A 56696-nucleotide genomic window follows, 5' to 3' on the forward strand; every position below is an offset into this window, starting at 1 on the left:
CCTGCTTCAGCCAGCGCGTGACGGTGCCCTCGGTGACGCTCTCGCCGAGCTCGGGGAGCACGATGTCGGTGACGTCAGAGGAAGCGGCGGGCGCGGGCTCTGCGGCAGGCGCGGGCTCTGCGGCAGGCGCGGGCTCTGCGGCAGGGGCGGCTTCTGCGGCAGGTGCGGCCTCAGCGGCAGGCGCGGCTTCAGCAGCGGGTGCTGCCTCGGCGGCAGGCGCGGCCTCAGCGGGAGCGGCTTCTGCCTCAGGTGCGGCAGCCTCCGGAGCATCCGCGGCGGGTGCCGCAGCGCTGCCATCGCCGATCCTGGCGAGCAGAGCGCCGACCTCGACGGTCTCGTCCTCGGCGACCAGGATCTCCTCGATCACGCCGGCGACGGGCGAGGGGATCTCGGTGTCGACCTTGTCGGTCGAGATCTCGAGCAGGCCTTCGTCCGCCTGAACGGTGTCTCCCACCTGCTTCAGCCAGCGGGTGACCGTACCCTCTGTGACGCTCTCACCGAGAGCGGGGAGGACCACGGATGTGCTCATGACGGAGTCTCCTTCAAGAATGTTTGTGACATGTTCAGCTTAGTGACCCTGACACCGGTTGGTGTTCAGAGGGCGTGCAGTGGTTTTCCGGCAAGGGCGAGGAATGCCTCGCCCAGCGCTTCGCTCTGCGTCGGATGCGCATGGATGAGCGGAGCGATGTCTTCGGGATGGGCTTCCCAGGCGACGGCGAGCTGACCCTCTGTGATGAGTTCGCCGACTCGATCGCCGAGCAGATGCACGCCGATCACCGGGCCGTCCTTCAGCCGCACGACTTTGACGAGCCCGGCGGTGCCGATGATCTCGCTCTTGCCGTTGCCCGCAAGGTTGTACTCGTATGAGACGACGGCATCCGCACCATGCGAGGTGATCGCGGCCTGCTCGGTCACGCCGACGGACGCGACCTCCGGGTTGCAGTACGTGATCTTCGGGATCTGGGATTCGGGGATGGGCGCGGGCGAGAGGCCGGCGATCCGCTCAGCGACGTCGATGCCCTGCATGAATCCGCGGTGGGCCAGCTGCAGGCCGGGAACGATGTCGCCCACAGCCCACAGTCCGGCGACGCCGGTGCGCAGTTCCTCATCGACTGTCACGAACCCGCGATCGAGCGTGACACCGGCCTCTTCGAAGCCGAGATCGGCCGTGACCGGCCCGCGCCCGACGGCGACCAGCAGATAGTCGCCGGTGAACGTCTTGCCGTCTTCCAGCGTGACGGTCACGCCCTGGTCATCCTGCGTCGCCGTCTGGAATCGGGTTCCGAGCGAGTACGCGATGCCGCGGCGTCGGAATGCACGCTCGAGACCCTTGCTGAGGGCGATGTCTTCATTGGGGACCAGGTGCTCGAGCGCTTCGATGATCGTCACCTCGGCACCGAATGAGCGCCACACGCTCGCGAACTCCACGCCGATGACGCCGCCGCCGAGCACGAGCACGCGCTCGGGGATGACATCGAGAGCAAGCGCCTGCTCGCTGGTGATGATGCGCCCGCCGATGTCGAGCCCCGGCAGTGAACGGCTGTACGACCCTGTGGCGAGCACCACGTCCGCACCGACATAGACGTCATCGCCGACGCTCACGCTGCGGTCGGCATTGAGCCGTCCGAAGCCGGCGACCGTCGTGATGCCCCTGGCCTTGATCAGGCCTTCGAGACCCTTGAATTTCTTGGCGACGATGTTCTCGCGGTAGGTGCGCACTCCTGCGGGATCGACGCCGTCGAATGTCGCGGAGACGCCGACGGATGCGGCGTCGCGCACGTGCTCTGCGACCTCGGCGGCGTGCAGCAGCGCCTTGGTGGGGATGCAGCCGCGGTGCAGGCAGGTGCCGCCGACCTTGTCCTTCTCGATCAGGGCGACGGTCTTGCCCAGTTCAGCAGCGCGAAGCGCCGCGGCATAGCCGCCGCTGCCGCCACCGAGTACGACGATGTCGAACGTGTGCGTGGTCATCATGCCTCCTGTGCGCGTGCCTCTGCGAACGCGACGAGCGAACGTACCGTCGCCCCCGTCGGGCCTTTGTCTGTGAATCCGTACGGTGAGCTGCCGTGCTCGGCGGAGCCGGCGACGTCCAGATGCACCCAGGGGATGCGCGGGGCGTCGTCCTCGTCGCTGGTGCGGCCGATGAAGCGCTGCAGGAAGAGTCCTGCGAACATGGTGCCCCCGGCCCGGTCGCCCATGTTGGCGTTGATCATGTCGGCGATGGGGGAGTCGAGCGATTCCTGCATGTAGTCCGGCAGCGGCAGCGGCCAGGCCAGCTCGCCTGTCTGCTCCGACACCGTCAGATACTCGGCCACGGCCTCATCGTCGCCCATGACCCCGGTGTGCCGGTGGCCGAGCGCCACGAGCACGGCGCCGGTGAGCGTCGCGACATCGAAGATCACATCAGGACGTTCACGGCTCGCGGCGACAAGACCGTCGGCCAGCACGAGGCGGCCTTCGGCGTCGGTGTTCAGCACTTCCACCGTCGTGCCGTCGAGCATCCTGAGCACGTCTCCTGGGCGCGTCGCCTTGCCGGAGGGCATGTTGTCGGTGATGCACATCCATGCTGTGACACGCACGGGCAGCTTCAGCGACGCGATCGCGCGCAGTGCGGCGAGCACCGTGGCCGATCCCGCCATGTCGAACTTCATCCCGACCATGGATGCTGCGGGCTTGAGCGAGAGCCCACCGGTGTCGAAGGTGATGCCCTTGCCGACGAGGGCGATGTGGCCGGTGGCGTCGGCAGGGGAGTAGTCGAGGCGCACGACGCGCGGCGGGCGATCCGATCCCTGCGCGACGCCGAGCACGCCGCCGAAGCCCTGCTCTGCGAGAGCAGCCTCGTCGAGCACATCGACCGCGACGTCGAGGTCGGCGACGGCATCGACCGCGCTCTGCGCGAGCTCCGCCGGGCTCTGCCACTCTGCAGGCACCGAGACGAGGTCCTTCACGAGGGCGAGCGCGTCGCCGAGGATCCGGGCTCGGGAGACGTCCTCATCGGAGAGCGACTCGCTGTGCACGGTGACTTCGCCGGCACGCGACTTGCCGGGCTTTGCGCGGTACCCCTCGAAGCGGTAGCCGCCGAAGACAGCGCCCTCGGCCGCCTCCGCGGCGAACTGATCGAGATCACCCGCAAGGTCGAGAGCGACGTGACCGAACCCGGTCAGCGTGCGAAGCGCGGCCCCGGCGGCATCGCGCACCGCCGCCCCGTCGGGGGTGCTTCCGGCGCCGACGACGGCCAACGGCAGCGACGTCAGCGACGGGAGATGAACACGGGCGAAGGCGGAAGCGGATCCGGTGAAGCCGATCGCGGTGAGCACCTCGGCCAGACCCGGATAGTCCTCCAGCGCTTCCGGGAACGCCGCGGTGTCCGGAACGACGAGCACTGCTGCGTCGGCAGCGCTCCCGGGGAATCGGTCTACGGTGTGCGAGAGCGCAGGAAGCGTCATGGTTCCATCCTAGGCTCGACGCGACCGGCGCCTCTCGGTTCTGTTCGCTGTGAGCATGACTCCGCCGCCCCGGGCAGCATCCGCTCCTCGTAGCATGGAAGCATGCCCGTCTCCGGAGAGCTGTACGAACGCGTCGCCAACGCCCCTGCCGTCCCTCAGGGGCTGCCACTCGTGATCCTGCTCACCGGATTCACTGATGCCGGAAGCGCCGTTTCCGGGCTCATCGATCACCTGCGCGACGTGTCGGATCCGCAGCCAGTGATCGTCTTCGACAACGATCTGCTGCTCGATTACCGGGCGCGTCGTCCGATCGTCGTGTTCGAGCAGGACCACCTCACGGAGTTCCGGCCGTCGAGGCTCGAGCTGTCGCTCGCGCACGACACCCTGGGACAGCAGTTCCTTCTCCTTGCCGGGTACGAGCCCGACTTCGCCTGGAACGCGTTCAGCGACCGGGTTCTCGCTCTGGCTGAGGAGTTCGGTGTCTCGGGTGTCAGCTGGGTGCACTCGATCGCGATGCCGGTGCCGCACACCAGGCCGATCAGTACGACCGTCAGCGGCAATCGCAAGGAGATCACCGCGAGCCTCTCGGTCTGGCGCCCTCGTACCCAGGTGCCTGCGACAGCCGGTCATCTGCTGGAGTACCGCTTCGCAGAGCGCGGCGACCGCATCGTCGGGTTCGTCCTGCTCGTGCCGCACTATCTCGCCGAGACGGAGTATCCGGATGCCGTGATCGCTGCGGCTGACCGCGTGATGGGCTCGACCGGTATCGTGCTGGCGCTCGATGATCTGCGCGAGAGTCGCGAGGAGTATCTCACCAAGGTCGACGAGCAGGTCGCCGGCAATGACGAGCTCCGTCAGATGGTGCAGACGCTCGAGCATCGCTACGACGCGTACATGGCCGGCCGTGATCCTGAGGACATGGATCGCTACGACGAGGGTGGTTTCGACGAACGCGATCTGCCCAGCGCGGACGAGCTCGCCGCAGAACTCGAACGCTATCTGGCGACTCGGCGTCCGGGTGATGAGGACAAGCGTCCGCGAACCTGAACGGCGTCGCCACACGCAGGGCACAGCCAGGGGCGCGAGTTGCATCCGCACCTCCAATGGTGTGCGATACTGGTAATCCGACCCGTTGTCAATCGTTCGCCGCAAGGCTGCCGACTTGACAAGGGTCTTACTAGTGTCCGAAATGTCCCGGGGCGGGCGCGCTGCCCCGTGAAAGGCGAAACGTGACTCCTGCCGCGACCAAGAACTCCCGGACGACGAAGACGAAGACCGCAGCCGAGGCTGCCTCGACCGACGCCGTCGAGCCGGAGACCACCGCTGCCGCAAAGAAGCCGGCAGCCAAGAAGGCTCCCGCTGCCAAGAAGGCCCCTGCTGCCAAGAAGGCGCCTGTACGGCGCAAGAAGGCCGATGACGTCGTCGAGGAGGACACTCCCGATGGAGAGGTCGTCGCCGACGATGCAGATGACGACGACAAGAAGGCGGCGTTCACCGAGCCGCTCCCGACCGGCGCCATCGTCCTGACGTCCAAGGACGAAGACGATGTCCCGGTCTACTCGACGCAGATCACCGGCGCCACCGCCGACCCGGTCAAGGACTATCTGAAGCAGATCGGCAAGGTCGCGCTCCTGAACGCGGCCGAAGAGGTCGAGCTCGCGATGCGCATCGAGGCCGGCCTGTTCGCCGAGGAGAAGCTGTCGAACATGACGGCTGCCGAGAAGACCGGCCAGCTCGGTCTCGACCTGCAGTGGGTCGCCCGTGACGGACACCGCGCCAAGAGTCACCTTCTCGGCGCCAACCTCCGCCTCGTGGTCTCGCTCGCCAAGCGCTACACCGGCCGTGGCATGCAGTTCCTGGATCTCATCCAGGAGGGCAACCTGGGCCTCATCCGTGCGGTCGAGAAGTTCGACTACACCAAGGGCTTCAAGTTCTCGACCTACGCCACCTGGTGGATCCGTCAGGCGATCACCCGTGCGATGGCCGACCAGGCACGCACGATCCGCATCCCGGTGCACATGGTCGAGGTCATCAACAAGCTCGCGCGCGTGCAGCGCCAGATGCTGCAGGACCTCGGTCGCGAACCCACTCCGGAAGAGCTCAGCCGCGAACTCGACATGACGCCTGAGAAGGTCGTCGAGGTGCAGAAGTACGGTCGCGAGCCGATCTCGCTGCACACTCCTCTCGGCGAGGACGGCGACAGCGAGTTCGGTGACCTCATCGAGGACACCGAGGCCGTCGTCCCGGCAGACGCCGTGGGCTTCACGATGCTGCAGCGTCAGCTCGAGCAGCTGCTCGACTCGCTCTCCGAGCGCGAGGCAGGCGTGATCCGCATGCGCTTCGGTCTCGGCGACGGTCAGCCCAAGACGCTCGACCAGATCGGCGACACGTTCGGCGTCACGCGCGAGCGCATCCGCCAGATCGAGTCGAAGACGATGGCCAAGCTGCGTCACCCGAGCCGCTCGCAGTCGCTGCGGGACTACCTCGAATGACCCAGGCGAACGAGGGCACGGCGAACGACGGCAAGGCGCTCGAGACGAGCGTCGACGGCAAGAAGTACGCCCGCATCCCGCTGCGCACGCGCGTGGTCATGCCCGAGGACGACATCGACCAGATCGTCACCGAGTACGCGAAGGATGCCGTGCAGCCCGGCGACCTGCTTTTCGTGACCGAGAAGATCGTCGCGATCACGCAGGGACGCTCCTACCGTCTCGACGAGATCCAGCCGCGAAAGCTCGCGCTGTTCCTGTCGAAGTACGTCACCCGCACGCCGTACGGCATCGGCCTCGGCATGCCCGAGACGATGGAGATGGCGCTTCGGGAGTGCGGCACGCCGCGCATCCTGCTCGCGGCCGCCGTCGCGGCGGTGACGAAGGCGTTCGGGCGCAAGGGCGACTTCTACCGCATCGCCGGTGACAAGGCTCGAGCGATCGACGGACCCACCTCGCACACGATCCCGCCGTACAACGAGGCTGTCGTGCTCGGCCCGAAGAATCCGCGCCAGGTGGCGACGCATCTCAAGGCACTCATCGGCGGCACGGCCGATGTCGCAGTCGTCGACATCAACGACCTCGGTGGGAACATCCTGGGTTCCACGCTCGACAAGGCCGGCGAACAGCGTCTCGTGCGTATCCTGAAGGACAACCCGCTCGGACAGGGACGAGAGTCCACCCCGATGGGTATCATCCGCACCGTCTGAGATCGCACCGTCTGACGTCGGATCGCCGACGACGGTCGCGGAGGGGAATCACCACACGCATGGGACTCGGTCGCGCCAGCGCCATGATCGCGGCGGGTACGCTCACATCGCGGATCACTGGGCTGCTGCGCACGGTCGTGCTCATCTCCGCGATCGGCGCGCTCAGCGAGGCGGGAGACGCCTTCGCCACGGCGAACATGCTGCCCAACAGCATCTACCAGGTGATCTCCGCCGGTGTGCTCACGGGGGTTATCGTGCCCCAAGTGGTGCGGGCCACGGCGCAGAAGGACAGCGGTCACGCGTTCCTGGCGAAGCTGCTCACCCTGGGATTCGTGCTCGTCGGGGGAGTCACGGTCGTGGCGTTCTTGTGCGCGCCACTGCTGGTGAGTCTGTTCTCCTCGGCCGGATACTCACCCGAGCAGCATGCACTGGCGACCCAGTTCGCGTACTGGTGCATTCCACAGCTGTTCTTCTACGGCATGTTCGCCCTGCTGGGCGAGATACTCAACGCCCGCAGGATCTTCGCCCCATACGCCTGGGCGCCGATCATGAACAACATCGTCTCGATCGCCGGGTTCCTCGTCTTCATGATGCTGTTCGGATCCGACCTCACGCAGGTTTCGCTCTGGAACCCGATGATGGTCATGGTGCTCGGCGGCACCGCGACACTCGGCATAGTCGCGCAGACCGTGGTGCTGATGTTCTTCTGGCGCAGAGCCGGCATCCCGCTGCGACTCGACTTCCGCTGGCGGGGCATGGGTCTCGGGCAGATGCGCACCCTGGCGACCTGGACGCTGCTGACCACCCTCATCGGTCAGCTCGTCGGCATCGTGCAGACTCAGACGCTTTCAGTGGCCTCCGGAGATTTCCCGTCCGTGTTCGCCTCGCAGAATGCGTGGCTGGTGTACATGGTTCCGTACTCGATGATCATCCTTGCGATCGGAACCCCGTACTTCACCCGGATCAGTGAGCACGCCGCCGCCAAGCGCGATGTGGAACTGCGCGGAGACATCGCGCAGTCGATCCGCATCCTCGGACTCTTCGTCATCGTCGCGACTGCAGCGGTCGCGGCGGCCGCTGTTCCCGCGTCACGTGTTTTCAGCAACGGTGCAGACGAGGCGGTGCTGATCGCGCCGGTGCTGCTGGCGTTCCTGGTGAGCCTTCTGCCGATGGCGGTGCTGTTCATCGTGCAGCGCACGTTCTACGCGTACGGCGATGCGCGCACGCCGTTCATCTTCACGGTGGTGCAGGCCTCTTTGGTGCTCATCTTCACGATCGTGGTCGCCTTCACCGTCCCACTTGAGTGGCGTGCCGCCGCGGTCGCACTCGTTCAGGCGTGTTCCGGCATCGTGCAGACCGTGCTGGCGACGATCCTGCTGCGCCGCAAGATCGGCCCGCTCGGACTCGCCAGCACGTGGAGGGCACTCGCGCGTTTCGTGCTCATGGCGATCCCCGCCGGCGCCGCCGGTTACGGGGCGTTCCTGCTGAGCGGGGGAGCAGACGGTTGGATGCTGCAGGACAAGATCTGGGGAGCGCTCGGCGCCGTGCTGATCGCTGCGGTCTGCGGAGCGGTCTACCTGCTGCTGCTCTTCGTCTTCCGGGTGCCGGAACTGCGGGTCGCGATAGACACCGTGCGGAACCGTCGCGCCTGAGACCGCCGCTGCGGTACCGGGCGACTCAGCGCTTGTTGTCGACCACGTCCGCGCCGATCGCGTCGCGGTAGCGGTACAGCAGCCCGGTGCGGATGCCTGAGGCGGAGGGCTTCATCTGGAAGACGCTCGAGTTGTGGTTCGCCTCGATGAGTGCGGGGCCCTCAGGCGTGATCGCGATGTCCCAGCCGACGTACGGCACGGTGGGCAGCCTCTTCGCAGCCTCGGCGATCATGTCGACCACCTCCGGGTAGAACGGCACCTGCAGACCCTTGATGGTCGTGCCGGTGGCCGGATGCTGGTGGTAGATGTTCGACTGCTTGTCGACGCCGGGGTACAGAGCCACGCCGTCGTCGTCGAGCATGGTGAACATGCCGCCGGAGGCGAAGTTGTCGATCACGGCGCCATTGCCGATGCGCAGTACGGATGCGATCACGTGCAGCTCGTCCGCCGGGTCGCGGTAGGTGATCATCCGCACGGTGTTCACACTGTCGGGATACAACTTGTTCAGGTCGTCGTGCTGGGTCAGCACCTCTTCGAGCAGCGTCTGGTCGCGCTCGACCAGCAGCGTGCGCCACGCAGCGACGTCTGACACGTCCGCGGTCTCGTAGATGCCGATGCCCGCGCCGCCCTCACCGGCGGCCGGCTTGGCGATCACACGAGGGTGCCGGTCGATGAAGGCACGCAGTTCGTCGTCGTCGGCCGCAGCCGCATCGATCCACTCGCGGCCGGTGAGATCAGCGAAGTCGGTGAGAAAGCGCATCTTGTCGCCGAGGATGATCTTGGAATCCGGCCCGTTGAGGGTGCGATTGAGTCGGAACGCCTTGGGGTGCGTCATCCACGTCGCCCGCTCGCGTGCGTTGAGGATGCGGATGTCCCACACGACGTAGTCGCGGAAGCCCATCTCGTAGCGTACGGAGCACCACAGCATGTCGCCGATGATGACGGGGAGAGGTGCCTTCGACACCTTCTTCACCTGATGCGCCAATTCGAACAGCTGGGTCGGATTGAGCCGCCGAGCCCGGTCGAAAAGGTACCGGATGCGCAACCGCTTCTGATCCACCGACCCAGGCTAACACGCAGCCCTCAGCGGATCCGGGCAGGCGGAGCGAGTAGCATGAGACGTTCTGACATGCCCCCGCCGAAAGGTCTTTGCCCTTGTCTCGAGACGTCGCACCCATTGCGCGCCTGAAGTACCTTCTGAGGCGCCTCACCTCGTTCGATCCGCGTCGGGTGTGGGGGTTCGCGTCCCAGATCGCCAAGGAACAGGGCAAGTGGGCGCCGAGGGTCTTCGTCGACATGCTCGTCTGGGCGGCGTTGCACGACACGGCATACATCGACTACTACGAGGCCGACTTCGCGCTGCTGAGCAAGAGCGAGCGCAAGACCTTCATGACCTCGTTGATCCAGCATCATCTGGCCCAGGCGGTCAACGACCGCACCGACGTGCTGCAGTTCGAGAACAAGATCACCTTCAACCGCCGCTTCGCCGAGTACCTCGGCCGCGACTGGCTCGACCTCGACGAGGTGGATGCCGAAGGCCTGCGCGCCTTCGCTGAGAAGAACCCGGTCTTCATCGCAAAGACACCTGTCGGCCGCGAGGGCAAGGGCGTCTTCCGGTACGAGGCGTCGGAGGTGACCGACTGGAACGCGTTCCGCGACGAACTGCGCGACAAGGGTCAGCGGCTCATCGAGCAGCGCATCGAGCAGCATCCGTATCTCTCCGAGTACTGCGAAGGCACCGTCAACACCACGCGCGTGGCGACGTTCTTCGACGGCACGAAAGTGCATGTGCTGATGGCCGCGCAGAAATTCGGCCGCGGCGCGGTGAGCGACCAGTTCACGTGGGGCGGCTTCTTCACGATGATCGACGAGAACGGCAAGTCCTTCGGACCGGGACACACCGGCAAGCACAAGTCGCGCTACGAGACGCACCCGGATTCGGGCAAGTCGATCGTCGACTTCGAGGTGCCGATGTGGGACCGCGTGGTCGATCTCGTCACACGCGCCGCACAGGAGGTGCCCACCGTGCCGTACATCGGGTGGGACGTCGCTGTCGGTCCAGAGGGTCCGATGCTGATCGAGGGAAACTGGACGCCAGGGCTCTACGAGACCCGCGTGAGCGCCACCGGCATCCGCACCGGCAGCCGAGCGCGGCACCGTCCGGTGATCGAGGCCAGCAGGCGGTGACCCCGACGGGGAGCCTGCCGCGCGCACTCGTCTCGGCGGGAGCGCTGCGCGAGGGCGCCCTCGAGGCCGTCGCCCTCGGCGGCGAAATGGCCGACCTCCGCGGCGACGCGCTCGGACACGGCGTACTCGAAGTCGCTGCGGTGGTGCGGGATGCCGGTGTGAAGACGGTCCTCGTCGACGATGCGCACATCGCCGAGCGCGTGCACGAACTGGACCTACGCGCTGTGACGACCGGAGAAGCGGACATCGACAGCAGCGTCCTGTACGGTCTTCCCGGCGCCCAGACCGTACCGGCGATGCGGCTCGCGGGCCGGGTCGTCTCGACCAAGCCGCTGCGGGCCGGTGAAGCGGTCTCCTACGGCTACCGCCATCGAGCCGCCGTCGACACGACCGTGGCACTGGTGACCGGCGGCTACGCGCAGGGAATCGTCCGCGCACTCGGCAGCTCCGCTCACGTGGAAGTCGACGGCGTGCTGCGACCGATCGTGGGACGCGTGGCGATGGACGTGTGCGTGGTCGACCTCGAGGACTCAGGGGCAGGCGAGGCCGTGGGTGCGGACGTCGTCTACTTCGGTGGCGCAGGGGTCGCTCGCGATGCCTTGGCGGAATGGGCCGACATCACGGGACTCGGCATCGCCGAGCTCATCACCATCGCCGGCTTGAAGGCGGTGCGCGAATGGACGTCTTGATGACTCCCACGCTCGAGATCTCACGCACGCGCTTCCTGCAGAACCTCGCTGCGGTGCACGAGCGGATCGGCCCCGCACAGCTCATGCTGGCGATGAAGGACGACGCGTACGGTCACGGCGTGGAGTGGGCGGCCTCCGTTGCGAAAGACGCGGCGCGACCTGTCGAAATGTTCGGCGGTTACGACGTGCACACTTCGTTGCGCATCCGCGCACAGGCAGAGCGGGCCACAGTGTTCGCCTGGGCGGATTCAAGCGATGACGAGATCGAACGAGCCCTCCACGCCCGCATCCAACTGGGAGTCGGATCCGCCGACTATCTGCGTCGCGTCATCGACGTCGCCGGTCGCCTCGGTCTCACCGCACGCGTGCACCTGAAGATCGACACAGGGCTGCACCGCAACGGCATCCGGCCGGAGGACTGGCCACGAGTGGTCGCCGATGCGATGACTGCACAGCAGTCGGGCCTGATCGAAGTGGTCGGCGTGTGGAGTCATCTCGCCGAAGCGAGTGACGCGGAAGACGATGAGTCCGCCCGCGCGTTCCATGACGCCGTCGACGTGGTGCGCGCGATGGGCGGCGCTCCGCAGGCGCTGCACCTGACCGCCTCGGCAGCATCCTGGTGGCGTCCGGAGCTGCGCGGCACGGTATGCCGGATCGGTGCGTTCTGCTACGGCATCCGCTCGGCCGATGGACCTGAGATCCCCGGTGTCACACCGATCGCAGCCCTGCGCGCACGCGTGATCGAGGAGCGCGCAGGCGAAGTCGTGATCGGGCTGGGCGCGTACCACGGGCTTCCCTCGATCCTTGCCGGCGCGAGCATCGGAACCCCGGGAGGCGTGCGCGAGATCGTGCGGATCGACGCGACCAGCACCTTGGTCCGCGACTGGAACGATGCCCGCGTCGGCGACACGGTGACCGTGTTCGGGCCGGGGGATCAGGGCGAATCGGACGTGACGGCACTCGCCGAGCGGATCGACACCGTGGGCGAAGAGATCATCACCCGCCTCACCTCAGGGGTGCGGCGGGTGATCGTGGACTGAAGAGTCAGTCAGGGGCGGGTTGCGTCAGACGGCGTCGACGAGACGGGCGGTCTCATCGTGCCAGGACGTCGCGACGTCGCGGAGCTTCTCTTCGTACTTGCGACCGTGGTGGGCGCAGAAGAGCAGTTCGGAGCCGTTGACCTCGGCTGCGATGTAGGCCTGCGCGCCACATGAGTCGCAGCGGTCCATCGCGGTCAGACGGTACTCGACGGTGGAGGTCTCACGTTCGGTTGTAGCGTTCATCTCGGTGCCTCCTCGGGTATCGGCATCTCCAGTGGGAATGTGCTCAATACAACCACGACTGGCTGATAGTCATGCCCGATGGACGGCGTGTTTCGCTCAGCGCGTACGCCGGAGCAGTCAGGGTGCGTCGCCAGGGGAGTGTCTGCAGAGCTTCGAACGTGGTCGCGAATAGAATCGAGGATTGTGACCGCTGAGTATTCCGCCCATCATCTTCAGGTTCTCGAAGGCCTTGAAGCGGTTCGCAAGCGCCCGGGCATGTACATCGGGTCGAACGGGTCGCCCGGACTCATGCACTGCCTGTGGGAGATCATCGACAACTCCGTCGATGAGGCCGTCGGAGGCAATGGCACGCGCATCGACGTGATCCTGCACGCGGACGGCAGCGTCGAGGTGCACGACCGCGGGCGAGGCATTCCCGTCGACATCGAACCGCGCACCGGTCTGACCGGCGTCGAGGTCGTCTACACCAAGCTCCACGCCGGCGGAAAGTTCGGCGGCGGATCCTACGCGGCATCCGGTGGTCTGCACGGAGTCGGCGCGTCCGTCGTGAACGCGCTCTCCGAACGGCTCGACGTCGAAGTCGACCGCGGCGGCAAGACCTACGCGATGTCATTCCACCGCGGGGAACCGGGCAACTTCAAGGATTCGGGCGAGAAGCGGCCGGATGCGCCGTTCGCGCCGTTCGAGAAGAGCAGCGAGCTCAGGATCGCGGGCAAGGCCCCGCGAGGCGTCACCGGAACGCGGGTGCGGTACTGGGCGGATCGTCAGATCTTCACGAAGGATGCCGCCTTCCAGCTCGCAGAGCTGGAGAACCGCGCACGTCAGACAGCATTCCTCGTCCCTGGGCTCGAGATCGTCGTCCGCGACGATCGAGGCGAAAAGAGCGCCGAGGTCTCGTACCGCTACGACGGCGGCATCGCGGAGTTCGTCGACTATCTCGCCGTCGACGCGCCGATCACCGACACCTGGCGCATTCAGGGCACCGGAACATTCAAGGAGACCGTTCCCGTCCTGCAGGCGAACGGCCACATGACCTCCCAGGAGGTCGAACGCGAGTGCCGGGTCGACATCGCGATGCGGTGGGGCACAGGCTACGAGACGGTCACACGATCATTCGTGAACATCATCGCGACGCCCAAGGGCGGCACGCACCAGCAGGGATTCGAGCAGGAACTGCTGAAGGTGCTGCGCTCCCAGGTCGAGCAGAACGCGCGCAGGCTCAAGGTCGGTAACGACAAGGTCGAGAAGGACGATGTGCTCGCGGGTCTCACCGCCGTGCTCACCGTCGAGGTGCCTGAGCCGCAGTTCGAAGGCCAGACCAAGGAGGTGCTCGGCACACCGGCCGTACGTCAGGTCGTGGCGCAGGTGCTTCGCAAGGAGCTCGGCGCACGGTTCACCTCGACGAAGCGCGATGACAAGAACCAGGCCAGCCAGCTGCTGGACAAGGTCGTCTCCGAGATGAAGGCGCGTATCTCCGCACGCGCACACAAGGAGACCCAGCGACGCAAGAACGCCCTGGAGTCGTCGTCACTCCCGATCAAGCTCGTGGACTGCCGATCCAACGACGTCTCACGCAGCGAGCTGTTCATCGTGGAGGGCGACTCGGCGCTGGGAACAGCGCGTCGAGCCCGCGACAGCGAGATCCAGGCACTGCTGCCGATCCGCGGCAAGATCCTGAATGTGCAGCGCGCGTCGATCGGCGACATGCTCTCGAACGCCGAATGCGCCGCGATCATCCAGACGATCGGCGCGGGCTCCGGCCGCACCTTCGACATCGACGCGGCGCGCTATGGCAAGATCATCCTGATGAGCGACGCCGACGTCGACGGTGCACACATCCGCACGCTGCTGCTCACACTCTTCTTCCGCTACATGCGTCCGCTGATCGAGGAGGGACGCGTGTTCGCCGCGGTGCCTCCGCTGCACCGGGTCATCGTGATGAACCCCGGGTCCAAGCCGAACGAGACCATCTACACGTACACCGAGCAGGAGCTGCACGCCCTCCTCGCAAAGCTCCGCAAGACGAACAAGCGCTGGCATGAGCCGATCCAGCGTTACAAGGGTCTCGGCGAGATGGATGCCGATCAGCTGGCGAACACGACGATGGACCGCGGAGGGCGACTACTGCGGCGCGTGCGCATGGAGGACGCCGAGGCCGCAGGCCGGGTGTTCGAGCTGCTGATGGGCAATGAGGTCGCTCCCCGTCGCGAGTTCATCATCGACTCATCCGATCAGCTCTCCAGGGAGTCGATCGACGCGTGACGTCGAATCGCCGCACCGGAGACGACGGCACGGGGGAGGGCGACCCCGTGATCGCACTGATCTCCGCGCCGTCGAATCTCGGGCTGAGGCCCCCGCAGCCCGGTGCGGTGCCTGGTACTGCGAAGGCGCCTGAGGCGCTGCGCGAGGCCGGCCTGCATGAGGTGCTGATCGGCCGGGGAGCTGTCGACTGGGGCGCAGTGCTGCCCGGTCGCTATGTCGACGACGAGGGCCGTCGCGCCGCCGGCACCGTGCGCAATCAAGGAGCGATCATCTATCACGCGCGGCTCCTCGCGCGTCGCATCGTCGAGGCTCGCGCTGCCGGGCTGGCGCCGCTTGTTCTCGGCGGTGACTGCAGCCTGCTCATGGCCGCAGGCATGGCAAGCAAGGTATCGGGCGGCGGGGGACTCGTGCACGTGGACGGCCACACCGATTTCCGTCATCCGGGCAACAGCGACGCCTATGGGAGCCTCGCCGGCGAAGACCTCGCAGCCGCGATCGGGCACCACGTTCCGGAGATCGCCGACATCGACGGTCTCGGCCCGTACTTCGAGGCTGACGCGACCGCGCACGTCGGCTGCCGGCGCGAGGACGAGTACGTCTCGGAGGTGTCGGCGCTGGTGGCTCTGACGATCCCGGCCGACCGGGTCATCCTGCACGGCGGTGTGCGCGCAGCAGCACAGATCGTCGCCACACCCGGTCTGGAGCGCGGATTCTGGCTTCAGGTCGATGTGGACGTGCTCGACCCCGAGCACATGCCCGCCGTCGACAGCCCGGACCCAGGCGGATTGGCGCCGGACGAGCTCATCGCTCTGCTCCGAGGGATCGCTCCTCGTGCCTGGGGCGCATCGGTCACGGTGTTCGATCCGGATCTGGATCCGGAGGGCGCATACGCCGAGACAGTCGCGCGGGTCATCGAGGAGGGGCTCGGCGAACTCGGCACGGAAGCCGTCGAGCGCGATTGAACGCGGCCGGTCGATGAGACGCCGGCCAGAGGTCAGATGACGGGGCGGCCGATCGAGCCGATCACGCCGTCGATCAGCTGACCCGATGCGTCGCGCTTGGCCGGAGTCTCCGGAAGCTTGCGCACGGCGCCGTCGGCACCCACCGCGTATGCGGGCGCTGCGCCTGCCCATGCCACGGTGAGTCGATCCTCGCCCCTCAGGAACGAGTGCGCGCGAACACCGCCCGTTCCTCGTCCCTTGGCGGGGAACTCGGCGAAGGCCGAGACCTTGGCGCGTCCGGCATCCGTTCCAGGAATCACGCCTTCGGCGCCGGACACCGTCGCGACGGCCACGTCGTCAGTCGCAGGAGCGGTGCCGAAGAAGAGCACAGCCGCTCCGGAGCCGAGCTTGATGCCGGCCATGCCGCCGGCCGCTGCGCCCTGCGGACGCACCGCTGACGCGGCGAAGTGCAGCAGTTGAGCGTCGGTCGTGATGAAGACCACTTCGGAGTCGTCTGAAGCAGCGGCCGCACCGACCACCGCATCTCCGGGCTTGAGGGAGATGACTTCGATCTCGGGGCGCACAGGAAGACCGGACGGCACGATGCGTTTGATCGTCCCCTGCGCCGTGCCGAGCGCCACCGGGACGTCGGAGGACAGATCCACCAGCGCGAGAACCTTCTCCGAGCGCGACGTGATGCCCAGGTAGTCACGCAGCGGCGTGCCGGCGGCGAGCTGCACCGACGTGCCGGGAACGGACGGCAGATCGACGGGGGAGAAGCGCAGCAGTCGCCCTGTCGTGGTGATGGCGCCGGCCTCTCCTCGTACCGTGGTGGTCACGGTGGAGAGGATCGCGTCGTGCTTGCTGCGGCGTGCCGGTCTGGACAGCTCCTGTCCCTCCGCGAGGTCGACGCGCACCGCGCGACCCGTCGTCGACAACGCGACGACGGTCGGCGCGTCGGCGATCTGCAGATCGGGCTCGCCCGCCTTCGCGCGGCGCGGGGCTGCGGGCTTGCCGTTCGTCAGCAGCGTGCGCCGTGGAGTGCCGTATGCCTCGGCCGCTGCATCCAGTTCCTTGGCGACCTGCGCACGCAGCAGCACCTCGCTTCCGAGCAATTCGCGAAGTTGAGCGATCTCCGCCTGTAGCGCGTCACGCTCGGTCTCCAACTCGACGCGGGAGAACTTCGTCAGACGGCGAAGACGGAGTTCGAGGATGTACTCGGCCTGCGCCTCGGAGAGGTCGAACACGGTCCGTAGACGTGCGCGTGCCTGCTCTGAATCGTCCGAGGAGCGGATGACCTGGATGACCTCGTCGATGTCGAGGATCGCGACGAGCAGTCCTTCGACCAGGTGCAGTCGTTCCTCGCGACGGGCGAGACGATAGCGGCTGCGGCGGGTGATGACCTCGAGCCGGTGGCCAACGTAGACGCTGAGCATCTCCTTGAGACCGAGCGTGCGCGGCTGCCCCTCGACGAGCGCGACGTTGTTGATGTTGAACGAGTCTTCCAGCGGCGTCAGCCGGTACAGCTGCTCGAGCACGGCATTGGGGTCGAAGCCGGTCTTGATGCCGATCGCGACGCGCAGGCCGTACTGGCGGTCCGTGAGGTCGTTCACGTCGCTGATGCCCTGCAGCTTCTTCGCCTGCACGGCATCGCGGATCTTCTCGATCAGTCGCTCCGGGCCGACCATGTACGGCAGCTCGGTGACGATGATGCCGGTACGGCGGGGGCCGATGGATTCGACGGAGACCTTGCCGCGCACCTTGAAGGCGCCGCGACCGTTGGAGTAGGCGTCCTTGATCCCGTCCAGGCCCATGATGATGCCGCCGGAGGGGAAGTCGGGCCCAGGAACGAACTCCATCAGCTCGTCGAGTGTGGCGTCAGGATTGTCCAACAGGTGGATCGCTGCGGCGACGACCTCGATGAGGTTGTGCGGCGCCATGTTCGTCGCCATGCCCACGGCGATCCCGCTGGCACCGTTGACGAGGAGGTTGGGGAACGCTGCCGGAAGCACGGCCGGCTGCTGGAACTGGCCGTCGTAGTTCGGTACGAAATCGACGACGTCTTCGTCGAGGTTCTCGGTGAGCGCAAGCGAGGCGGGTGCGAGGCGGGCTTCGGTGTACCTGGATGCGGCGGGGCCGTCGTCGAGGGAGCCGAAGTTTCCATGTCCGTCGACGAGCGGAACACGAAGCGCGAAATCCTGCGAGAGGCGCACGAGGGCGTCGTAGATCGCAGAATCGCCGTGCGGGTGCAGCTTTCCCATCACCTCGCCGACGACGCGGGCGCTCTTGACATGGCCGCGCTCCGGTCGCAGCCCCATCTCCGCCATCTGATACAGGATGCGGCGCTGCACGGGCTTGAGTCCGTCGCGGGCATCCGGAAGCGCGCGGGAGTAGATCACCGAGTATGCGTACTCGAGGAATGATCCCTGCATCTCGGAGGACAGATCGATGTCCTGGATGCGCTCCTCGACGGGCTCGGCGGATTCGGTGCGGGGCATGGACTTCCTGGGGACGTTGCTGGGCCTGTGAAAGACTGGCTCGGATGTCTCTGATTCTACCGTCCGCGCCGTCGCCAGCCCGGAGCCTGACCGGGGTGGCGGGCGACTTGCTGATGGCGCTGGAGGGCGCAGACGGGGCACTGAGACCCGCCCGATCGGTTGTCCTCGTCGTCGTCGATGGACTCGGTGCGATCCAGCTGCGCGGACACGCCGGCCATGCCCGTCACCTGACGGCAGGGCTCGGCAAGAAGGACGTCGCCCACTCGGTGTTCCCGACGACCACGGCGGCGGCGCTGACCAGCACTCTCACCGGCCTGGAGCCCGGCGAGCATGGTCTGGTGGGCTACCGCGTGCTCGATCGGAAGCACGACAGGCTGGTGAATCAGCTCTCCGGATGGGAGAACGACGGCATCGATCCGCTGGTCTGGCAACCGGCACCAACGGTGTTCGAGCGAGCCGTCGCGGCGGGGCATGGCGCCTTCGCAGTCGGCATCGCCGCCTACGCGCACAGCGGCTTCACACGGGCGACGATGCGAGGTGCCGCGTTCGTCGCGGCGAAGACGCCCGCCGAACGCGTGACCGTCGCCTACCAGCTCGCCGCTGACAATCCGGGCTCGCTCGTCTACTGCTACCTCCCCGAAGCCGACAAGGCAGGGCACAAGCACGGCGTCGCGTCCGCGGAATGGATCGCGGCGCTGGAAGAGATCGACGGAGCGCTCGCTGTGGTCCCGCCGAGCCAGATCGGCGTGCTCGTCACGGCGGATCACGGCATGATCGACGTTCCTCCGCATCGGCACGTCATCCTCGATGAGGGCGACTCCCGCTTGGACGGGGTGCGACACATCGGAGGAGAGCCCCGCATGCTGCACGTGTACCTGGAGTCGGATATCGATGCCGAGGCGGTCCTTCAGCGATGGCGACTCGCGAGCGAGGGCGACGCCGACGTGCTCAGCGGCACCGAGGCGATCGCGACCGGCATGTTCGGTGCGCGTGTGACGCCCGAAGCGGCCTCTCGCATCGGCGACCTGTTGGTGATCGCGCGCGGCAACAGGGCGTTCTACGACGGCACCGCCGAAGACCAGCGTGCGCGCGGGATGGTCGGCCAGCATGGTGCACTGACACCCGAGGAACGACAGGTCCCGTATATCCGGCGTGGGGCGTTCGCGGTCTGATCGAGCGCGGAACCGCGTCGGCTCACTCGTCGGTGCGTGAGAATCAGTCGTCGGTGCGTGCGCCGAAGACGATCTCGTCCCACGACGGCATCGCATTGCGGCGGCGACGTCGTCCGGAGGTGTCATTCGCCGAGTCCTGGGGCGCAGGATCCGGTGTGCGCTTCGGCTTCTGCTCCACGTACTCCGGCTCGAGAGACTCGAACAGCGCGATGGGCCCCGACTCTTCCGCCCGGTCGTGCTGCTCGGAGAACTCATCATCCAGCAGCGGCGCGCTCTCACGTTGTCCACGGCGTCTGCGAAGTGCTTCGAGCAGATCGGCCGTCTCAGCACTCGTCACCGACTCGTCGGGCGCGCGCTTGATCGCAGCGGCCTGCGCTGCCGCGTTGGAGCGCTCCGGCGGCAGGGGCTCTTCGACGTCGGCCTCCAGAGCGGGCAGCAGCCGCGGCCCGAACGCACCGGAATCGAAGCGACTGTCGTCCTTGTACGGAGACTCGGTGCGATCGCTGTCGACGGCTCGCAGGCGAGGGATGAGGCCCTCGGGCAGGGAACCCTGCCGCGAGAGTTGCGTGGCATCCGCGTTCAGGGGCGAGAGCGCGCTGCGGCGCGGGTCGAAGCTCCAGCGGGCATCGTGCGATACCTCGTTGGCGTCGAACTCGAGTTTGACGATCCAACCGGATTCGTCCTTCCAGCTCGCCCAGCGTTCTGCGGATGCCTGAAGATCGGCGAGCTTCGCGTGGATCGCGACGCCGAAGGTCGGCTGGGCGTCGGGTTCGACCTCGCTGCCGATGAGCACCGGTACCGCGAGTGCCTGTCCGATGATGTGCTCGCGCTCGGCCAGCACAGGTCCTTCGAAGCGGGCGACATCGTCGACGCCGATCCCGAGAAGCTCGGCGACCTCAACGGCCGAGAGCCCGGAGCGGATGTGCGCCTGGATCTCGCGAGGGCTAGCCATGACGCGCGGGGCGTCGTCTGAGTCTCGGCGACGCGCGCGTCGGATCTCGCGCTGCAGCACGTCGTCGATGGCCAGCGCGAATCGCTCGCCGGAACCGGTGGCGAGGATCAGCAGGTCGTCTTCGGTGCCGACGATAGTGACGTTTTCCATGCGAATGCCCCTCTGATGGGTGTTCGATCATGGTGTCACGCAGAGGCGCCCACAGCCGGGAATACGCTGGGCGTGCCGTGAGTTTGATCTGCTGCGCGTGGCGGCATTTGCTAAATGTCTCCGCGTCGTGCAAACTATGCCCGCCGCGTACCCGACGGCGCACCGCCCACTAGCACCATGAAAGTGGAGATCTACCGCATGGCAACCGACTACGACGCCCCCCGAAAGAGCGAAGACGACTCCGAGTCGATCGAAGCCCTCAAGGAGCGTGTGCCGGACAAACTGTCTGGCACGACCGGCGACGAGGACTCCGACAACCCGTCGAGTTTCGACCTCCCGGGTGCCGACCTCTCCGACCTCGAACTCGATGTCGTCGTGCTGCCCGCGCAGCAGGACGAGTTCACCTGCATGAGCTGCTTCCTCGTGAAGCACCGCTCGCAGCTCGATCACGAAGGCGCAGAAGGTCCGATCTGCAAGGAGTGCGCTGCCTGACCGCAGACGCACCGCGTTCACGCGCCCCAGACGAATGGCTTGGGGCGCGTTGTCGTACCAGGAGAGGTTCGAGGTCGACCGGCTTCGTTCTCAGCCCGCTTCGTTCAGCTGTGAGCGGATGCCGCGATCTGGGCATCGCGGATCGCCGCGAGCAGCCGATCCGGGGTGCGCGTGGAGATGGTCCAGCTGGTCACGGGGTCGTCAGGGTCGGTGTTCTGAATGACCACGACTCCGTCGATGCCGCCGCGGATGAGGTGCCAGCCGCGTGCGGGTAACGCCGTACCGCGTGCCTCGCGTGCCTCTTCGCCGGTCAGGGCGACGCCGGTGCCGAGCCAGCGCACGTCGATGTGCGCGCTGCCGGCATGCAGCATCGTGCCGATCACGCGCACCGCAGGTGACGCCGTCATGAGCGTGATGATCAGCAGCAGAGCAGCCGCCGCGCCGAACAGGAGTGCGAGCAGCGACCCGAGCGGCGTGAACGAGAGCGCCACCATCGGCCCGACCACGGCTGCTGTCACGAGCAGCCACAGGCTCGGGGAAAGACGTTCGCGGTAGCGAACGAGCGTGTCAGGGGTGGGGTTCTGCATTAGCCTCGTGGGGTGAGCGATTCCGTTGATCTCCCCATTATCGCGTCTGTCGTGCCGCACTACGCCCATCCGGGCGACGCCGGTGCCGATCTGGTGGCGGCCGAGGCCGTGCGACTCGAGCCGGGAGAACGTGCCCTCGTGCCCACCGGCGTGCGGATCGCACTGCCGGACGGCTACGCCGCGTTCGTCGTGCCGCGCAGCGGTCTCGCCGCCAAGCACGGGATCACGATCGTCAACGCACCCGGCACGGTGGATGCGGGATACCGCGGTGAGATCAAGGTGAGTCTGCTCAACACGGACAGATCGAGCGCGTACGATGTGGCGGTCGGAGACCGGATCGCCCAGTTGATCCTGATGCCGGTGACGCGCGCGAACTTCATCCCGGTCGACGAGCTTCCGGAGAGCGCCCGCGGTGCGGACGGATTCGGATCCACCGGATATCAGGCGCCCTCGCAGGGCGCCGAACAGGCAGGAAACAGCAGATGACTGAAGAGATCACACAGCCGCCGTCGAAGTCGGCACCGGCGAACCGCTCGACAGACGGACCGTTCGATGAGTCCGAGGCGAACCCGATCCGCCCGTACATCGACCTCGGGGGGATCAAGATCCTCCCGCGCGAGGGTCTGAATCTGCGCCTCGAGGTCGAGGAGCAGACCAAGCGCATCGTCGCCGTCGGACTCGACTATGCCGACTCGTCGCTCCAGGTGCAGCCCTTCGCCGCGCCGCGCACGCTCGGGCTCTGGCACGAGACCCGTGCGCAGCTGGTCGACCAGGTCCGCCAGCAGGGCGGTCGTGTCGAAGAGCGCGAAGGCCCCCTCGGCAAGGAACTTCTCGCCGAGGTGCCCAGCCCCGCATCCGAAGGGTCGGAGCTGCGCCTTGCGCGTTTCGTCGGCGTCGACGGACCGCGCTGGTTCCTTCGCGGAGTGATCGGCGGATCCGCGGCGTCGGATCCCGAAGCCGCAGCGAAGATCGAGGATCTTTTCCGCTCGATCGTCGTGGTCCGCGGAGGCGCACCGATGCCGCCGCGCGACCTGATCCCGCTGAAGATGCCGGCGACGCCCGGATCCGCGTGAGCAGCGAGAACCGCGAAGGCGACGAGGCACGCGAGCAGAGCACGTCTGAGCTGCTCGGCGCCGCACTCGGCGGTGCCGCGCGCAGGGCTGGCCTGGATCCTGCAGAGGAAGCCAGCACGCACAAGGTCGTCTGGTCGGCGATCGGCGGATGGCGCGGCGTACTGGAATCGGTGCTCCCGAGCCTCGCGTTCGTCGTCCTGTTCACACTCCAACCCGAACCGCTCATCCTCGCGCTCGGCGTCTCCGTCGGGCTCGCTGCCGTGTTCACCATCGTGCGTCTGGTGCAGAAGTCGCCGCCCTCGGCGGCGCTGGGCGGGTTGATCGCCGCAGGCGCAGCGGCTGCCCTCGCGCTGTGGACCGGTCGCGGCGTTGACAACTTCGTGCCGGGGCTCATCACGAACGCCGTGTACGGAACGGTCTTCCTCGTCTCCGCCCTCATCGGTTGGTCGCTGATCGGCATCGCCGCCGGCTTCCTCATGGGGGAGGCCACGGCATGGCGGACCGACAAGCGCAAACGCCGCGCGTTCCGATGGCTCGGCATCGCGTGGGCCGCGCTGTTCTTCGCGCGTCTGGCGGTGCAGCTGCCGCTCTACCTGACCGATCAGGTGACGGCGCTCGGCACGCTCAAACTCATCATGGGGCTGCCGCTGTTCGCCCCCTTGATCGCGGTCACCTGGCTCGTGGTGCGAGCGCTCTATCCTCGCGAGTCGCCGCAGTCCACGGCATCCCGTTCGTGATAGATTTATCTTGACATCAAGATAAATAGTGGGCTTTCGCAGACAGGCTTTCACGGCGCACACTGTTAGGTGTGCCTTGCTAGCCGACAGCGTCGCACGCGAGCAAGATGGAGTCGCCTGTCGCTCCCATCAGACAAGAAGGAGACGGATTCGTGTCCACCGTTAACAGCTTCGGTGCCAAGAGCACCCTGACGGTCGGCAGTACCGACTATGAGATCTTCCGTGTTGACACGGTTCCGGGCTTCGAGAAGCTCCCGTTCAGCCTGAAGGTGCTCCTCGAGAACCTTCTCCGCACCGAAGACGGCGCGAATGTGACGAAGTCGCAGATCGAGGCGCTCGGATCGTGGGATGCCGCGGCAGAGCCGAGCACCGAGATCCAGTTCTCGCCGGCGCGCGTGGTCATGCAGGACTTCACCGGTGTGCCCTGCATCGTCGACCTCGCGACCATGCGCGAGGCGGTCACCGCCCTCGGCGGCGACCCGAACAAGATCAACCCGCTCTCGCCGGCTGAGATGGTCATCGACCACTCCGTCATCGCCGACCTGTTCGGCACCGAGAATGCGCTCGAGCGCAACGTCGAGATCGAGTACGAGCGCAACGGTGAGCGCTACCAGTTCCTGCGCTGGGGCCAGACGGCATTCAACGACTTCAAGGTCGTGCCTCCCGGCACCGGCATCGTTCACCAGGTGAACATCGAGCACCTCGCCAAGGTCATCTACGACCGCGTCAACGGCGGAGTCCTCCAGGCCTACCCCGACACCTGCGTCGGCACCGACTCGCACACGACGATGGTCAACGGCCTCGGCGTGCTCGGATGGGGCGTCGGCGGTATCGAGGCCGAGGCTGCCATGCTCGGCCAGCCCGTCTCGATGCTCATCCCGCGCGTCGTGGGCTTCAAGCTCACCGGCGAGATCCCCGCCGGTGTCACCGCGACCGACGTCGTGCTCACGATCACCGACATGCTGCGTAAGCACGGCGTCGTCGGCAAGTTCGTCGAGTTCTACGGTGCCGGCGTCGCATCCGTGCCGCTGGCCAACCGCGCCACGATCGGCAACATGTCGCCCGAGTTCGGTTCGACCGCGGCGATCTTCCCGATCGACGACGTCACCACCGACTACCTGCGTCTGACCGGTCGCGACGAGCAGGCCGTCGCCCTCGTCGAGGAGTACGCGAAGCTGCAGGGTCTGTGGCACGACGCGGACAAGGAGCCCGTCTTCAGCGAGTACATGGAGCTCGACCTCAGCACGGTCGTGCCGTCGATCGCAGGCCCGAAGCGCCCGCAGGACCGCATCCTCCTCTCCGAAGCCAAGACGCAGTTCGAGCAGGACATCGTCAACTACGCCGACCCGTCCACCTCGGACTCGCTCGTCGACCTCGAGTCCAAGCACTCGTTCCCGGCATCCGACCCGGGTGCGGGCCCCGGCGACGAGGACCACAACACGCGCCCTGTGCACATCTCCAGCGGGGTCAACGGCACCTCCAAGCCGGTTCCGGTGACCACTCCCGATGGCGAGAGCTACATCCTCGACCACGGTGCGGTCACTCTCGCGGCGATCACCTCGTGCACCAACACGTCCAACCCCTCGGTGATGATGGCGGCGGGTCTTCTCGCTCGTAAGGCGCGCGAACGCGGCCTGAAGCAGAAGCCGTGGGTCAAGACGACGCTCGGCCCCGGCTCCAAGGTCGTCACCGACTACTACGAGAAGTCCGGTCTCGACAAGGACCTCGAGGGCCTCGGCTTCTACACGGTCGGCTACGGCTGCACGATCTGCATCGGCAACTCGGGTCCGCTGATCGATGAGGTCTCCGCTGCGGTCAACGACCACGACCTCGCCGTGACGGCCGTGCTCTCGGGCAACCGCAACTTCGAGGGTCGCATCAGCCCGGACGTCAAGATGAACTACCTCGCATCTCCGCCGCTCGTGGTGGCGTACGCGTTGGCAGGTTCCATGCACTTCGACTTCGAGATCGATGCGCTCGGCAAGGACAGCGACGGCAACGATGTCTTCCTGAAGGACATCTGGCCCACACCCGCCGAGATCCAGGAAGTCATCGACTCGTCGATCTCCCGCGAGCAGTTCATCAAGCAGTACGCCACCGTGTTCGACGGCGACGAGCGCTGGACCAGCCTGCCCACGCCGACCGGCCCGATCTTCGAGTGGGACGACAAGTCCACCTACGTGCGTCGTCCTCCGTACTTCGAGGGCATGACGATGGAGCTGACTCCGGTCGCCGACATCGCCGGCGCCAGGGTGCTCGCGACGCTGGGCGACTCGGTCACGACCGACCACATCAGCCCCGCGGGCAACATCAAGGCCGCGACCCCGGCTGCGAAGTACCTCGAGGAGCACGGCGTGCGCCAGAAGGACTTCAACTCCTTCGGATCGCGTCGTGGAAACCACGAGGTCATGATCCGTGGCACCTTCGCGAACATCCGCCTGAAGAACCAGCTCGTGCGCGCCGTCAACGACGGTGCAGAGGTCGAAGGCGGTTACACGCGCGACTTCACGAAGCCCGACGCGCCGCAGTCGTTCATCTACGACGCCAGCCAGAACTACCAGGAGGCCGGCACGCCGCTGGTGATCTTCGGCGGCAAGGAGTACGGCTCCGGGTCGTCGCGCGACTGGGCAGCCAAGGGCACCAGCCTACTGGGCGTCAAGGCCGTCATCACCGAGAGCTTCGAGCGCATCCACCGCTCGAACCTGATCGGCATGGGCGTCGTTCCGCTGCAGTTCCCCGCGGGCGAGAGCTGGGAGTCGCTGGGCCTCGACGGCACCGAGGTCGTCTCGATCTCCGGTCTGGAAGAGCTCAACGAAGGCGCCACACCGAAGACGGTCCACGTCACCGCCACTCCGAGCGAGCACTCGCCCGAGGGCAAGCAGGTCGTGGAGTTCGACGCGGTCGTCCGCATCGACACCCCTGGTGAAGCCGACTACTACCGCAACGGCGGAATCCTGCAGTACGTGCTGCGTTCGCTGGTCTGATCGTCGCTGTGAGAGGGCTCGGGCGCTGGTCGCCCGGGCCCTCTGGCATACCTGCGATCATGGCGCGGCGCAACCGGGTTAACCGTAAGTTCTCGGGCTGCGAGGATAGAATCGACGGGCGGGACTGAGTGGGTGATCGACCCGGTTCCCGGAACGAGGAGGAGGGCGGATGCCGATTCTGCAGCGCATCAGCGGACCACGAGATCTCGATGACCTCACCCCCGACGAACTCGTCGGACTCGCCGCGGAGATCAGGGAGTTCCTTGTCCAGAAGGTCTCCCGCACCGGCGGACATCTCGGCCCGAACCTCGGCGTCGTCGAACTCACCATCGCCCTGCACAGGGTCTTCGAATCACCGGACGACCCGATCATCTTCGACACCGGTCATCAGTCGTACGTGCACAAACTGCTCACCGGCAGGCAGGACTTCTCCGCATTGCGCGTGCGCGGCGGACTCGCCGGCTACCCGCAGCGCAGCGAGAGCCCGCACGACGTCGTGGAATCCTCGCACGCGTCCAGCTCGCTGAGCTGGGCCGACGGCGTCTCCAGAGCGCTCACAGCCACTGGCCGCTCGGACCGCCACGTCGTGGCCGTCGTGGGCGATGGCGCCCTCACCGGCGGCATGACGTGGGAGGCACTGAACAACATCACCGACGACAACGATCGCAACCTCGTGATCGTCGTCAATGACAACGGCCGCTCCTACGCCCCGACCATCGGCGGGATGTCTCGCTACCTCAACCGTGTGCGCACAGCGGGGGCCTATAAGGACCTGCACCGCAAGTCCGACCGATTCTTCCGCGTTTTCGGCCCGGTCGGGCGTGCGATGTTCCGCGGCATCCGCGGTGGCACGCATGGGTTCCTCTCGCGCTTCACCAACAACGAAGCGCTGTATTCCAATCTCGACATCAAGTACCTCGGCCCCGTCGACGGTCATGACCTCCCGGCTCTCATGGAGACACTGGAGCTGGCCAAGTCGTATGGTGCTCCAGTGCTGGTGCACGCGATCACCGAGAAGGGCCGGGGCTATCAGCCTGCCCGCGATGACGAGGCCGACCAGTTCCATGCCGTCAACCGTATAGATCCGGCCACCGGCGAGCCGCTCTCGACCAGCGGGCAGAGTTGGACCGACGTGTTCTCCGATTCTCTCGTTCGGGTGGGTGAGCGCGATCCGAAAGTCATCGCGATGACGGCGGCGATGCTGCGCCCGACCGGCCTCGCCCCGTTCGCGGAGCGCTTCCCCGACCGGGTCTACGACGTGGGCATCGCCGAGCAGCACGCCGTGGCATCCGCCGCCGGGCTTGCGTTCGGTGGACTGCACCCGGTGGTCGCTCTCTACGCCACGTTCATGGGGCGCGCCTTCGACCAGGTGCTGATGGATGTCGCGCTGCACAGGGCCGGTGTCACATTCGTCCTCGACCGCGCGGGAGTGACGGGGCCAGATGGCCCGAGCCACCACGGCATGTGGGATCTCGCCATGCTGCAGATCGTGCCGCACATCCGCATCGCGGCGCCCCGAGACGGCGCACGGCTGAAGGAGTCCTTGGATGAGGCGGTGGCCGTCGATGACGCGCCCACCGTGATCCGATTCCCGAAGGGCGAGGTCGCCACGGACATCCCCGCGGTCGAGCGCCTCGATGACGGTGTCGATGTGCTCTCGCGTGGAGAGAGCGAAGACGTGCTGATCGTCGCGATCGGGCCGTTCGCCGCCATGGCGATGGATGTCGCGACGCGCCTGCGTGCGCAGGGGATCGGAGCGACGGTGATCGACCCGCGTTGGGCGATTCCCGTGCAGCCGTCGGTGCTTGAACTCGCCAGGAGCCATCGCCTGGTGATCACGCTGGAGGACGGCATCCGCGTCGGTGGCATCGGCACACGGGTGCGTCAGGTGCTCCGCGAGGCGGGGATCGATACCGCAGTGGATGAGCTGGGCCTTCCCGATGAGTTCATCGATCACGCATCCCGTGACCAGATCCTCTCAGATGCCGGTCTCACCGCACCGAAGATCGCACAGGACATCGTCGCGCAGGTGCTCGGCACCCGCATCCCCGTCGCTCGTCATGCAGGCGAGACCGGCGCCATCGATCTGCCGTTGCACGATCGGCGCTGAGCGGCTCTGACAGCGCTGCCGTCGCGACAGCTGCTCAGTTGAGGGCGTGAAGCGCCGCGACCGCTGCAGGACCACGGTCGGTATCGCGCAGCGCCTGCGACAGCAGGTAGCCGTCGGTGAGTGCATCACCGGTGATCATGACGGAGAGTATCTCGATGCCTCCGGCCGACAGCGCGCGTTCTGCGCACTGGGCCAGCACCATGACGTTGACGTCTTCGTTGCGCGGAAGGACAGCGCCGTCGGTCACGTGGATGACGTCGCGCAGAGCCGCACCGACGATGTTCGCGGCTCGTTCCTTCACGTTGACGACGTCGAGTTCGAACACCCGCAGATCCCGGCCCGAGGGGACGGGACGCCATTCGAAGGAGGCGTGGATGAGGTGTTGATGTCCTGTCGCACCCGTGAGATGACGAGCGGGCAGATCCGTCGACCGGACGCGTACGTCGACGAGCTTGTACCAGTAGAACAGCGGGAACGCGCCGTGCGATCCCGAGTGCAGCACGACGACTTCGCCTGCGGTGCCTTTTCCGGTACGGACACTCCGTGCGCCGGCCTTGCGGATGATCGGCTTGCCGTTGCGGGTCCGGATGGCGGCCCAGCCCTCGTCGACCGTCACGATGAACAGCTTCAGAAGCGCGGGAACCACGAGCAGTGTCGTGAGGACGGCGGTACCGGACTTGACGAGAGTACTCATCGTCCCGGTGCCCAGTGCGCTGAATATCGCATCCACACTCACACTCTGCCTGCAGACTCGCGCCAAGTCAGGCCACATCACAGCTCAGCACGCGTTGTTCACCCGGATTTCGTGAACGGTTGGCCGGAAGGACGCAGCGAAGGGGCCGCGTCCGAGGACACGGCCCCTTCACGGGCGAGCGGTTCAGTGTCAGCTGTGCGCGATCCCGCGGATCGGCGGAGTGTGGAACGTGCCGTCGAACACGCGCTCGGAAGCGCCCTCTCGATCGAGGTAGACCGACGCGCCTCCGTCGATGAACGGCCAGCCGGCGCCGAGGATCAGGCAGAGATCGATGTCTTCGACCTCCGGCACCACATCCTCATCGAGCATGAGCTTGATCTCCTGTGTGAGACCGTCCTGCACGCGTCGCAGGATCGTCTCGGCTGAAGCCGGAGTGCTTGCGACGTGGCCCTTGAGTGCCTTCTCGGCGGCCTTCGTCCAACCGGTCACGCGGCCGCCCTTGTCCTTCTCGACGACCTGATCGAGTTCGGCGAGTGCGTGGAAGTTCTCGTTCGCGTAGAAGCGGTCGGGGAAGTGGCGCACCATCGTGTCCTGCACGTGGGCCGCGACCTTCCAGCCCACCAGGTCGATGAGCTGGAACGGTCCCATCGGCAGGCCGAGCGGACCGAAGGCCTTCTCGACGTCTGCGACGGGGGTTCCCTCGTAGACCGCGCGTGCTGCTTCGCCCATGACCTTCGCGAGCAGACGGTTGACCACGAAGCCGGGAGCGTCGGCGGTGAGCACGGCGTTCTTGCCGAGCCCCTTCGCGACCACGAAGGCCGTCGAGAGGGTCTGCTCGTTCGTGCCGGGTGTCTTGACGATCTCGATCAGGGGCATCACCGCGACCGGGTTGAAGAAGTGGAACCCGACGAGACGCTCGGGGTGAGCGAGCTTGGCGCCGATCTCCTCCACGGAGAGCGAAGAGGTGTTGGTCGCCAGGATGGCGTCCTCGGCGATGAACTTCTCGATGTCGCCGAACACCTGCTGCTTGACGCCGACCTCTTCGAAGACCGCCTCGATCACGAAGTCGCAGTCGGCGTATTCGCTCTTGTCGACCGTGCCGTGGATGAGCCCGCGCAGCTGGTTGGCGCCGTCGGCGTCCAGACGCCCCTTCGCCTCGAGCTTGCCGATCTCATCGTTGATGTAGGACACGCCCTTGTCGACGCGCGCCTGGTCGATGTCGGTGATGAGCACCGGCACCCGCAGCTTGCGCACGAACAGCAGCGCGAACTGGCTGGCCATGAGACCCGCGCCGATGATGCCGACCTTGGTGACCTTCTTCGCCAGTGCCTTGTCAGGTGCGCCGACCGGGCGCTTCGCCCGCTTCTGCACCAGGTCGAACGCGTACATGGATGCCGCGAACTGATCGCCCGTGACGAGCTCGCTGAGCGCCTCGTCCTCACGTGCGAAGCCTTCGGCCTTGTCCTTGGGCGACGTCCCGCTCTTCGCCTTGTCCAGCAGCTCCAGGGCCGCATACGGCGATTTCGGCACGGTGCCGATCTTCGACTCGAGCATGCCGCGCGCCATCTTGATCGCGATCGGCCACTTCGTCAGTCGTTCCAGCTTGCCGGGCTCGTTCTTGCGCTCGACCTTCTTGCCGCCGAGGACGGCGTCGGCCCATGCGAGTGAGTTCTCGAGGTAGTTCGCCGCGGGGAAGATCGCGTCGAAGATCCCGAGGTCGAACGCCTGCTGCGGTTTGAGCATGCGGTTCTGCTTCAGCGGGTTCGAGATGACGACCTCGAGTGCGTTCTCGATGCCGATGAGGTTCGGCAGCAGGTAGGCGCCGCCCCAGCCAGGGATGATGCCCAGGAAGACCTCTGGCAGCGCGACAGCGGCTGCAGAGGCATCGACCGTGCGATAGGTCGAGTTCAATGCGATCTCGAGGCCACCGCCCAGAGCCAGGCCGTTCACGAACGCGAACGACGGCACGCCGAGATCGCTGAGCGAGCCGATCACCTTGTGGCCGAGCTGCGCGATGAGCCGAGCCTGTTCCTTCGACTGCACCTTCGAGATGTCGGAGAGGTCGGCACCGGCGGCGAGGATGTACTGCTTGCCGGTGATGCCGACCGCCTGGATCTCGCCGGCGGCCGCGCGGGCCTTGACGCTCGCGAGCGTCTCACCGAGTTCGGTGAGGGTGGCAGGACCCAGTGTGTTCGGGCGGGTGTGGTCACGTCCGTTGTCGAGCGTGATGAGCGCCAACGTCTTGCCGGACGGGAGGCGGATGTCGCGAACGGGGGAGTGCGTGACGACCTCATCGCCCGCGAGTGCCACGATGGGCGAGAAGTCGATCTCTTCGTAGTTGGTCACAGCTGCACTCACTTCCGCTTCTTGCCGTCGTAGAAGGGGTTCTCCCAGATGACGGAGCCGCCCTGGCCGAGACCCACGCACATGGCGGTGAGGCCGTATCGCACGTCCGGACGCTCGGCGAACTGCGCCGCGAGCTGGATCATCAGTCGGACACCGGATGCCGCGAGCGGGTGACCGACCGCGATCGCGCCGCCCCACTGGTTGACACGCGGGTCGTCATCTGCGATTCCGAAGTGATCGAGCAGCGAGATCACCTGGATCGCGAAGGCCTCGTTCAACTCGAACAGGCCGATGTCGGAGATCGTCAGCCCGGCCTTCTTGAGGGCCTTCTCGGTCGAGGGGATCGGACCGATGCCCATGATCTCCGGCTGCACGCCGGCGAACGCGAACGACACCATCTTCATCTTCGGCCTCAGGCCGAGTTCCTTCACCGCACCGCCGCCGGCGAGCAGCGACATGGTGGCGCCGTCGGTCAGGGGTGACGATGTGCCGGCGGTCACGCGACCGTGCGGACGGAACGGCGTCTTGAGCGCGGCGAGGTCTTCCATCGTCGTCTGGGGACGTCGGCCTTCGTCCTCGGTGGCGAGGCCCCAGGCGCCGTCGGCGCCCTTGATCGCGACCGGCACGAGGTCCGGCTGGATCTTGCCCGCGTCATATGCCGCCTGCACCTTGTGCTGGCTCAGCATGCCGAAGCGGTCGGAGCGTTCCTTCGTGAGGTGGGGGAATCGGTCGAAGATGCGCTCCGCGGTCACGCCCATGTTCAGCGCGCCGGGGTCGACCATCTTCTCCGCGACGAAGCGCGGGTTCGGGTCGGCGTTGGCGCCGATCGGGTGATGCCCCATGTGCTCGACGCCGCCGGCGAGGGCGAAGTCGTACATCCCGATGCCGATCGATGCGCCCATCGTGGTGACGCTGGTCATCGCGCCGGCGCACATGCGCTCGACGGCGAGACCGGGGACGGTGTTCGGCAGGCCTGCGAGGATCGCGACCGAGCGGCCGAGGGTCAGGCCCTGATCGCCCGTCTGCGATGTCGCGGCGATCGCGACATCGTCGATGCGGCCGGCCGGGACGCCGGCATTGCGCTCGAGCAGACCGATCGTCGCCTTCACGGCGAGATCGTCTGCGCGGGTGTTCCAGTACATGCCTTTTTCGCCGGCGCGCCCGAACGGGGTGCGTACGCCATCAACGAAGTAGACGTCCGAGATCTCGGCCACTCTGCCTCCAAGGTTAGGTTTGACCTCAGACTACGAGGCGCCCGATACCGTGCGGAATCGGTTGGATCGAACCTACGACTCGGGTGCGTCGGGCTGATCAGCCGGTTGACCGGCTTCTACAAAGGCATCCACGATCTTCTGTGCAGTCTGCTCAATCTGCCACGGTCTGGCACCGAGCTCTGCGAGGGCGGCGCCGACAGCATCCGTCGTCAATTCGGGCGGTGTCCATGCGACTCGACGCAGGGTCTCCGGCTTCAGCAGGTTCTCGGTGGGCATGCCCAGTTCTTCTGCCTGCGCCTCGACGACGGGACGGGCGAGCTTCAGCCGTGCGTCCGCCTCAGGGTTGCGATCACTCCACGCCCGCGCAGGAGGCAGCGCGTCGCTGTGCCCGCGTTCACGGGGAACGGCAGGAGCTTCACGTCCTCGGACGATCGCATCCCACCATCGGTCCAGCTGCGACCTGCTCGCACGCCCGTTGAACGCCTGCACTCCCGCGAGCGCCTGTTTGCTCTGCGGATTGGCCAGGACAGCCGCGACCAGGGAGCGGTCGGGGACCAGACGTCCGGGAGACGTGTCCTGCTGCTGTGCGAACTCCTCGCGCGCCTCCCACAGCGATCGCGCCACGGCGAGCCCGCGGGCACCCTTGACCTGGTGCAGTCCGCTGAGGCGGCGCCAGGGGTCTTCTCGCGGTGGGCGGGGCGGCTGCGCGAGAGTGGCGGCGAACTCCTGCGCGGCGAACTCGGTCTTGCCCTGCTCTTCGAGCTCGGACGCGATGACATCGCGTACGTCGACGAGATGCAGCACATCGAGTGCCGCGTAGTCCAGCCAGGAATCCGGAAGCGGTCGCGTCGACCAATCGGCCGCGGAGTGCTCCTTCTTGAGCATGATGCCGAGGGTGTCTTCGACCACGGCGGCGAGGCCGACGCGCTCATGTCCGAGCAGACGGGACGCGAGCTCGGTGTCGAAGATCGTGGCGGGCTCGAGTTCGAGTTCGCGAAGGGAGGGGAGATCCTGGCTCGCGGCGTGGAAGACCCACTCGACGTCGCCGATCGCGTCCTGCAGCGGGGCGAAGTCGCCGATCGCAGGGGGGTCGAAGAGGAAGACGCCTGCACCACGTCGAAAGACCTGCACCAGATACGCCCGTTGCGAGTACCGGAATCCGGAGGCACGTTCGACGTCGACGGCGACAGGTCCGGTACCGGCGGCCAGTAGCCGCGAGGCTGCCTGGAATTCGATCGGATCATCGATGACGCTGTACTCAGTCACGCCCTGCCTTTCGTGCGCCGAACACGGCGATGTTCTCAGAGCCGGGCGGGAGACCGGCAAGCATGCCGACGAGTTCGGCCCATGCTTCCACGTGCGGTCGGAACGGTTCTTCCGGCGTCCAAGAAGATCGTAGTTCGATCTGCGCGCCATCGCCTTCGCTCGTCAGAGCTCCGAAGCCCTTGGAGAGGGTCTTGGTCGATGTTCCGGATGCGGAGTGGTACGCGGCATCCCGTGACTCCAAGGCATCGACGAGCCAGGACCAGGTCACATCGGCGAGCAGAGGGTCGGTGCCGATCTCGGGCTCGAGCGGCGCCTGCGCGAACGTCACGATCCGCCACGCACCGTCCCACGCGGGCGGGGCATCCGGGTCATACAGCAATACGAAGCGGCCGGTGCCGTAGATCGAGTCGCCATGGTCATCCGGACGGACGTCCGCGGCGAGAGCGATCGAGAACGGCGCCAGACCCTGCGGAGAGGGAATCTCGCGGATCACGATGTCGTCTCGGAAGACCGTGTCACGCAGCTCGGCTGCGGCACGTTCGAAATGCGCTCCGGCATCGGGGTGTGCGCTCACGCTGACAGGCTAGAGTCAGGAAGCGATGAAGAGTCTCAGGCACGCCGTTGCACTGCTGGTCCCTGCGCTGATCGCGATGCTGGGCACCGCGGTTGCGTTTCTCGTGTTCGCCATCGCCCGCAGGGTGGTCACGCCGTCGGTCCGCGCCGCCGACACAGATATTCTCGCGGTCGACACCGGTGCGCAGACCATCGAACTGTCCCGCACACCCGACACGGAGCTGCCGGGGCGCTACGGTCTGTTCACGACCGGCACCTACGGTTACGTGAAGCTCGGCGCGGTGTTGAGCGCGGATGCCACCACGGTGCGCCGGAAGCTGCTCACGCAGATCGAGACGGGCGCCAAGATCGATCGTGCCGCCGGTTTCAGCGGCTGGTACTACTCGACCCCGAGTGAACTGCATCTTCCGTGGGACAACGTGCTGATCGGCTCTCCCGCCGGCCCGTGTCCTGCGTGGCTGTTCCCTGCCGAATCATCGACGTGGGTCATCCAGGTGCACGGACGAGGTGTCACCCGCGCAGAATGCCTGCGTGCGGTGCCGGTGTTCCATGCGCTCGGGATGCCGAACCTCGTGGTCTCGTACCGGAACGACGGAGAAGCGCCGCGCAGCAAGGGCGGGTCGTACGCGCTCGGCGCCTCGGAATGGCGGGACGTGGATGCTGCGATCTCCTACGCGCTGCGTCACGGGGCGACCCAGGTGCTGCTGATGGGATGGTCGATGGGCGGCGCGATCGCGCTGCAGACCGCCGTCTCATCGACCCACCGCGAGGCGATCGTCGGGCTCGTGCTCGATTCGCCGGTGGTCGATTGGCGAAACGTGCTGCGTTTCCAGGCGCGGGAGGAGGGCATCCGCGATCCGTTCCCCGCCTTGGCGATGAATGCACTGTCATCGCCGCTGACCGCGCGACTGTCCGGCTCGGAGTTCGTGATCCCCTTCGACAAGCTCGACATGGTCGCGCGTGCCGACGAGCTCACGGTTCCGATCCTCATCCTGCATAGCGAGGACGACGGGTTCGTGCCGGCCGATGCCTCGCACGCTCTCGCCGAGGCGCGCCCGGACCTCGTCACGATGCCGCGTTTCACCGGGGCACGGCACACGAAGATCTGGAACTACGACCAACTCGGCTGGACAGCGACGATCACCGACTGGACGGCCGCGAACGGCTTCAGCCCTTCTGTGTGATCAGCGCTTCTGCGTGACCTGCCGCTTGACGCGCATCAGCATCCCCGTCATCCCGCCGATGCGCAGCGGCGAGACCGCGCGGGTCAGACCGATCGACTGGGGAAAGTCGTCGGGGATCGCGAGCACTTCGTCGGCAGTCAGACCGCTGATGCCCTGCACGAGGATGCTGGCGAACCCGCGCGTCGTCGGTGCCTCCGGTGGCGCCGTCGCGTGCATCGTGACGACATCGTCGTGGACCTCGACGTAGATGTAGACGGGCGACTGGCACTCTGCGACTCGCTCGCACATCTCCGGGTGGTTCGCGACTTCTTCCGACACCTCGGGGAGCTCATTGGAGAACTCCAGCAGCAGCTGAAGACGCTCGTCTTCCGGAAGCTCGAGGAAGTCGTCGCGGATCTCCGCGAGGGTGTCAGGAACGTGCGTGGTGCTCATCCCTGTCATTGTCACACGTTCAGAGGGCACCTGGCGCGCTGCCGGTGACGATGGGCACGCGCACGGCACTGCCCCACTCGGTCCATGATCCGTCGTAGTTGCGCACGTTCTCGAACCCGAGCAGGTGCTTGAGCACGAACCAGGTGTGGCTGGAGCGCTCACCGATGCGGCAGTAGGCCACGACGTCGTCGCCGTCCTCGAGGCCCGCGCCGTCGCGGTAGATCGCGTCGAGCTCGGCGCGGCTGCGGAAGCCGCCATCCTCTGCCACGGCCTTGGCCCACGGCACGCTCTGCGCGGTGGGGATGTGCCCGGCCCGCAGCGTGCCCTCCTCGGGGTAGGCGGGAGCGGTCGTGCGCTCACCGCTGTACTCCTCGGGGGAGCGCACGTCGATGAGGGGCCCGGTGCCGATGAAGGCGACAACGTCGTCCTTGTACGCACGCAGTGCGGAATCATCGCGCTCGACGATGGGGTACTCGGTCGGCGTCACCTCGGCGCGATCGGTGGTGATCTCGCGGCCCTCGCTGATCCAGCGGTCGCGACCGCCGTCGAGAAGGCGCACGTCCTCGTGGCCGAAGAGGGAGAAGACCCAGAGAGCGTATGCCGCCCACCAGTTGTTCTTGTCGCCGTAGATGACGACGGTGTCATCGCGGGAGATGCCCTTGCGGCTGAGCAGAGCGGCGAAGCCCTCGCCGTCGACATAGTCGCGGACGACGGGGTCGTTGAGTTCGGTGTGCCAGTCGACCTTCACTGCTCCCGGAATGTGGCCCGTCTCGTAGAGGAGCACGTCCTCGTCGGATTCGATGACGACCAGGCCCGGTTCGCCGAGATGCGCTGCGAGCCATTCGGTGGTGACGAGCCGGCCCGGCTCGGCGTACTCGGCGAACTTCTCGGATGAAGAATCGAACTCGATGGTCACGTGATGCTCCAAGGTGGGGTGCGGGCGAAGGCTCTGGCGATGACGGCGTAGTGTGGAGCCGTCCCTTCGACGATAGAGCCGTTCGGTGCGCCTGGCACCCGTTCTGTAAGACTTCGACACAGGAAACGAATGACCGACACCACCAGCCCTGACGCCGCGCATCTCACCGAGCGCCAGCCGGTGGTCACCGGACCCGAGATGCTCGCGAGTCTGGTGCCGCCGCCGCAGTTCGACGATGCCACGTTCGAGAGTTATCGCTCGGATGCCGAGTTCCCCTCTCAGGCGGCGTCGAAGGCGCTGCTGGAGAAGTTCGCGGGGCGTGGAGCGCCGGTCAAGCGCGGAGGCTTCTTCAGCCGTGCGAAGAAGGAGCCTGAGCTGAAGCCGGGCGTCTACCTGGATGGTGGCTTCGGAGTCGGCAAGACCCACCTGCTCGCATCGATCTATCACGCGATGCCGGCACGTCGGAAGTACTTCGGCTCGTTCATCGAGTACACCGCGCTCGTCGGAGCGCTCGGCTACCGGAACACCGTCGACCTGCTCCGCGGTGCGGATCTGATCTGCATCGACGAGTTCGAACTCGACGATCCGGGCGACACCATGGTGATGACGAGGCTCCTCGGCGAACTGGTGAGCACGGGCACCCGCCTCGCCGCCACCTCGAACACCCCGCCGAACGCCCTCGGGGAGGGCCGCTTCGCCGCACAGGACTTCCTCCGCGAGATCCACGCGATGTCGGACAGCTTCGAGACCATCCGCATCGACGGCGTCGACTTCCGCCAGCGAGCACTGGACGGTCACGCCGTCGCGCTGGATGATGCCGAGTACACCCAGCGCATCGTGGCGGCAGCGGGCACGGCATCCGATGACGTCTTCGGAGATGTCATCCGTCATCTGGCCAAGGTGCACCCGTCGCGCTATATCCGGCTCATCGACGGACTGTCGCTCGTCGGCCTGCGTGATGTGCAGGTGCTGACCGATCAGTCCGAGGCGCTGCGCTTCGTCGCATTCGTCGACCGCGTCTATGACGCGCAGCTTCCGATCGTCGCGACCGGTGTGAGCCTCGATCAGGTCTTCGCGGAAGAGATGTTGGGTGGCGGATATCGCAAGAAGTATCTTCGCGCCATCTCCAGGCTGAACGCGCTCACACATTCTGCGCAGCAACCCAGCATCGCGTAACGCGATGGTTACACCCGGCTCACGGCTGTAACCGATCGGAAACACTCACTGCGCATCCCGGAAATCGGGCCTCGCCACACTGAAGCTCTCAATTACTTCGGATGTGAGGTTTTCCTATGGATGCTCCCGGCAACATCTCCTGGGCCATCACCGCGACAGCGCTGGTGCTGCTGATGACACCAGGCGTCGCGTTCTTCTACGGCGGTCTCGTCAAGGCGAAGAGCGTGGTCAGCATGATGATGATGAGCTTCGGCTCCATCGGACTGGTCGCGGTGCTCTGGATCCTGTTCGGCTTCTCGATGAGTGCAGTGGAGAGCCCGACGCAGTTCGCTGGCAACCCGTTCGCAGACTTCGGTCTGGGCGGTCTCGCAACCGGTGAGGGGTCGAACGTCGCACTGCTCGGCGTCGCGTACGGTGCGACATTCGCCATCATCACGGTCGCCTTGATCTCGGGCGCAATCGCAGATCGCGCCAAGTTCGGCAGCTGGCTGATCTTCGCCGGCATCTTCGCGACGGTGGGCTACTTCCCGATCGCTGCCTGGGTCTGGGGCGGCGGCTGGATCATGAACCTCGGGAACACCCTGTTCGGTGAGGACAGCGGCATCGCCGTGATCGACTACGCCGGTGGAACGGCAGTGCACATCAACGCCGGTGCCGCCGCCCTCGCCCTCGCTCTCGTGCTCGGCAAGCGCATCGGATTCCAGAAGGGCATCCTCAAGCCGCACAACGTGCCGCTGACGCTTCTGGGTGCGGCGCTGCTGTGGTTCGGCTGGTTCGGCTTCAACGCGGGTGCCGAGTGGCTGTCCGAGGACATGGGCGGTGTCGGTCTGATCGGCCTGAACACCCTCGGTGCTACGGCTGCCGCCATCCTCGGCTGGATCCTGATCGAGCGCATCAAGGACGGCAAGGCCACGTCGGTCGGTGCGGCATCCGGTGCCGTCGCGGGTCTGGTCGCCATCACGCCGGCCTGCGCCAACCTGACCCCGGGCTGGTCGCTGCTGCTCGGCGCCGTCGCGGGTATCGTCTGCGCTCTTGCAGTCGAACTGAAGTTCCGGCTCGGCTTCGACGACTCACTCGACGTCGTCGGCATCCACCTCGTCGGCGGTCTGCTCGGCACGCTCTACCTGGGCTTCTTCGCTTCGGAGACCGGCCTGTTCGTCGGTGGTGACGGCCGCCAGCTGGTCGTACAGCTCATCGCGGCGCTGGGCGTGCTGATCTACTCGTTCGTCGTCGCCTTCATCATCGGCTTCGCGATTCAGAAGACGATCGGCTTCCGCATCACCAACGAGGACGAGATCGCCGGTGTCGACTCGGTCGTCCACGGTGAAGAGGGCTACGCGCTGGTCGACGCCTGAGCCGCGGGGTCGCCGATAGGGTGACGGGGTGACCTCTTCCAAGAGCATCCTGTCTCAGCTCGCCGACATCGTTCTGAAGGCGCTGACATCTCGAACGTCCCGTTCTCCTGAGAAGGAGGCGGGACGTTCTGGTGTGGCCGTCGCCGTTGCGACCGGTGGCGACGCGGGTCAGTCCCGTGGGAGCGATACGGTGCGGATCGGCCCCGAGCGCATCGGGGTTCTTCAGGTCGGTTACAGCCCTGAAAGGGACGGCGCCCCGGATTCCGGCGAGATCATCTGGACGTGGGTGCCGTACGAGGAGAACGACGGCAGGGGCAAGGACCGCCCCGTGCTGGTGATCGGTCGGCAATCCGCAGACCGCGTGTACGCGGTGCGGATGACGAGCAAGGCACACGATCGTGACAGGGATTACCTCTCCATCGGCAGCGGTGCCTGGGACTCACAGCGACGGGAGTCGTGGGTCGACATCGAGCTGCTGTACAGCGTTCACGAGGACGGCATGCGCCGCGAGGCGGCCGTGCTGGAGCGCACACTCTACGATCGCGTGGCCGCGGCGCTCATCACGCGCTACGGGTGGGCTCGCTGACGCTCAACGTCATGCGCGCAGCGCTTCGCTCAGCCAACGCGCGTGGAGTCGCCAGGGTTCGCCCGCCGTCCGAAGCTCGATGATGTGAGCCTCGAGTTCGCGCGTGAGCGTGAACCACTCGCCGCCCTCCCTCAGCGCACTGAACTGGCGATGACGCTGCTGTTCGACGACTCGTCCGCCGCGTTCGAAGGCGAGAAGCTCATCATGGCGGATGCTGGCGAGCCGCTGCCGCGGACGCATGCTCGTGCCGATCTTCACTCGGCGATCGAACCGCAGGTAGTAGACGACGTCGATGCGGGGGAGCGGCAGATCAGCATCCGGCACATCGCCGTAACGCCATCCGCACGAGGCGCAGTGCCACGATCCGTTCAGTCGCTGCCCACGGGCGCCACCGCACAGCGTGCACGGACCGGGGAGCGGAGTGTTCTTGACCATCAGATGGAGAGTACCCGTGAGCGCCGACGTCGGTGGTCCGGTAGAGCGATACTTGACTCTCACACTGTGGAAGGCGAGAGAACTGAGACATGTTATCCATCGGAGCCTTCGCGCAGATCGGCCAAGTGACCCATCGGATGCTGCGGCATTGGGACACGGCCGGCCTGCTCGTGCCGGCTCACGTGGACGAGTACAGCGGTTATCGATCCTATGACCCATCGCAACTCGAGCGTCTGCATCGGATCGTCGCGTTGCGTCAGCTCGGGTTCGGCCTTGACGACATCTCGTCGATTCTCGACCAGGGAGTCGACGCGGGTCGCATCGAGGCTCTGCTGCGCATCCGTCGTGCAGAGGTCGAGCAAGAACACCGCCTCGCTGCTGGCAGACTCATCGACGTGGAACGGCGACTCCAACTCATCGAGAGAGAGAACCACATGTCCCAGATCGAGATCATCGAGAAGTCCCTGCCCGCTGTTCGTCTCGCGGCTCGCCGCGCGATCGTCTCCGAGCAACCCGATGTCGCGGGTGTCGTCGGCCCCGCCTTCGACGCCGTCGCGGAGATCATCGGTGATGAGCGCGGGTCCCTGGCGACGCCGATCGCACAGTACGAGACGACTGAAGACGGGCTGCAGATCATCGCCGGGTATGCCTACAACGGGCCCACTCGGGACGGCTTCGAGGTCGTAGAACTGCCCGCCGCCGAAGCTGCCGTCTGCGGCATCCATCTCGGCTCGATGGACCACATTGCCGAGAGTTGGCAAGCGATCCACGCCGAGATCTTCGCTCGAGGGCTCGTTCACTCTGGCCCGTGCCGCGAACTGTATGTTCGGGCGACTTCGGAGGACCAGTCGGACTGGGTGACCGAACTGCAGCAACCCGTCACTCGCGGCTGACGCTTCGTGCGGCCTCTGGCGCGTCAGGCCGATCGCTGCGTGAGCGCCTTCGACAGGTCGGGGAATGCCTGCAGCACCATGTCGACCAGGTTGCTCAGCGGACGCGTCAGAGGATCGGTCGCCGGAACTCCGAGATCGAGCTCGATCTCGTCGATCGCGGCGGTGATCTGCGAATCCGTGAGGTTCTCGTGGTTGACGGTCACGCCGATCACTCTGGTGTCGGCGAATGCCTCGATGAGTGCGACCTCGCTGGCGACGTCAGGCATGGGCATCATCGGGAAGTCTCCGAGTACCTGCCTGCCCGGTGCATGCTGCACGATCACACCAGCCGGGCGGCTGCCTCGAAGGATGTGCGCGGAAGTGAGGTACGCGGGGTGGCTGAGTGCGCCCTGGCCCTCAACGATGATGATGTCCGGATTCTCGCCTTCGAAGGCTGCGACGACCTGGTTCTCGACCTCGCCGGAGCAGAACTGCGGCACCAGAGCGTCAAGTGCCACGCCGTAGCGGCCACCCTGGATGATCGTGGTCTGGCCGGTGCCGACCATGACCGCGTGGATGCCGCGTTCGTTGAGTGCCTGGACGAGCAACGTCGCGGTGGTCCGCTTGCCGATCGCGCCGTCGGTGCCGAGCACGGCGATGCGCGGGCAGGTGACGTCGAAGATGCGTCCAGAGAACAGGTGGAGATCCTTCTTGTCCTTCGGTCGTCGCACGTCGGTGATCGTGACACCGGAGAGCAGCGCGGCGGCGACGAACTCGGCATCGTCGTTGAGGAACTCGTGCAGGCCGTTGATGATGTGCATGCCGTGGGCGATGCCATCCAGCAGAACGACGCGCTGCGCGTCGGAAAGGAGTCCGTCTGCGGGTGCGACACCGCAGATGAGGTAGTCGGGGATGTTGCCTGCGTGCGCGATGGCTTCTGCCAGGCTCGCGAGGATCGGGATGCCGTTGGCTGTGCCGTCAAGGAATGCGCCGGCGTCTGCGCCGGCGTGGCGGCTGTCGATGACGCTGAGGATGTCGTACTTCTCGGAATGACGGACCAGGCCGTTGGCCGTCTTACCGTCCTGCTCACCGAACTGGGCCTCGCAGTAGACGATCGCGGTCGAGCCGACCGGAAGCACGGGGAGTGCGGCCGTTGCGTTGTCTGCTCGCGACTCAGTGGAATGGGTATACGGGTGCACGGAAATCGGGTCTCCTCGAGATGGTCCAGAGGAGGCGACGGAGAACGAAGCGGCCGTAACGGCCCGTTGGTCGACAAGAAGTCTTCCCTGACGCCGGCGAGATGCCGACTTCGCTCACCGTAGCAGTCAAAACTGCGGGTCAGACGTGAATCGCAACCGGCTGGCGTTCACCTAGCCGTGTCGACGACCGACATCAAGCCCCTGATTCCCGGGCTCGCCCGGGGATACATTGGGGAACCCAGACGAAAGGATGCGGTATGTCACACGAAGAGATGAGCCACGAACAGAAGCGCCACGATCAGCTCACGACAGCGCCGGACGCCACCGAGGCCGACGCTGCGCCGCGCGTGGAAGTGACCGAGCGCGACGGCGTCACAAGAGTGAACGTCGCTGAAGATGCGGCGGTGCGCCCCGGGCCGGGTCCGGGTATGCCTGAAGCAGACGGAGAATCTGCTTCAGCGTGAGATGAGTTTCGTCGGCATCCCATCCGATTTCCCCGTTGCGCCGAACCTTCAGTGACAGCCGCGATATCGCGGCCATACTCAAGGAGGAATCATGCGCTTCATCCCCACCAAGGTTCACGGAGTCCTCGACTACCTCGTCGGCATCGCGCTCATCGCGGCGCCATGGCTGTTCGGATTCGCCGGCGTCGGAGGCCCCGCCGTCGTCATCCCGATCGTGCTCGGCGTCGGCCTGATCGTCTACAGCCTCTTCACGAAGTACGAATGGGGCCCCTTCGGACTCATTCCGATGCCCGTTCACCTCGTGTTCGACATCGTGGCGAGCCTGTTCCTGGCGCTCTCGCCGTGGATCTTCGGCTTCGCGGGCGAAGCGCTCAACGTCTGGTTGCCGCACGTCGTGGTCGGCATCACGGTGATCATCGTCGTGCTGTTCTCCAAGACCCAGCCTGGACCCAGCGCGAACCGGAACAGCTGAGCCGCGTTCAGCCCGAGGGAGCTTGTGCGTGCGCCGTGTCTAGTCGAGACGGCGCACGCACAGCACTGTGTCGATGAGGACTACGTCTTCTTCGTCACGCCACTTCGTCGTCCGCTCGATCAATGCGTTCGTCTCGACGACCCATCCGGTGGGCAGATCGAGCGCCGCGAGCACCTCGTCGGGCGACGGGAACGGCGGGACCTCACCGTCGTGCACGTGCTCGGACATGGGCGGAAATCCGCCGTGTCCGATCACGAGAAGTCTTCCGCCCGGCGCGATCGCGGACACCGCACGTCGGAGGATGGCATCCCGTGGGAAGTCGACTGGCGAGTGCAGGAACGCGGACATCACGAGGTCGTACTGTGCGGACGGACGCCACGCCGCCAGGTCGGTCTGCACCCACTCGATCCGGTCGGAGAGTCCCGCCTTCGCTGCCTCTCCTGCGCCGACCTCCAGGGCGATCGACGAGATGTCGAGCGCGGTGACATCCCAGCCTCGCGCCGCGAGCCAGAGGGCATCTGCACCTTCTCCCGATCCGAGTTCGAGCGCGGTGCCGGGGGCGAGGTCCGACACCTGCTGCGCCACCGTCGCGTTCACGCGCCCGCTCCACATCCGGCCGTGCTCGGTGCGCCGGCTGACGTACCGTTCGTCCCAGAACCGAGTCGCATCTGCGGCGGCATCCGATTCGTGACTCATCGCACTCCCGCTTCCTGATCGGCGTTCGCTGCGTGTGCGGCGGCCGCCACCTCTTCCGCCACGAACTCGCCGTTCAACGCGAGAGCGGCAGTCGCGCCCGACCCCATCGCGATCGGAACCAGCGCACCCGGATTCGCGGTGTTGCCCACGGCCGAGACACCAGGGACGCTCGTCCGTCCGAACTCGTCGACAGTGGGCCACGCGCCGAACGGCGTGTCCGTGCGTGCGGCGCCGAGCTGCTGAAGCGGTTCGTCGAGCGGGACGAGTCGCGGTTCGGCGAAGAGCGCATCGATCTGTACGACTGTGCCATCGGCGAGAGCGAGTCCGGTCAGTCGATCCCCGTCGGTCACGACGCGGGTGACGCTCTGGTCTTCCACGCGGATGCCGCGTTGCTCGAGGATGCGCCGATCGGACTCGGAGATCGGATCCGCGAGTGCCGTGAACACCGTGATGTCGGTCGAGTACGAGCGCAGCATATGCGCCTTGTGGATGCCGGCGGCAGAGCCCAGTAGCACGCCGATCCTGCGTCCGGCGGCCTCGTAACCGTCGCAGTAGGGACACGCCACTACACCGCGACCCCACTGTTCTGCGAGTCCGTCGATCTCGGGCAGCACGTCGCGGGTTCCTGTCGCGATGATGAGGCGACGTCCGGTGATGCGGGCGCCGGCTTCAGTGATGACCTCGAACCCGTCGTCGATCGCGCGGGTCTCGATGATGCGTGCGGTTTCGATGACTCCGTCCGCGGCGATGACCTCGCGTCTGCCGTCGGCGACGAGATCGAGAGGGGAGTAACCGTCGCGGCTCAGCACGCCGTGCATGTGCGGCGCGAAACGGTTGCGCGGCTCCTGCGCATCGAGCACCAGAACACGTCGTCTGGCGCGGGAGAGGATGAGCGCGGCGCTCAGGCCTGCGGCGCCGCCACCGATGATAACGACATCCCAGAGCTCGTCCTCGAGCTGTCGCTCTGGGGCCGTGGGGGCGGATGCTGTCGATGCTGGGTCGTTGCGTGTCATGAGTTCAGAGTGCACCGGTGGTACGGTTGTGGCAACTATCCATGCCGAATCAGCAAGGAGGAAGACGATGCCCGACGACTCGGTCGCACTCATCGGCCCGCGGCTCAAGAGCTGGCGCGAGAAGCGCAGCATGACCCTCGCCGATCTCTCGCAAGCGACGGGGATCTCGTCGAGCACGCTGTCGCGCCTGGAGGCGGGCAAGCGGGCTCCGAACCTGGAACTCGTCGTGCCGATCGCCAGGGCGCTGAGGCTCGAGCTTGACGACATCGTTCCGCGCAAAGCGCCGGACCCGCGTGTGGCGCGCACCAAGAAGCGCATGGGGGACACCTGGTACGAATCGCTCTCACCGGAATCGAGTCCGGTGCAGACGTACAAGGTCACGTTTCCGGCGAATCCGGCCGGCATCACCGCGGTGCCGGAGCCGAGAGTGCATGACGGGCAGGAATGGCTCTACGTACTGTCGGGCCGCCTGCGCCTGGTGATTGGCGAGCAGGACGTCGTTCTCGGCCCCGGTGAGGCTGCCGAGTTCGACACGCGCATTCCGCACTGGTTGTCGGGCGTCGGGACCCAGCAGACGGAGATGCTGTCGATCTTCAGCAAGGAGGGCAAGCGCATCCACCTGCGTGCGCGTCCTGCTGCCCCGTCCGTCAGGAGTACGGAGACGCCTCGGTGATCGCGTGCGGAGCGACGCTCTGTCAGCCTGCGCGCCGGTAGTGCATGGCGACCGCGCCGTTGTGCAGTGGCTGTGCTGAGATCAGCTCGAGCTTTCGCGTGCCGGCCAGCCCGCGCTGATACAGAGTCGGGCCGTGGCCTGTGATCACGGGGTGGACGAGGAACCTGTACTCGTCGATCAGCTCCAACCGGTCCAACTCGGTCGCGAGCGCGCCGCTGCCGAGGAGAACGCCATCCGGGGTCGCATCCTTGAGCTTCTGCACGCCCGTTCGCAGGTCGCCGGCGATGTGGTGGCTGTTGTTCCACGGGAATTCGCTTCGCGTGGACGAGACCACGTACTTCGGCTTGGCATCGAGTTTGACCGCCCAATCGCGCAGTGCCGCCGGTGCGTCTTCTTCGCCGCGGGCGACGGCCGGCCAGGCGCTCTCCATCATCTCGTAGGTGACGCGGCCCCATAGCATCGCCCCGGCGCCGTCCATCATCCGAGTGAAGTGGGCGTGCGTCTCGTCATCGGCGATACCCTCCTGATGATCGACGCATCCGTCCAGAGTGACGTTGATGCTGAAGGTCAGGAGTCCCATGCGGGGAGTATAGATCTGACAGGGTGGTGGGCGATACCGGACTCGAACCGATGACCTCTTCCGTGTGAAGGAAGCGCGCTACCAACTGCGCCAATCGCCCATGACCCAGGGGGTCGAGAAACGATATTACCCGAACGCCGGACACGCTCACGACCAAACCGCATGACACGCGCGAGATCGGGTTTCGGTTTTGCGGGATCGAAATGATCGGCTAATGTTTTACAAGTGCCCGGTCAGCCGGAACACAACGCGGATGTAGCGCAGTGGTAGCGCATCACCTTGCCAAGGTGAGGGTCGCGAGTTCGAATCTCGTCATCCGCTCGAGTGCAGGAGTCTCTTTCTGAGAGGCTCACGGCACGTGGGGTCAATCCACACGGTGGCGTGGCCGAGCGGCTAGGCACCGGCCTGCAAAGCCGTTTACACGGGTTCGAATCCCGTCGCCACCTCGTCGCTTCAACTGAATAGCCTTTACAGGCGCGATTGGCGCAGCGGTAGCGCGCTTCCCTGACACGGAAGAGGTCACTGGTTCGATCCCAGTATCGCGCACACTTAAAAACCCCCGGTTCTCCGGGGGTTTTCTCGTTGCTGCGGGAGTCTCGCCGTTCAGCCACCCGACGGGTTCTCTAGCGGCTTGCCTTCGTCGTCGGTGGTCTCATCCTCCAACACTTGTTCGGCATCGTCGGGGGCTCCGCCGGAAGCGGTGTCGGCCTCCTCGTTGGCACCGGGTGTTCCGTGGGTGTTGCTCGGATCGCTCATGTTCTGTCCTCTTTCTCTCGATCGGTGTCCCGACACTACTTCCGGCCGTGCGCTGGGACGAGGGGATTGACAGCGCCGACGGCATCCGAGCCTCCCGCCGTGTGAGAGAATTGAGATGTTCACGCGTCGTCCCTTCTAGACGAACGTGATCGACGCTCCCGTGGACTTCCACTCCACGGGAGCACTTCTCGTTAACGGGACGCCCGAGTCCTACCGGCTCCGCGCGCGCAGACGATGCCGCGAGGCGAGTAGCCTAGAGGCGACCCAAATGGAGTGATCAGTGCCTGAAAACGCCCAGCCGACAGACGGCTTCGCCTTGTTCTCTGACCGATCCGTCGTCGCGATGCGCGTCAACGGCGAACTCAAGGATCTCGCGACCACCGTGACGACGACCGATGAGGTCTTGCCGGTCACGATCGACAGCGAAGACGGGCTCGCGATCCTGCGGCACTCGACGGCGCACGTCCTCGCCCAGGCGGTACAGCGCATCAACCCGCAGGCGAACCTTGGCATCGGCCCGCCGATCACCGACGGGTTCTACTACGACTTCGGCGTCGAGACGCCCTTCACCCCCGAGGACATCAAGGCGATCTCGAAGGAGATGCAGCGCATCGTCCGCGAGGGGCAGCGCTTCGTGCGCCGCGTCGTCACGGATGACGAGGCTCGCGCCGAACTGGCGAACGAGCCGTTCAAGCTCGAGCTCATCGGGCTCAAGGGCGGCAACAAGGAAGCGGCCGAAGGCGCATCCGTCGAGGTGGGCGCCGGCGAGCTGACGATCTACGACAACACCACGAAGGACGGCGAGGTCGTCTGGAAGGATCTCTGCCGCGGTCCGCACCTGCCCAGCACCCGCATGATCGGCAATGGCTGGGACCTCACCCGCATCGCCGCCGCCTACTGGCGCGGCAGCGAGAAGAACCCGCAGCTGCAGCGGATCTACGGCACCGCATGGCCGACCAAGGACGAGCTGCGCGCCTACCAGCACCGCCTCGAAGAGGCCGCCAAGCGTGACCACCGCCGCCTCGGCAAGGAACTCGACCTCTTCTCGTTCCCCGAGGAGATCGGCTCCGGTCTGTCGGTCTGGCACCCTCGTGGCGGGATGATCCGCGGCGAGATGGAGCAGCACGCGCGCAAGCGCCACATCGAGGGCGGTTACACCTACGTCTACACGCCGCACATCTCGAAGGAAGACCTCTTCCTCACCTCGAACCACCTCGTCACCTACAAGGAGGGCATGTTCCCTCCGATCGTGATGGATGAGGAGCGCGACGAGAACGGCGAGATCACCAAGCAGGGCCAGGACTACTACCTGAAGCCCATGAACTGCCCGATGCACATCCTGATCTACAAGGAGCGTGCGCGCAGCTACCGTGATCTGCCGCTGCGCCTTGCGGAGAACGGCACCGTGTACCGTAACGAGCTCTCCGGCGCTCTGCACGGCCTCACCCGCGTGCGCGGCTTCACCCAGGACGATTCGCATCTCTTCGTCACGCCGGACCAGCTGGAGGATGAGGTCGCGAAGGTCCTGGAGTTCATCCTGTCGATGCTCCGCGACTTCGGTCTCACCGACTTCGAACTCGAGCTGTCGATGAAGGACGACGAGAAGTCCAAGTGGATCGGCTCGGACGAGTTCTGGGAGTCGTCCACCGACGCGCTGCGACGGGTCGCCGTGGCATCCGGTCTCAAGCTCACCGAAGTGCCGGGCGAGGCCGCCTTCTACGGTCCCAAGATCGACCTGAAGACGCGGGATGCGATCGGCCGCACCTGGCAGCTGTCCACCGTGCAGGTCGACCCGAACCTGCCAGAGCGCTTCGACCTCGAGTTCATGGACAGGGACGGGCAGAAGAAGCGCCCGATCATGATCCACCGCGCGCTGTTCGGCTCGATCGAGCGGTTCTTCGCGATCCTGCTCGAGCACTACGCCGGTGACTTCCCGGTGTGGCTCTCGCCTGTGCAGGTCGTCGGCATCCCCGTCGCGGACGACTTCGCCGACTACCTCGGCGAGGTCATCACGACGCTGCGTGACGGCGGTGTGCGCGCCGAACTCGACACATCTGACGACCGGATGCAGAAGAAGATCCGCACCCACACCACGGGCAAGGTTCCTCTGATCCTCATCGCGGGGGAGAAGGACCGGGATGCCGGTACGGTTTCCTTCCGGTTCCGTGATGGTACTCAGGAGAACGGCGTGCCGATCGCGGATGCTGTCGCACGCATCCGTATCGCGATCGACACCCACGCGCTCGTGCACACCGTGGAGGACCTGGCGTGACCTCGGCGCCGGACCCTTCGATCGCTGACGCCACGTCGGGGACCGAGGCGCCCGGCGTGGGCGCGGAGGACGCCGGGCACCTGGCCGGCATCCCCGATGAGTTCCAGCGCCTGTGGACCCCGCACCGGATGGCCTACATCCAGGCGGGACCGCAGCCATTGCGCGACGAGTGCCCGTTCTGCGAAGCGCCGAAGCATCCGGATGCCGAGCGACTGATCGTCGCGCGCGGCGAGACCGCCTACGTCCTGCTGAACCTGTTCCCGTACAACTCTGGCCACCTGCTCGTGTGCCCGTACCGTCACATCGCGACGTACGATCAGGCCACGGCGGAGGAGGTCGCTGAGATCGGTGCTCTGACGCAGACCGGCATGCGCGTGCTTCGTGAGGTGTCGAACTGCGACGGCTTCAACCTGGGCATGAACCAGGGCGCGGTCGCCGGCGCCGGCGTCGACGGGCACCTGCACCAGCACATCGTGCCGCGGTGGAAATCGGACTCGAACTTCTTCCCGATCATCGCCAAGACCAAGGCGCTGCCGCAGCTGCTCGGACAGGTGCGCGAGGCCGTGGCTCACGCCTGGCCGCAGGAGTGAGGCCTGGGCTGAGGCTTCGACTCGCTTCGCTCGCTCAGCCCGTTTCGTCTCGCTGACGCTCGCTCAACGACCCGCGGGGTAGGTGCCGTGCTCGCTCAACGACCCGCGGGATTTGCGGTCAGCGGACCTGACGGGCGGCGAACTGCAGCTTCGGGTGCGCGTATGACTCCTGCGCCTCGATGAGCTGCAATTCGCGCTCGCCCGAGTCCAGCGTCAGCTGCAGCAGATCGAACACGCTCGACGCGGTGCGCTCGAGAGCGATCTTCGCGCTGCCCGTGGAAACGTAGTGCGCCGTGAACAGCGCGGCCGTCACGTCACCGGACCCGTTCGCCTTCATCGGCAGGAACGGCGTCTGCACGATCCAGGCCCCGGCATCGTCGACGGCGAGCATCTCGATCGTGCCCTCCTCACGGTCGGGGCGCTCGACACTCGTGACGAGCACGGTCGACGGGCCCATCGCGCGAGCGGCGTCGACCGAGGCGAGAGTCGACTCCAGCGTGTCGGGCTCAGTGCCTGTGAGGAAGCCCAGCTCGAACTGATTCGGCGTGATGATGTCGGCGACCGGTACGACGCGCTCGCGCAGGAGCTCGGGGATCGCCGGCGCGACGAAGCATCCTGATTTCGCATTGCCCATCACGGGATCGCACGCATATAGCGCCTTCGGATTGGCGGCCTTCACGCGGGAGACGGCATCGATGATGACGTCTCCGATGCCTTCGCCGCCCTGATAGCCCGACAGGATCGCGTCGACCTGGGGGAACGCGCCACGCTCCTCTATACCGGTGATGACGTCGGCGACATCGCTCGGGTCGATCAGGGGTCCGCGCCACGCGCCGTAACCGGTGTGGTTCGAGAAGTTCACCGTGTACACGGGAAGCACGTCGACACCGATGCGCTGAAGGGGGAACACCGCGGCGGAATTGCCGACGTGGCCGTAGGCGACAGCTGACTGGATCGAGAGGATCTTCATCCTTCGATCTTCTCACTGCTGAGGGCCGCCCCGCGCACCTCAGCGCCTCAGCGCACTGCACCCGCGATATCGGCCACCAGCTGCTCGGCCTCGTCATCTGTGAGATCGTGCACCGTGAGCCGCAGATGACGTGACGGCGTATCCGCGTTCGTGAGCGAGAATCCGTCGCCGGTTCGTACCAACCAGCCACGACGCATCAGTCGCTCCGACACCGTCTGCGCGGGGATCGGCAGCTCGACCCACAGATTCATGCCGTCCACGTAGCGTGTCTGGATCCCGTGTGCGCGCAACTGCTCTGCGAACGCCGCGTTGTGTTCGGCGTAGTGCGCGCCTGCGGCACGGATCGCCCCGCGCACATCCTTGTCGTCGAGCAGCCCCAGCGTCAGGCGCTGCAGCAGGTGGCTCACCCAGGTGGTGCCGGGGCTCAGGCGCATGGCGAGTCGCTCGGCGGTCTCGGGATCTGTCGCCGCGACCGCGAGGCACATGTCAGGGCCGAGGAACTTCGACACCGACCGCAACAGCGCGAAGCGCCTGTGATCCGGGCCGATCAGACTCTCGTACCCGCGTGCCGAGAGCATCGAGAAGTGGTCGTCCTCGATGATCAGGACATAGGGATGCTCCGCCAACAGCGCCCTCAGCGCGGCAGCACGTGCGGGGGAGAGACTCACCCCCGTCGGGTTCTGCGCCCGAGGGGTGCAGATGATCGCCCTGACCCCGGCCTCGAGCGCCGCACGCAGTCCGTCGACCGTCATCCCCTCGTCATCCACAGGGACCGGAACGGCCCGATACCCGCCGAGCCGCACGGTGTGGATGCTGGCGAGGAAGCACGGATCCTCGAGGGCAACGGCGTCGTCGCGCATCAATGCCTGCGCGAGCAGCCGCTCGACGGCATCCACCGCTCCGCTGGTGATGGTGATGCGGAAGTCGTCCGCGGGGAGATCCGGGGAGATCCACTGCCGCGCCCACGCCTCCAGGTCGGTGTCGATCACGGGTTCGCCGTAGAGCACTGGTCGCCCGGTGACCGTCGCCAGCACGGGGGTGGGATCGGGAATCAGCCGAGGGTCGGGGTTGCCGGTGCCGACGTCGCGCAGCACGGTGTCGGCGGCGTAGCCCTCTTGCGCGACCGCATCGTGCTCGACCAGCATGGTGCCCGCGCGTCCACGACTGACGACGAGTCCTGCCTGCGCCAGTTGCCGGTATGCCGCGACGGTGGTGTTGCGGTTCACTCCGAGGCGCGCTGCGAGCTCGCGCACCGGGGGGAGCGGGGAGCCGGGACGCAGCACACCGCGGTCGCGCAGTTCGCGCACGCTCGTCGCGATGTCGGATGCTGTGGTACCCGTGATCTGGTCGTTCATCTCACCCCTCGACATGTGAGTCTACGGGGCGCAGCGGCAGTGGTATCTTTTGGCATAGATCAAAGTGCACGTTTGGATACCCGGAAGGAACAGCTCATGGCTGCAGACCAGAATCCCGCCACCGGCCAGAACCCCACGACGGGGTCATCGCGCGTCAAGCGCGGTCTTGCGGAGATGCTCAAGGGCGGCGTCATCATGGACGTCGTCACCGCAGAGCAGGCCAAGATCGCCGAAGACGCCGGCGCCGTCGCGGTCATGGCACTCGAGCGTGTTCCGGCCGACATCCGTGCACAGGGCGGCGTCTCGCGCATGAGCGACCCGGACATGATCGACAGCATCATCGAGACCGTCTCGATTCCGGTCATGGCGAAGGCGCGCATCGGGCACTTCGTCGAGGCGCAGGTGCTGCAGGAACTGGGCGTCGACTACATCGACGAGTCCGAGGTGCTCTCGCCCGCCGACTATGTGAACCACATCGACAAGTTCGGCTTCAAGGTTCCCTTCGTCTGCGGCGCGACCAACCTGGGTGAGGCACTGCGGCGCATCAACGAGGGCGCGGCCATGATCCGATCCAAGGGCGAGGCGGGCACCGGAGACATCTCCGAGGCCATGAAGCACATCCGCAAGATCCGCGGCGAGATCGCTGCGCTCACCGCACTGCCCAAGGACGAGCTGTTCGTCGCGGCGAAGGAGCTTCAGGCACCGTACGAGCTCGTCGCCGAGATCGCGGAGACCGGAAAGCTGCCTGTCGTGCTGTTCGTCGCGGGTGGCGTCGCCACACCGGCGGATGCCGCGATGATGATGCAACTCGGTGCGGACGGCGTGTTCGTCGGCTCCGGCATCTTCAAATCCGGCAACCCTGTGGAGCGCGCCGCCGCGATCGTGAAGGCCACGACGTTCTACGACGACGCCAAGGTCGTCGCCGAGGTCTCACGCGGACTGGGCGAGGCCATGGTCGGCATCAACGTCTCCGACCTGCCCGCACCGCACCGCCTCGCCGAGCGTGGCTGGTAACCCCACCGTCGGCGTCCTCGCCCTTCAGGGCGATGTCCGCGAACACGAGCGGATTCTGCACGACCTCGGGGCGGCCGTCATCCGCGTGCGCCGCCCCGAGGAGCTCGCGCAGGTCTCAGGACTCGTGATCCCGGGCGGAGAATCGAGCGTTATCGACAAGCTGTCGCGGCTGTTCGGTCTGCAGCATCCGATTCGCGACGCGATCCGCGACGGGATGCCGGTGCTCGGTACGTGCGCAGGACTCATCATGCTCGCCGACAGCCTGGTGGATGCTATCGACGGTCAGGAGTCGTTCGGCGGCCTGGACGTCGTCGTGCGGCGCAACGCCTTCGGCAGGCAGGTCGAATCCTTCGAGGCCGATCTCGACGTCTCGGGGTTCGACGACGGTCCCGTCCACGCGGCGTTCATCCGCGGACCGGTGATCGAGCACGTCGGGCCGAACGCGACGGCGCTGGCCAGCCTCGACGACGGTCGGGTCGTCGCGGTCGAGCAGGGCGCGCTGCTGGGGATCAGCTTCCACCCCGAGATCACGGAGGAGACGCGCTTCCACCAGCGGTTCCTGTCGAGTGTGAATGCCCGCTGACCCGCACACTTGTCGGCTCAGATCACGGGTGTCGGCTGAAACCGGGGAATTTCGGCTGACAAGTGTATTCCGGACCGACAGGTGCAACTCGGAGGCTACGCGTTCACGAGTCTGCGGATCGCGCTCACTGTGCGGTCGATGTCGGATGTTGTCGTCGCCCATGACGACATCGAGCAGCGCAGAGTCGCGCGTCCACGCCACTCTGCGCCGGTGACGGCTGCGGTGCCATCCGCGAGGATCGCCGCACCGAGAGCCCGAGTGGCGTCATCCGTCTCGAGCCGGAACATGACCTGCGTGTAGTCGACGTCGTTGAGCACCTCCATGGCATCGATCGCGGCGAGCCCGGCCGCCATCGCCACCGCGTTGGCATGCAGGCCGTCGATCAGCCGGGCGATGCCGTCCTGACCCATGCTGCGCATCGCCGCCCACGCCGGCACACCGCGTGCGCGGCGGGACAGTTCCGGAGTGACATCCCATGGATCCAGCCCCGAGTAGATGAGGTAGTCCCCACCCGTACGGAACGCGGCGATCGAGTCCGCCGGGTTTCGCACGATCGCCATGCCGCAGTCGTACGGAACGTTGAGCGTCTTATGCGCATCCGTCGCCCATGAATCCGCGAGGTGCATGCCGGCCGTCAACGGGCGCAGCGATGCGGATGCCGCGGCCCACAGTCCGAACGCGCCATCGACGTGCACCCACGCCCGGTGGCGCTGCGCGATGGGAATCAGCGCGCCGAAGTCGTCGAACGCGCCGGTGTGCACCTCTCCGGCCTGCAGGCAGACGATCAGCGGCCCGTCCTCACCCTCGAGAGTGCGCTCCAGCGCATCCGCTCGCATCCGGCCCTGATCGTCAGAGGCGATGATCGTGAACTCCGAGCGGCCGATTCCGAGGAAGCGCGCTGCACGGTCGATGGAGCCGTGACGATCGGCACCGATGACGAAGCGCACGCGCGGCGCGGAGCGCAGTCCGAGTTCGGCGATGTCCCATCCGTGGCGCGCCAGGACGGCGCTGCGGGCCGCGGCGAGGCACGTGAAGTTCGCGAGTTGACCACCCGTGACGAAACCGACGCTCGCCGATGCCGGCAGGCCGAACAGCTCCAGCATCCATTTTCCGGCGACGCGCTCCATCGCCACGGTCGCCGGCGTCAGAGTGGAGGACCCCGAGTTCTGATCCCATGCGGAGACGAGCCAGTCCGCCGCGAGGGCCGCCGGGTGCGTGCCCCCGATCACGAATCCGAAGAATCGCCCGCCGGGGATCGCGACGAGACCGGGGTCGGCCCGCTGCGCGATCTCGTCCACGACTGCCGCGGGATCCATGCCGTGCGCGGGCAGCGGGCCGCCGAACGCCCCCAGCATCTCGTCCAGGCTCGCGCGCGGCCACACCGGTCGGTCATCCAGTGTCTGCAGGAATTCGGTCGCACGGCGGTGGGCAGCGTCGAGAGCACGCTCCCGATCGTCCATGCGCGCAAGTCTTGCACCGGCCCGACAGATGGACAAGAGGGTCCTGAGGCCTGGCTTCGCGAGCCGGCACAGCGGCAGAGCGAGGTGCCGCGGGCGGGGTTCGTTAGAATGGACGACGCGCTGCGATGTCAGCAGGGCGGATACGACGAGCGGAGACATATGTCCGGGCATTCCAAGTGGGCGACGACCAAGCACAAGAAGGCGGTCATCGACTCCAGGCGCGCGAAGTCGTGGGCCAAGCTCATCAAGAACATCGAGGTCGCGGCGAAGCTCGGCGGCGCCGACATGTCGGGCAACCCGACCCTGTTCGACGCCGTGTTCAAGGCGAAGAAGATGTCTGTCCCGAAGGACAACATCGACCGTGCCGTCAAGCGCGGCGCCGGCATCGGCGGCGAGAGCGTCGAGTACACCTCGATCATGTACGAGGGATACGGCGCCAACGGCGTCGCACTCATGATCGAGTGCCTCACGGACAACAAGAACCGCGCGGCAGCCGAGGTGCGCACCACGCTCAGCCGCAACGGCGGAACGCTGGCGGACCCTGGCAGCGTCGCGTACAACTTCACCCGTAAGGGCGTCATCGTCGTCGGCTCCGAGGGCACGACCGAAGACGACGTCATGATGGCGGCGCTGGAGGCCGGTGCCGAGGAGATCGAACCCCACGCCGAGGGCTTCGAGGTAATCACCGACGCATCCGACCTCGTGACAGTACGCACCGCGCTGCAGGACGCCGGCATCGACTACGAGTCCGCCGACGTGGAGTTCGTGCCGAACCTCAAGGTCGAGATCGACGCCGACACCGCACGCAAGATCTTCCGCCTCATCGATGCACTCGAAGACAGCGAGGACGTGCAGAACGTCTACACCAACTTCGATCTGAGTGCAGAGGTGCAGGCAGAACTCGAGAACAGCGAAGACTGAGGCGCGCCCTCGCCCCCGTTGCTCCCCTGACGCTTAGCCTGGGGGAGTGGCGGCTTCTTCTCTGCGGGTACTCGGCATCGACCCCGGTCTCACCCGGTGCGGCGTCGGCATCGTCGACGTCGATCGCTCGCGCCGGGGCACCCTCGTGCACGTCGGCGTCATCCGCACGCCTCCGGAGATGCCGATCGGCGATCGCCTCGCCGCGATAGCAACCGGAA

The 56696-nt window shown here is 66.4% G+C and carries 54 protein-coding genes and 4 tRNA genes (1 of these 58 cut by a window edge); 33 read left to right on the forward strand and 25 right to left on the reverse strand.

From position 1 onward, the window contains the following. The 3 genes from IEV67_RS18990 to IEV67_RS10410 all read right to left on the reverse strand — a co-directional run. Positions 1-529, reverse strand: a 529-nt coding sequence (locus IEV67_RS18990) for a biotin/lipoyl-containing protein (RefSeq protein WP_306440989.1), incomplete at its 3' end; no start/stop codon positions are given. Between the two features lie 65 nt (positions 530-594). Next, the gene (lpdA, locus tag IEV67_RS10405) at positions 595-1968 is read right to left on the reverse strand and encodes a dihydrolipoyl dehydrogenase (protein WP_188436510.1); all 1374 of its coding nucleotides are present in this window, start codon (positions 1966-1968) and stop codon (positions 595-597) included. Further along, complete coding sequence (locus IEV67_RS10410) at positions 1968-3443, reverse strand: leucyl aminopeptidase (protein WP_188436511.1); 1476 nt, start codon at positions 3441-3443, stop codon at positions 1968-1970. Before IEV67_RS10410 ends, lpdA begins: the two co-directional genes overlap by 1 nt. 102 nt (positions 3444-3545) lie before the next feature. Between IEV67_RS10410 and IEV67_RS10415 the strand changes: the two genes are divergently transcribed. The 4 genes from IEV67_RS10415 (at position 3546) to murJ (ending at position 8294) form a co-directional block, all read left to right on the forward strand. Then, on the forward strand, positions 3546-4490 hold the full coding sequence (locus IEV67_RS10415) for a proteasome assembly chaperone family protein (protein ID WP_188436512.1): 945 nt from the start codon (positions 3546-3548) through the stop codon (positions 4488-4490). Between the two features lie 182 nt (positions 4491-4672). Next, a complete protein-coding gene (locus IEV67_RS10420; RefSeq protein ID WP_188436513.1) occupies positions 4673-5935 on the forward strand; it encodes an RNA polymerase sigma factor in 1263 nt (420 codons plus the stop codon). Then, entirely contained in the window at positions 5932-6642 is a 711-nt protein-coding gene (locus tag IEV67_RS10425; RefSeq protein ID WP_188436514.1) for a coenzyme F420-0:L-glutamate ligase, read from the forward strand. The genes IEV67_RS10420 and IEV67_RS10425 overlap by 4 nt, the downstream gene beginning before the upstream one ends. Before the next feature lie 59 nt (positions 6643-6701). After that, complete coding sequence (gene murJ, locus IEV67_RS10430) at positions 6702-8294, forward strand: murein biosynthesis integral membrane protein MurJ (protein WP_188436515.1); 1593 nt, start codon at positions 6702-6704, stop codon at positions 8292-8294. Positions 8295-8319: 25 nt separating this feature from the next. Here murJ and IEV67_RS10435 read toward each other — a convergent pair whose 3' ends face one another. Next, the gene (locus IEV67_RS10435) at positions 8320-9354 is read right to left on the reverse strand and encodes a sugar-transfer associated ATP-grasp domain-containing protein (protein ID WP_188436516.1); all 1035 of its coding nucleotides are present in this window, start codon (positions 9352-9354) and stop codon (positions 8320-8322) included. 95 nt (positions 9355-9449) lie between these two features. On the opposite strand from IEV67_RS10435, the gene IEV67_RS10440 reads away from it, so the two are divergent. The 3 genes from IEV67_RS10440 to IEV67_RS10450 are packed head-to-tail and all read left to right on the forward strand — an operon-like array spanning position 9450 to position 12210. Further along, positions 9450-10481 (forward strand): sugar-transfer associated ATP-grasp domain-containing protein, encoded by a 1032-nt coding sequence (locus IEV67_RS10440; protein ID WP_188436517.1) that lies wholly within the window; start codon positions 9450-9452, stop codon positions 10479-10481. Next, positions 10478-11170, forward strand: a complete 693-nt coding sequence (locus IEV67_RS10445) for an alanine racemase C-terminal domain-containing protein (RefSeq protein WP_229703019.1) — start codon at positions 10478-10480, stop codon at positions 11168-11170. Before IEV67_RS10440 ends, IEV67_RS10445 begins: the two co-directional genes overlap by 4 nt. Continuing rightward, positions 11170-12210, forward strand: a complete 1041-nt coding sequence (locus IEV67_RS10450; protein ID WP_229703020.1) for an alanine racemase — start codon at positions 11170-11172, stop codon at positions 12208-12210. The genes IEV67_RS10445 and IEV67_RS10450 overlap by 1 nt, the downstream gene beginning before the upstream one ends. Positions 12211-12234: 24 nt before the next feature. On the opposite strand, the gene IEV67_RS10455 is transcribed toward IEV67_RS10450, so the two are convergent. Then, complete coding sequence (locus tag IEV67_RS10455; RefSeq protein WP_033107139.1) at positions 12235-12453, reverse strand: DUF7455 domain-containing protein; 219 nt, start codon at positions 12451-12453, stop codon at positions 12235-12237. 183 nt (positions 12454-12636) lie between these two features. On the opposite strand from IEV67_RS10455, the gene IEV67_RS10460 reads away from it, so the two are divergent. Next, positions 12637-14715, forward strand: a complete 2079-nt coding sequence (locus IEV67_RS10460; protein ID WP_373284467.1) for a DNA gyrase/topoisomerase IV subunit B — start codon at positions 12637-12639, stop codon at positions 14713-14715. Then, complete coding sequence (locus IEV67_RS10465) at positions 14712-15677, forward strand: arginase family protein (RefSeq protein WP_229703022.1); 966 nt, start codon at positions 14712-14714, stop codon at positions 15675-15677. The genes IEV67_RS10460 and IEV67_RS10465 overlap by 4 nt, the downstream gene beginning before the upstream one ends. A 32-nt stretch (positions 15678-15709) precedes the next feature. Here the strand turns inward: IEV67_RS10465 and IEV67_RS10470 are convergent, their stop codons facing one another. Next, entirely contained in the window at positions 15710-18154 is a 2445-nt protein-coding gene (locus tag IEV67_RS10470) for a DNA gyrase/topoisomerase IV subunit A (RefSeq protein WP_188436520.1), read from the reverse strand. 44 nt (positions 18155-18198) lie between these two features. On the opposite strand from IEV67_RS10470, the gene IEV67_RS10475 reads away from it, so the two are divergent. Continuing rightward, positions 18199-19326 carry an alkaline phosphatase family protein gene (locus tag IEV67_RS10475; protein ID WP_188436521.1) on the forward strand — a complete coding sequence of 376 codons (1128 nt, stop codon included), beginning with the start codon at positions 18199-18201 and terminating at the stop codon, positions 19324-19326. A gap of 43 nt (positions 19327-19369) precedes the next feature. On the opposite strand, the gene sepH is transcribed toward IEV67_RS10475, so the two are convergent. Continuing rightward, positions 19370-20428, reverse strand: coding sequence for a septation protein SepH (sepH, locus tag IEV67_RS10480; RefSeq protein ID WP_188436522.1), 1059 nt, complete (start codon positions 20426-20428; stop codon positions 19370-19372). A gap of 198 nt (positions 20429-20626) precedes the next feature. On the opposite strand from sepH, the gene IEV67_RS10485 reads away from it, so the two are divergent. Then, positions 20627-20920 carry a DUF4193 domain-containing protein gene (locus IEV67_RS10485; protein WP_033107339.1) on the forward strand — a complete coding sequence of 98 codons (294 nt, stop codon included), beginning with the start codon at positions 20627-20629 and terminating at the stop codon, positions 20918-20920. A 104-nt stretch (positions 20921-21024) separates the two neighbouring features. Here IEV67_RS10485 and IEV67_RS10490 read toward each other — a convergent pair whose 3' ends face one another. After that, the gene (locus tag IEV67_RS10490) at positions 21025-21507 is read right to left on the reverse strand and encodes a DUF3093 domain-containing protein (RefSeq protein WP_188436523.1); all 483 of its coding nucleotides are present in this window, start codon (positions 21505-21507) and stop codon (positions 21025-21027) included. A 12-nt stretch (positions 21508-21519) separates the two neighbouring features. Between IEV67_RS10490 and dut the strand changes: the two genes are divergently transcribed. The 5 genes from dut to dxs all read left to right on the forward strand — a co-directional run bounded on the left by dut (position 21520) and on the right by dxs (position 28411). Then, on the forward strand, positions 21520-21993 hold the full coding sequence (gene dut, locus IEV67_RS10495) for a dUTP diphosphatase (RefSeq protein WP_188436524.1): 474 nt from the start codon (positions 21520-21522) through the stop codon (positions 21991-21993). Then, positions 21990-22580 carry a DUF3710 domain-containing protein gene (locus tag IEV67_RS10500; protein ID WP_188436525.1) on the forward strand — a complete coding sequence of 197 codons (591 nt, stop codon included), beginning with the start codon at positions 21990-21992 and terminating at the stop codon, positions 22578-22580. Before dut ends, IEV67_RS10500 begins: the two co-directional genes overlap by 4 nt. After that, positions 22577-23317 (forward strand): DUF3159 domain-containing protein, encoded by a 741-nt coding sequence (locus IEV67_RS10505; protein ID WP_229703024.1) that lies wholly within the window; start codon positions 22577-22579, stop codon positions 23315-23317. Before IEV67_RS10500 ends, IEV67_RS10505 begins: the two co-directional genes overlap by 4 nt. Positions 23318-23469: 152 nt before the next feature. Further along, positions 23470-26301 (forward strand): aconitate hydratase, encoded by a 2832-nt coding sequence (locus tag IEV67_RS10510; RefSeq protein WP_306440990.1) that lies wholly within the window; start codon positions 23470-23472, stop codon positions 26299-26301. A 169-nt stretch (positions 26302-26470) separates the two neighbouring features. Continuing rightward, positions 26471-28411, forward strand: coding sequence for a 1-deoxy-D-xylulose-5-phosphate synthase (gene dxs, locus IEV67_RS10515; RefSeq protein WP_188436527.1), 1941 nt, complete (start codon positions 26471-26473; stop codon positions 28409-28411). A gap of 34 nt (positions 28412-28445) precedes the next feature. Here the strand turns inward: dxs and IEV67_RS10520 are convergent, their stop codons facing one another. The 5 genes from IEV67_RS10520 to IEV67_RS10540 all read right to left on the reverse strand — a co-directional run bounded on the left by IEV67_RS10520 (position 28446) and on the right by IEV67_RS10540 (position 34505). Then, positions 28446-29141, reverse strand: a complete 696-nt coding sequence (locus tag IEV67_RS10520) for an SPFH domain-containing protein (protein ID WP_188436528.1) — start codon at positions 29139-29141, stop codon at positions 28446-28448. 153 nt (positions 29142-29294) lie between these two features. Continuing rightward, entirely contained in the window at positions 29295-31451 is a 2157-nt protein-coding gene (locus IEV67_RS10525) for a 3-hydroxyacyl-CoA dehydrogenase NAD-binding domain-containing protein (RefSeq protein WP_188436876.1), read from the reverse strand. 8 nt (positions 31452-31459) lie between these two features. Then, entirely contained in the window at positions 31460-32665 is a 1206-nt protein-coding gene (locus IEV67_RS10530) for a thiolase family protein (protein WP_188436529.1), read from the reverse strand. Between the two features lie 72 nt (positions 32666-32737). Beyond that, on the reverse strand, positions 32738-33931 hold the full coding sequence (locus IEV67_RS10535; protein ID WP_188436530.1) for a ribonuclease D: 1194 nt from the start codon (positions 33929-33931) through the stop codon (positions 32738-32740). Next, a complete protein-coding gene (locus tag IEV67_RS10540; RefSeq protein ID WP_188436531.1) occupies positions 33924-34505 on the reverse strand; it encodes a DUF3000 domain-containing protein in 582 nt (193 codons plus the stop codon). The genes IEV67_RS10535 and IEV67_RS10540 overlap by 8 nt, the downstream gene beginning before the upstream one ends. 25 nt (positions 34506-34530) lie before the next feature. On the opposite strand from IEV67_RS10540, the gene IEV67_RS10545 reads away from it, so the two are divergent. Continuing rightward, a complete protein-coding gene (locus IEV67_RS10545; protein WP_188436532.1) occupies positions 34531-35688 on the forward strand; it encodes an alpha/beta hydrolase family protein in 1158 nt (385 codons plus the stop codon). On the opposite strand, the gene IEV67_RS10550 is transcribed toward IEV67_RS10545, so the two are convergent. After that, on the reverse strand, positions 35689-36120 hold the full coding sequence (locus tag IEV67_RS10550) for a SufE family protein (RefSeq protein ID WP_188436533.1): 432 nt from the start codon (positions 36118-36120) through the stop codon (positions 35689-35691). Positions 36121-36139: 19 nt separating this feature from the next. Continuing rightward, entirely contained in the window at positions 36140-37036 is an 897-nt protein-coding gene (locus IEV67_RS10555; protein ID WP_188436534.1) for a sulfurtransferase, read from the reverse strand. Between the two features lie 129 nt (positions 37037-37165). Between IEV67_RS10555 and zapE the strand changes: the two genes are divergently transcribed. The 3 genes from zapE to IEV67_RS10570 all read left to right on the forward strand — a co-directional run bounded on the left by zapE (position 37166) and on the right by IEV67_RS10570 (position 40153). After that, positions 37166-38212, forward strand: a complete 1047-nt coding sequence (gene zapE, locus IEV67_RS10560; protein WP_188436535.1) for a cell division protein ZapE — start codon at positions 37166-37168, stop codon at positions 38210-38212. A gap of 116 nt (positions 38213-38328) precedes the next feature. Beyond that, on the forward strand, positions 38329-39567 hold the full coding sequence (locus tag IEV67_RS10565; protein WP_188436536.1) for an ammonium transporter: 1239 nt from the start codon (positions 38329-38331) through the stop codon (positions 39565-39567). 28 nt (positions 39568-39595) lie between these two features. Then, on the forward strand, positions 39596-40153 hold the full coding sequence (locus IEV67_RS10570; protein ID WP_188436537.1) for a type II toxin-antitoxin system PemK/MazF family toxin: 558 nt from the start codon (positions 39596-39598) through the stop codon (positions 40151-40153). A gap of 9 nt (positions 40154-40162) precedes the next feature. On the opposite strand, the gene IEV67_RS10575 is transcribed toward IEV67_RS10570, so the two are convergent. Further along, positions 40163-40588, reverse strand: coding sequence for a GIY-YIG nuclease family protein (locus IEV67_RS10575; RefSeq protein ID WP_188436538.1), 426 nt, complete (start codon positions 40586-40588; stop codon positions 40163-40165). Between the two features lie 89 nt (positions 40589-40677). Between IEV67_RS10575 and IEV67_RS10580 the strand changes: the two genes are divergently transcribed. Continuing rightward, positions 40678-41481: a MerR family transcriptional regulator gene (locus IEV67_RS10580; protein ID WP_188436539.1), complete on the forward strand. Its 804-nt coding sequence runs from the start codon at positions 40678-40680 to the stop codon at positions 41479-41481. Between the two features lie 23 nt (positions 41482-41504). Here the strand turns inward: IEV67_RS10580 and IEV67_RS10585 are convergent, their stop codons facing one another. Next, positions 41505-42659, reverse strand: a complete 1155-nt coding sequence (locus tag IEV67_RS10585) for an N-acetyltransferase DgcN family protein (RefSeq protein ID WP_188436540.1) — start codon at positions 42657-42659, stop codon at positions 41505-41507. Between the two features lie 257 nt (positions 42660-42916). Between IEV67_RS10585 and IEV67_RS10590 the strand changes: the two genes are divergently transcribed. Together IEV67_RS10590 and IEV67_RS10595 are read left to right on the forward strand one after the other, a co-directional pair. Further along, positions 42917-43123, forward strand: a complete 207-nt coding sequence (locus IEV67_RS10590) for a multidrug transporter (protein ID WP_188436541.1) — start codon at positions 42917-42919, stop codon at positions 43121-43123. 91 nt (positions 43124-43214) lie between these two features. Beyond that, positions 43215-43595, forward strand: coding sequence for an SPW repeat domain-containing protein (locus IEV67_RS10595; protein ID WP_188436542.1), 381 nt, complete (start codon positions 43215-43217; stop codon positions 43593-43595). 39 nt (positions 43596-43634) lie between these two features. Here the strand turns inward: IEV67_RS10595 and IEV67_RS10600 are convergent, their stop codons facing one another. Together IEV67_RS10600 and IEV67_RS10605 are read right to left on the reverse strand one after the other, a co-directional pair. Next, positions 43635-44291 (reverse strand): SAM-dependent methyltransferase, encoded by a 657-nt coding sequence (locus IEV67_RS10600; protein WP_188436543.1) that lies wholly within the window; start codon positions 44289-44291, stop codon positions 43635-43637. Further along, on the reverse strand, positions 44288-45304 hold the full coding sequence (locus IEV67_RS10605) for an NAD(P)/FAD-dependent oxidoreductase (RefSeq protein ID WP_188436544.1): 1017 nt from the start codon (positions 45302-45304) through the stop codon (positions 44288-44290). Before IEV67_RS10605 ends, IEV67_RS10600 begins: the two co-directional genes overlap by 4 nt. A gap of 67 nt (positions 45305-45371) precedes the next feature. Between IEV67_RS10605 and IEV67_RS10610 the strand changes: the two genes are divergently transcribed. Continuing rightward, positions 45372-45977: a helix-turn-helix domain-containing protein gene (locus IEV67_RS10610; protein ID WP_188436545.1), complete on the forward strand. Its 606-nt coding sequence runs from the start codon at positions 45372-45374 to the stop codon at positions 45975-45977. A 22-nt stretch (positions 45978-45999) separates the two neighbouring features. Here the strand turns inward: IEV67_RS10610 and IEV67_RS10615 are convergent, their stop codons facing one another. Both IEV67_RS10615 and IEV67_RS10620 read right to left on the reverse strand, forming a co-directional pair. Next, entirely contained in the window at positions 46000-46557 is a 558-nt protein-coding gene (locus IEV67_RS10615; protein ID WP_188436546.1) for a dihydrofolate reductase family protein, read from the reverse strand. Positions 46558-46581: 24 nt separating this feature from the next. Continuing rightward, a tRNA-Val gene (locus IEV67_RS10620) sits at positions 46582-46657 on the reverse strand. 149 nt (positions 46658-46806) lie between these two features. Between IEV67_RS10620 and IEV67_RS10625 the strand changes: the two genes are divergently transcribed. The 3 genes from IEV67_RS10625 to IEV67_RS10635 all read left to right on the forward strand — a co-directional run bounded on the left by IEV67_RS10625 (position 46807) and on the right by IEV67_RS10635 (position 47103). Then, a tRNA-Gly gene (locus tag IEV67_RS10625) sits at positions 46807-46878 on the forward strand. Positions 46879-46932: 54 nt separating this feature from the next. Then, positions 46933-47003: transfer RNA gene (locus IEV67_RS10630), tRNA-Cys, on the forward strand. 28 nt (positions 47004-47031) lie between these two features. Next, positions 47032-47103 (forward strand) — tRNA-Val (locus tag IEV67_RS10635). A 57-nt stretch (positions 47104-47160) separates the two neighbouring features. On the opposite strand, the gene IEV67_RS10640 is transcribed toward IEV67_RS10635, so the two are convergent. Further along, positions 47161-47313 (reverse strand): hypothetical protein, encoded by a 153-nt coding sequence (locus IEV67_RS10640; RefSeq protein ID WP_188436547.1) that lies wholly within the window; start codon positions 47311-47313, stop codon positions 47161-47163. Positions 47314-47656: 343 nt separating this feature from the next. On the opposite strand from IEV67_RS10640, the gene thrS reads away from it, so the two are divergent. Together thrS and IEV67_RS10650 are read left to right on the forward strand one after the other, a co-directional pair. Next, on the forward strand, positions 47657-49585 hold the full coding sequence (gene thrS, locus IEV67_RS10645) for a threonine--tRNA ligase (RefSeq protein WP_229703079.1): 1929 nt from the start codon (positions 47657-47659) through the stop codon (positions 49583-49585). Between the two features lie 20 nt (positions 49586-49605). Next, the gene (locus tag IEV67_RS10650) at positions 49606-50175 is read left to right on the forward strand and encodes an HIT family protein (RefSeq protein WP_373284475.1); all 570 of its coding nucleotides are present in this window, start codon (positions 49606-49608) and stop codon (positions 50173-50175) included. A gap of 118 nt (positions 50176-50293) precedes the next feature. On the opposite strand, the gene pdxY is transcribed toward IEV67_RS10650, so the two are convergent. Both pdxY and IEV67_RS10660 read right to left on the reverse strand, forming a co-directional pair. Further along, complete coding sequence (gene pdxY, locus IEV67_RS10655) at positions 50294-51145, reverse strand: pyridoxal kinase PdxY (protein ID WP_188436549.1); 852 nt, start codon at positions 51143-51145, stop codon at positions 50294-50296. A 47-nt stretch (positions 51146-51192) separates the two neighbouring features. Continuing rightward, entirely contained in the window at positions 51193-52500 is a 1308-nt protein-coding gene (locus IEV67_RS10660) for an aminotransferase class I/II-fold pyridoxal phosphate-dependent enzyme (protein WP_188436550.1), read from the reverse strand. A gap of 96 nt (positions 52501-52596) precedes the next feature. Between IEV67_RS10660 and pdxS the strand changes: the two genes are divergently transcribed. Continuing rightward, positions 52597-53514, forward strand: coding sequence for a pyridoxal 5'-phosphate synthase lyase subunit PdxS (pdxS, locus tag IEV67_RS10665; RefSeq protein WP_188436551.1), 918 nt, complete (start codon positions 52597-52599; stop codon positions 53512-53514). Next, positions 53504-54097 (forward strand): pyridoxal 5'-phosphate synthase glutaminase subunit PdxT, encoded by a 594-nt coding sequence (pdxT, locus tag IEV67_RS10670; protein WP_188436552.1) that lies wholly within the window; start codon positions 53504-53506, stop codon positions 54095-54097. Before pdxS ends, pdxT begins: the two co-directional genes overlap by 11 nt. Before the next feature lie 95 nt (positions 54098-54192). Here pdxT and IEV67_RS10675 read toward each other — a convergent pair whose 3' ends face one another. Further along, the gene (locus IEV67_RS10675; RefSeq protein ID WP_188436553.1) at positions 54193-55557 is read right to left on the reverse strand and encodes a pyridoxal phosphate-dependent decarboxylase family protein; all 1365 of its coding nucleotides are present in this window, start codon (positions 55555-55557) and stop codon (positions 54193-54195) included. Between the two features lie 159 nt (positions 55558-55716). Between IEV67_RS10675 and IEV67_RS10680 the strand changes: the two genes are divergently transcribed. Continuing rightward, positions 55717-56478 (forward strand): YebC/PmpR family DNA-binding transcriptional regulator, encoded by a 762-nt coding sequence (locus IEV67_RS10680; RefSeq protein WP_188436554.1) that lies wholly within the window; start codon positions 55717-55719, stop codon positions 56476-56478. Positions 56479-56524: 46 nt separating this feature from the next. After that, positions 56525-56696, forward strand: partial view of a crossover junction endodeoxyribonuclease RuvC gene (gene ruvC, locus IEV67_RS10685; protein ID WP_188436555.1) — the beginning only. The gene runs 413 nt beyond the window's last position; the window shows 172 of its 585 coding nt (coding positions 1-172); it begins with the start codon at positions 56525-56527; its stop codon lies off the right edge, out of view.

The sequence above is a fragment of the Microbacterium murale genome (assembly GCF_014635185.1).
Lineage (GTDB): Bacteria > Actinomycetota > Actinomycetes > Actinomycetales > Microbacteriaceae > Microbacterium > Microbacterium murale.

Coding starts and splice junctions, on each gene's coding strand:
- lpdA (WP_188436510.1), bottom strand. CDS start 1,968: ATGACCACGCACACGTTCGACATCGTCGTACTCGGTGGCGGCAGCGGC.
- IEV67_RS10410 (WP_188436511.1), bottom strand. CDS start 3,443: ATGACGCTTCCTGCGCTCTCGCACACCGTAGACCGATTCCCCGGGAGC.
- IEV67_RS10415 (WP_188436512.1), top strand. CDS start 3,546: ATGCCCGTCTCCGGAGAGCTGTACGAACGCGTCGCCAACGCCCCTGCC.
- IEV67_RS10425 (WP_188436514.1), top strand. CDS start 5,932: ATGACCCAGGCGAACGAGGGCACGGCGAACGACGGCAAGGCGCTCGAG.
- murJ (WP_188436515.1), top strand. CDS start 6,702: ATGGGACTCGGTCGCGCCAGCGCCATGATCGCGGCGGGTACGCTCACA.
- IEV67_RS10450 (WP_229703020.1), top strand. CDS start 11,170: ATGACTCCCACGCTCGAGATCTCACGCACGCGCTTCCTGCAGAACCTC.
- IEV67_RS10455 (WP_033107139.1), bottom strand. CDS start 12,453: ATGAACGCTACAACCGAACGTGAGACCTCCACCGTCGAGTACCGTCTG.
- IEV67_RS10470 (WP_188436520.1), bottom strand. CDS start 18,154: ATGCCCCGCACCGAATCCGCCGAGCCCGTCGAGGAGCGCATCCAGGAC.
- IEV67_RS10475 (WP_188436521.1), top strand. CDS start 18,199: ATGTCTCTGATTCTACCGTCCGCGCCGTCGCCAGCCCGGAGCCTGACC.
- sepH (WP_188436522.1), bottom strand. CDS start 20,428: ATGGAAAACGTCACTATCGTCGGCACCGAAGACGACCTGCTGATCCTC.
- IEV67_RS10485 (WP_033107339.1), top strand. CDS start 20,627: ATGGCAACCGACTACGACGCCCCCCGAAAGAGCGAAGACGACTCCGAG.
- IEV67_RS10490 (WP_188436523.1), bottom strand. CDS start 21,507: ATGCAGAACCCCACCCCTGACACGCTCGTTCGCTACCGCGAACGTCTT.
- IEV67_RS10500 (WP_188436525.1), top strand. CDS start 21,990: ATGACTGAAGAGATCACACAGCCGCCGTCGAAGTCGGCACCGGCGAAC.
- dxs (WP_188436527.1), top strand. CDS start 26,471: ATGCCGATTCTGCAGCGCATCAGCGGACCACGAGATCTCGATGACCTC.
- IEV67_RS10545 (WP_188436532.1), top strand. CDS start 34,531: ATGAAGAGTCTCAGGCACGCCGTTGCACTGCTGGTCCCTGCGCTGATC.
- IEV67_RS10550 (WP_188436533.1), bottom strand. CDS start 36,120: ATGAGCACCACGCACGTTCCTGACACCCTCGCGGAGATCCGCGACGAC.
- zapE (WP_188436535.1), top strand. CDS start 37,166: ATGACCGACACCACCAGCCCTGACGCCGCGCATCTCACCGAGCGCCAG.
- IEV67_RS10565 (WP_188436536.1), top strand. CDS start 38,329: ATGGATGCTCCCGGCAACATCTCCTGGGCCATCACCGCGACAGCGCTG.
- IEV67_RS10575 (WP_188436538.1), bottom strand. CDS start 40,588: ATGGTCAAGAACACTCCGCTCCCCGGTCCGTGCACGCTGTGCGGTGGC.
- IEV67_RS10580 (WP_188436539.1), top strand. CDS start 40,678: ATGTTATCCATCGGAGCCTTCGCGCAGATCGGCCAAGTGACCCATCGG.
- IEV67_RS10590 (WP_188436541.1), top strand. CDS start 42,917: ATGTCACACGAAGAGATGAGCCACGAACAGAAGCGCCACGATCAGCTC.
- IEV67_RS10595 (WP_188436542.1), top strand. CDS start 43,215: ATGCGCTTCATCCCCACCAAGGTTCACGGAGTCCTCGACTACCTCGTC.
- IEV67_RS10600 (WP_188436543.1), bottom strand. CDS start 44,291: ATGAGTCACGAATCGGATGCCGCCGCAGATGCGACTCGGTTCTGGGAC.
- IEV67_RS10605 (WP_188436544.1), bottom strand. CDS start 45,304: ATGACACGCAACGACCCAGCATCGACAGCATCCGCCCCCACGGCCCCA.
- IEV67_RS10610 (WP_188436545.1), top strand. CDS start 45,372: ATGCCCGACGACTCGGTCGCACTCATCGGCCCGCGGCTCAAGAGCTGG.
- IEV67_RS10615 (WP_188436546.1), bottom strand. CDS start 46,557: ATGGGACTCCTGACCTTCAGCATCAACGTCACTCTGGACGGATGCGTC.
- IEV67_RS10640 (WP_188436547.1), bottom strand. CDS start 47,313: ATGAGCGATCCGAGCAACACCCACGGAACACCCGGTGCCAACGAGGAG.
- thrS (WP_229703079.1), top strand. CDS start 47,657: ATGCGCGTCAACGGCGAACTCAAGGATCTCGCGACCACCGTGACGACG.
- pdxY (WP_188436549.1), bottom strand. CDS start 51,145: ATGAAGATCCTCTCGATCCAGTCAGCTGTCGCCTACGGCCACGTCGGC.
- IEV67_RS10660 (WP_188436550.1), bottom strand. CDS start 52,500: ATGAACGACCAGATCACGGGTACCACAGCATCCGACATCGCGACGAGC.
- pdxS (WP_188436551.1), top strand. CDS start 52,597: ATGGCTGCAGACCAGAATCCCGCCACCGGCCAGAACCCCACGACGGGG.
- IEV67_RS10675 (WP_188436553.1), bottom strand. CDS start 55,557: ATGGACGATCGGGAGCGTGCTCTCGACGCTGCCCACCGCCGTGCGACC.
- IEV67_RS10680 (WP_188436554.1), top strand. CDS start 55,717: ATGTCCGGGCATTCCAAGTGGGCGACGACCAAGCACAAGAAGGCGGTC.